63 protein-coding genes and 3 pseudogenes (1 of these 66 cut by a window edge) are annotated in these 56,105 nt (G+C 41.0%); 50 read left to right on the top strand and 16 right to left on the bottom strand.

The genetic code is table 11. The features are described from left to right. The 3 genes from AC5W14_RS13570 to AC5W14_RS13560 form a co-directional block, all read left to right on the top strand. A protein-coding gene (locus tag AC5W14_RS13570) for an efflux RND transporter permease subunit (protein ID WP_496194745.1) crosses the window boundary here: on the top strand, positions 1-112 show its 3' end. The gene continues 3,260 nt to the left of window position 1, outside the view; 112 of the gene's 3,372 nt are visible here — the last part of the coding sequence; its start codon lies beyond the left edge, outside the window; its stop codon occupies positions 110-112. Between the two features lie 240 nt (positions 113-352). Continuing rightward, positions 353-2,008, top strand: a complete 1,656-nt coding sequence (locus AC5W14_RS13565) for an FAD-dependent oxidoreductase (RefSeq protein ID WP_496194744.1) — start codon at positions 353-355, stop codon at positions 2,006-2,008. Positions 2,009-2,027: 19 nt separating this feature from the next. After that, positions 2,028-2,330 (top strand): ArsR/SmtB family transcription factor, encoded by a 303-nt coding sequence (locus AC5W14_RS13560; RefSeq protein WP_496194743.1) that lies wholly within the window; start codon positions 2,028-2,030, stop codon positions 2,328-2,330. A 128-nt stretch (positions 2,331-2,458) separates the two neighbouring features. Here the strand turns inward: AC5W14_RS13560 and AC5W14_RS13555 are convergent, their stop codons facing one another. Together AC5W14_RS13555 and AC5W14_RS13550 are read right to left on the bottom strand one after the other, a co-directional pair. Further along, positions 2,459-3,022: a hypothetical protein gene (locus AC5W14_RS13555; protein ID WP_496194742.1), complete on the bottom strand. Its 564-nt coding sequence runs from the start codon at positions 3,020-3,022 to the stop codon at positions 2,459-2,461. 126 nt (positions 3,023-3,148) lie between these two features. Continuing rightward, positions 3,149-3,904, bottom strand: coding sequence for a MurR/RpiR family transcriptional regulator (locus AC5W14_RS13550; protein ID WP_496058415.1), 756 nt, complete (start codon positions 3,902-3,904; stop codon positions 3,149-3,151). Between the two features lie 218 nt (positions 3,905-4,122). Here AC5W14_RS13550 and AC5W14_RS13545 point away from each other — a divergent pair, with 218 nt between their 5' ends. Together AC5W14_RS13545 and AC5W14_RS13540 are read left to right on the top strand one after the other, a co-directional pair. After that, positions 4,123-5,715: an alpha-glucoside-specific PTS transporter subunit IIBC gene (locus AC5W14_RS13545; RefSeq protein ID WP_496058414.1), complete on the top strand. Its 1,593-nt coding sequence runs from the start codon at positions 4,123-4,125 to the stop codon at positions 5,713-5,715. Positions 5,716-5,736: 21 nt separating this feature from the next. Beyond that, positions 5,737-7,062, top strand: a complete 1,326-nt coding sequence (locus AC5W14_RS13540; protein ID WP_496194752.1) for a 6-phospho-alpha-glucosidase — start codon at positions 5,737-5,739, stop codon at positions 7,060-7,062. A gap of 223 nt (positions 7,063-7,285) precedes the next feature. Here AC5W14_RS13540 and AC5W14_RS13535 read toward each other — a convergent pair whose 3' ends face one another. Then, a complete protein-coding gene (locus tag AC5W14_RS13535) occupies positions 7,286-7,735 on the bottom strand; it encodes a universal stress protein (protein ID WP_496058412.1) in 450 nt (149 codons plus the stop codon). Positions 7,736-7,833: 98 nt separating this feature from the next. Continuing rightward, complete coding sequence (locus tag AC5W14_RS13530; RefSeq protein ID WP_496194741.1) at positions 7,834-8,079, bottom strand: hypothetical protein; 246 nt, start codon at positions 8,077-8,079, stop codon at positions 7,834-7,836. A gap of 1,168 nt (positions 8,080-9,247) precedes the next feature. On the opposite strand from AC5W14_RS13530, the gene AC5W14_RS13525 reads away from it, so the two are divergent. Further along, positions 9,248-9,853: a Crp/Fnr family transcriptional regulator gene (locus AC5W14_RS13525; RefSeq protein ID WP_496194740.1), complete on the top strand. Its 606-nt coding sequence runs from the start codon at positions 9,248-9,250 to the stop codon at positions 9,851-9,853. Between the two features lie 193 nt (positions 9,854-10,046). Next, positions 10,047-10,412, top strand: coding sequence for a hypothetical protein (locus AC5W14_RS13520; RefSeq protein WP_496194739.1), 366 nt, complete (start codon positions 10,047-10,049; stop codon positions 10,410-10,412). 109 nt (positions 10,413-10,521) lie between these two features. Here the strand turns inward: AC5W14_RS13520 and AC5W14_RS13515 are convergent, their stop codons facing one another. Further along, positions 10,522-10,971 (bottom strand): flavodoxin domain-containing protein, encoded by a 450-nt coding sequence (locus AC5W14_RS13515; RefSeq protein ID WP_496194738.1) that lies wholly within the window; start codon positions 10,969-10,971, stop codon positions 10,522-10,524. A gap of 18 nt (positions 10,972-10,989) precedes the next feature. Continuing rightward, positions 10,990-11,307, bottom strand: coding sequence for a cupin domain-containing protein (locus tag AC5W14_RS13510; RefSeq protein WP_496194737.1), 318 nt, complete (start codon positions 11,305-11,307; stop codon positions 10,990-10,992). A gap of 226 nt (positions 11,308-11,533) precedes the next feature. On the opposite strand from AC5W14_RS13510, the gene AC5W14_RS13505 reads away from it, so the two are divergent. From AC5W14_RS13505 to AC5W14_RS13490, 4 genes are all read left to right on the top strand, one after another. Continuing rightward, positions 11,534-12,202, top strand: coding sequence for a class I SAM-dependent methyltransferase (locus AC5W14_RS13505; protein ID WP_496194736.1), 669 nt, complete (start codon positions 11,534-11,536; stop codon positions 12,200-12,202). Between the two features lie 38 nt (positions 12,203-12,240). Continuing rightward, positions 12,241-13,068: a dihydrodipicolinate synthase family protein gene (locus AC5W14_RS13500; protein ID WP_496194735.1), complete on the top strand. Its 828-nt coding sequence runs from the start codon at positions 12,241-12,243 to the stop codon at positions 13,066-13,068. 211 nt (positions 13,069-13,279) lie between these two features. Next, a complete protein-coding gene (locus AC5W14_RS13495; RefSeq protein ID WP_496194734.1) occupies positions 13,280-13,564 on the top strand; it encodes a hypothetical protein in 285 nt (94 codons plus the stop codon). A 154-nt stretch (positions 13,565-13,718) separates the two neighbouring features. Next, positions 13,719-14,222, top strand: coding sequence for a Gmad2 immunoglobulin-like domain-containing protein (locus tag AC5W14_RS13490; RefSeq protein WP_496194733.1), 504 nt, complete (start codon positions 13,719-13,721; stop codon positions 14,220-14,222). Between the two features lie 89 nt (positions 14,223-14,311). Here AC5W14_RS13490 and AC5W14_RS13485 read toward each other — a convergent pair whose 3' ends face one another. Together AC5W14_RS13485 and AC5W14_RS13480 are read right to left on the bottom strand one after the other, a co-directional pair. Further along, entirely contained in the window at positions 14,312-14,602 is a 291-nt protein-coding gene (locus AC5W14_RS13485) for a hypothetical protein (protein WP_496194732.1), read from the bottom strand. A 14-nt stretch (positions 14,603-14,616) separates the two neighbouring features. Continuing rightward, positions 14,617-15,345, bottom strand: a complete 729-nt coding sequence (locus AC5W14_RS13480) for a hypothetical protein (protein ID WP_496194731.1) — start codon at positions 15,343-15,345, stop codon at positions 14,617-14,619. Positions 15,346-16,775: 1,430 nt separating this feature from the next. On the opposite strand from AC5W14_RS13480, the gene AC5W14_RS13475 reads away from it, so the two are divergent. The 3 genes from AC5W14_RS13475 to AC5W14_RS13465 all read left to right on the top strand — a co-directional run bounded on the left by AC5W14_RS13475 (position 16,776) and on the right by AC5W14_RS13465 (position 18,909). Continuing rightward, positions 16,776-17,237 carry a DUF2512 family protein gene (locus AC5W14_RS13475; protein WP_496194730.1) on the top strand — a complete coding sequence of 154 codons (462 nt, stop codon included), beginning with the start codon at positions 16,776-16,778 and terminating at the stop codon, positions 17,235-17,237. A 463-nt stretch (positions 17,238-17,700) separates the two neighbouring features. Next, positions 17,701-18,441 (top strand): Na-translocating system protein MpsC family protein, encoded by a 741-nt coding sequence (locus AC5W14_RS13470; protein ID WP_496058399.1) that lies wholly within the window; start codon positions 17,701-17,703, stop codon positions 18,439-18,441. A 174-nt stretch (positions 18,442-18,615) separates the two neighbouring features. Next, positions 18,616-18,909: a hypothetical protein gene (locus AC5W14_RS13465; RefSeq protein ID WP_496058398.1), complete on the top strand. Its 294-nt coding sequence runs from the start codon at positions 18,616-18,618 to the stop codon at positions 18,907-18,909. A gap of 378 nt (positions 18,910-19,287) precedes the next feature. Here the strand turns inward: AC5W14_RS13465 and AC5W14_RS13460 are convergent, their stop codons facing one another. Then, complete coding sequence (locus tag AC5W14_RS13460; protein ID WP_496058397.1) at positions 19,288-19,788, bottom strand: hypothetical protein; 501 nt, start codon at positions 19,786-19,788, stop codon at positions 19,288-19,290. Positions 19,789-20,265: 477 nt separating this feature from the next. On the opposite strand from AC5W14_RS13460, the gene AC5W14_RS13455 reads away from it, so the two are divergent. After that, positions 20,266-20,481: a helix-turn-helix domain-containing protein gene (locus tag AC5W14_RS13455; protein WP_496058396.1), complete on the top strand. Its 216-nt coding sequence runs from the start codon at positions 20,266-20,268 to the stop codon at positions 20,479-20,481. Between the two features lie 192 nt (positions 20,482-20,673). Here AC5W14_RS13455 and AC5W14_RS13450 read toward each other — a convergent pair whose 3' ends face one another. Then, positions 20,674-21,588: an EamA family transporter gene (locus AC5W14_RS13450; RefSeq protein ID WP_496194751.1), complete on the bottom strand. Its 915-nt coding sequence runs from the start codon at positions 21,586-21,588 to the stop codon at positions 20,674-20,676. A gap of 946 nt (positions 21,589-22,534) precedes the next feature. On the opposite strand from AC5W14_RS13450, the gene AC5W14_RS13445 reads away from it, so the two are divergent. The 5 genes and pseudogenes from AC5W14_RS13445 to paiA all read left to right on the top strand — a co-directional run bounded on the left by AC5W14_RS13445 (position 22,535) and on the right by paiA (position 25,350). Beyond that, on the top strand, positions 22,535-23,287 hold the full coding sequence (locus AC5W14_RS13445; protein WP_496194729.1) for a hypothetical protein: 753 nt from the start codon (positions 22,535-22,537) through the stop codon (positions 23,285-23,287). A gap of 379 nt (positions 23,288-23,666) precedes the next feature. Continuing rightward, positions 23,667-24,020 carry a hypothetical protein gene (locus AC5W14_RS13440; protein WP_496058394.1) on the top strand — a complete coding sequence of 118 codons (354 nt, stop codon included), beginning with the start codon at positions 23,667-23,669 and terminating at the stop codon, positions 24,018-24,020. A 366-nt stretch (positions 24,021-24,386) separates the two neighbouring features. Continuing rightward, positions 24,387-24,455: pseudogene (locus tag AC5W14_RS13435) on the top strand (excalibur calcium-binding domain-containing protein); the annotation flags it as partial. Between the two features lie 112 nt (positions 24,456-24,567). After that, positions 24,568-24,806, top strand: a pseudogene (locus tag AC5W14_RS13430) (winged helix DNA-binding protein); the annotation flags it as partial. 25 nt (positions 24,807-24,831) lie between these two features. After that, on the top strand, positions 24,832-25,350 hold the full coding sequence (gene paiA, locus AC5W14_RS13425) for a spermidine/spermine N(1)-acetyltransferase (RefSeq protein ID WP_496194728.1): 519 nt from the start codon (positions 24,832-24,834) through the stop codon (positions 25,348-25,350). A 114-nt stretch (positions 25,351-25,464) separates the two neighbouring features. Here paiA and pdxR read toward each other — a convergent pair whose 3' ends face one another. Next, on the bottom strand, positions 25,465-26,844 hold the full coding sequence (gene pdxR, locus AC5W14_RS13420) for a MocR-like pyridoxine biosynthesis transcription factor PdxR (protein WP_496194727.1): 1,380 nt from the start codon (positions 26,842-26,844) through the stop codon (positions 25,465-25,467). A gap of 307 nt (positions 26,845-27,151) precedes the next feature. Between pdxR and AC5W14_RS13415 the strand changes: the two genes are divergently transcribed. Then, complete coding sequence (locus AC5W14_RS13415; RefSeq protein ID WP_496194726.1) at positions 27,152-27,979, top strand: dihydrodipicolinate synthase family protein; 828 nt, start codon at positions 27,152-27,154, stop codon at positions 27,977-27,979. A gap of 338 nt (positions 27,980-28,317) precedes the next feature. Continuing rightward, entirely contained in the window at positions 28,318-28,938 is a 621-nt protein-coding gene (locus AC5W14_RS13410) for an FMN-binding negative transcriptional regulator (protein ID WP_496194725.1), read from the top strand. Positions 28,939-29,274: 336 nt separating this feature from the next. Here AC5W14_RS13410 and AC5W14_RS13405 read toward each other — a convergent pair whose 3' ends face one another. Next, a complete protein-coding gene (locus tag AC5W14_RS13405) occupies positions 29,275-30,438 on the bottom strand; it encodes a mandelate racemase/muconate lactonizing enzyme family protein (protein ID WP_496194724.1) in 1,164 nt (387 codons plus the stop codon). A gap of 167 nt (positions 30,439-30,605) precedes the next feature. Next, positions 30,606-31,343 carry a GntR family transcriptional regulator gene (locus AC5W14_RS13400; protein WP_496194723.1) on the bottom strand — a complete coding sequence of 246 codons (738 nt, stop codon included), beginning with the start codon at positions 31,341-31,343 and terminating at the stop codon, positions 30,606-30,608. Positions 31,344-32,064: 721 nt separating this feature from the next. On the opposite strand from AC5W14_RS13400, the gene AC5W14_RS13395 reads away from it, so the two are divergent. After that, entirely contained in the window at positions 32,065-32,304 is a 240-nt protein-coding gene (locus AC5W14_RS13395; protein ID WP_496058365.1) for a hypothetical protein, read from the top strand. A 65-nt stretch (positions 32,305-32,369) separates the two neighbouring features. Here the strand turns inward: AC5W14_RS13395 and AC5W14_RS13390 are convergent, their stop codons facing one another. Next, on the bottom strand, positions 32,370-32,597 hold the full coding sequence (locus AC5W14_RS13390; protein ID WP_496194750.1) for an STAS domain-containing protein: 228 nt from the start codon (positions 32,595-32,597) through the stop codon (positions 32,370-32,372). Between the two features lie 199 nt (positions 32,598-32,796). On the opposite strand from AC5W14_RS13390, the pseudogene AC5W14_RS13385 reads away from it, so the two are divergent. The 9 genes and pseudogenes from AC5W14_RS13385 (at position 32,797) to AC5W14_RS13345 (ending at position 38,955) form a co-directional block, all read left to right on the top strand. After that, a pseudogene (locus AC5W14_RS13385) lies at positions 32,797-33,395 on the top strand (recombinase family protein). 36 nt (positions 33,396-33,431) lie between these two features. Beyond that, complete coding sequence (locus tag AC5W14_RS13380; protein ID WP_496194722.1) at positions 33,432-33,656, top strand: hypothetical protein; 225 nt, start codon at positions 33,432-33,434, stop codon at positions 33,654-33,656. A 45-nt stretch (positions 33,657-33,701) separates the two neighbouring features. Then, the gene (locus tag AC5W14_RS13375; protein WP_496194721.1) at positions 33,702-34,124 is read left to right on the top strand and encodes a hypothetical protein; all 423 of its coding nucleotides are present in this window, start codon (positions 33,702-33,704) and stop codon (positions 34,122-34,124) included. 625 nt (positions 34,125-34,749) lie between these two features. Continuing rightward, entirely contained in the window at positions 34,750-34,956 is a 207-nt protein-coding gene (locus AC5W14_RS13370) for a hypothetical protein (protein WP_496058352.1), read from the top strand. 37 nt (positions 34,957-34,993) lie between these two features. Continuing rightward, positions 34,994-35,236 carry a hypothetical protein gene (locus tag AC5W14_RS13365; RefSeq protein ID WP_496058351.1) on the top strand — a complete coding sequence of 81 codons (243 nt, stop codon included), beginning with the start codon at positions 34,994-34,996 and terminating at the stop codon, positions 35,234-35,236. A gap of 93 nt (positions 35,237-35,329) precedes the next feature. Then, positions 35,330-36,052, top strand: a complete 723-nt coding sequence (locus AC5W14_RS13360) for a hypothetical protein (RefSeq protein ID WP_496194720.1) — start codon at positions 35,330-35,332, stop codon at positions 36,050-36,052. Positions 36,053-36,074: 22 nt separating this feature from the next. After that, a complete protein-coding gene (locus AC5W14_RS13355; protein WP_496194719.1) occupies positions 36,075-36,347 on the top strand; it encodes a transaldolase family protein in 273 nt (90 codons plus the stop codon). 488 nt (positions 36,348-36,835) lie between these two features. Continuing rightward, positions 36,836-37,906 carry a hypothetical protein gene (locus AC5W14_RS13350; protein WP_496194718.1) on the top strand — a complete coding sequence of 357 codons (1,071 nt, stop codon included), beginning with the start codon at positions 36,836-36,838 and terminating at the stop codon, positions 37,904-37,906. 320 nt (positions 37,907-38,226) lie between these two features. Next, positions 38,227-38,955 carry a Na-translocating system protein MpsC family protein gene (locus AC5W14_RS13345; protein ID WP_496194717.1) on the top strand — a complete coding sequence of 243 codons (729 nt, stop codon included), beginning with the start codon at positions 38,227-38,229 and terminating at the stop codon, positions 38,953-38,955. A 6-nt stretch (positions 38,956-38,961) separates the two neighbouring features. Here AC5W14_RS13345 and AC5W14_RS13340 read toward each other — a convergent pair whose 3' ends face one another. Next, positions 38,962-39,156: a DUF6326 family protein gene (locus AC5W14_RS13340; RefSeq protein WP_496194716.1), complete on the bottom strand. Its 195-nt coding sequence runs from the start codon at positions 39,154-39,156 to the stop codon at positions 38,962-38,964. Positions 39,157-39,652: 496 nt separating this feature from the next. On the opposite strand from AC5W14_RS13340, the gene AC5W14_RS13335 reads away from it, so the two are divergent. The 16 genes from AC5W14_RS13335 to AC5W14_RS13260 all read left to right on the top strand — a co-directional run bounded on the left by AC5W14_RS13335 (position 39,653) and on the right by AC5W14_RS13260 (position 52,765). After that, a complete protein-coding gene (locus tag AC5W14_RS13335; RefSeq protein WP_496058345.1) occupies positions 39,653-40,111 on the top strand; it encodes a DUF2512 family protein in 459 nt (152 codons plus the stop codon). A gap of 167 nt (positions 40,112-40,278) precedes the next feature. Next, positions 40,279-41,025, top strand: a complete 747-nt coding sequence (locus AC5W14_RS13330) for a Na-translocating system protein MpsC family protein (RefSeq protein WP_496058344.1) — start codon at positions 40,279-40,281, stop codon at positions 41,023-41,025. A gap of 163 nt (positions 41,026-41,188) precedes the next feature. Beyond that, positions 41,189-41,485: a hypothetical protein gene (locus AC5W14_RS13325; RefSeq protein ID WP_496058343.1), complete on the top strand. Its 297-nt coding sequence runs from the start codon at positions 41,189-41,191 to the stop codon at positions 41,483-41,485. A gap of 269 nt (positions 41,486-41,754) precedes the next feature. Then, positions 41,755-42,150: a general stress protein gene (locus AC5W14_RS13320; protein ID WP_496058342.1), complete on the top strand. Its 396-nt coding sequence runs from the start codon at positions 41,755-41,757 to the stop codon at positions 42,148-42,150. A 149-nt stretch (positions 42,151-42,299) separates the two neighbouring features. After that, positions 42,300-42,656 (top strand): hypothetical protein, encoded by a 357-nt coding sequence (locus AC5W14_RS13315; RefSeq protein ID WP_496058341.1) that lies wholly within the window; start codon positions 42,300-42,302, stop codon positions 42,654-42,656. Between the two features lie 309 nt (positions 42,657-42,965). Next, on the top strand, positions 42,966-43,307 hold the full coding sequence (locus tag AC5W14_RS13310; protein WP_496058340.1) for a hypothetical protein: 342 nt from the start codon (positions 42,966-42,968) through the stop codon (positions 43,305-43,307). Between the two features lie 264 nt (positions 43,308-43,571). Beyond that, positions 43,572-44,135, top strand: coding sequence for a cysteine hydrolase family protein (locus AC5W14_RS13305; RefSeq protein ID WP_496194715.1), 564 nt, complete (start codon positions 43,572-43,574; stop codon positions 44,133-44,135). A 233-nt stretch (positions 44,136-44,368) separates the two neighbouring features. After that, the gene (locus AC5W14_RS13300) at positions 44,369-45,892 is read left to right on the top strand and encodes an amidase (RefSeq protein WP_496194714.1); all 1,524 of its coding nucleotides are present in this window, start codon (positions 44,369-44,371) and stop codon (positions 45,890-45,892) included. Between the two features lie 351 nt (positions 45,893-46,243). Beyond that, on the top strand, positions 46,244-46,795 hold the full coding sequence (locus tag AC5W14_RS13295) for a dihydrofolate reductase family protein (RefSeq protein ID WP_496194713.1): 552 nt from the start codon (positions 46,244-46,246) through the stop codon (positions 46,793-46,795). A gap of 379 nt (positions 46,796-47,174) precedes the next feature. Continuing rightward, positions 47,175-47,651 carry a quercetin 2,3-dioxygenase gene (locus AC5W14_RS13290; RefSeq protein WP_496058336.1) on the top strand — a complete coding sequence of 159 codons (477 nt, stop codon included), beginning with the start codon at positions 47,175-47,177 and terminating at the stop codon, positions 47,649-47,651. An 87-nt stretch (positions 47,652-47,738) separates the two neighbouring features. Further along, complete coding sequence (locus tag AC5W14_RS13285; protein ID WP_496058335.1) at positions 47,739-48,215, top strand: cupin domain-containing protein; 477 nt, start codon at positions 47,739-47,741, stop codon at positions 48,213-48,215. Between the two features lie 13 nt (positions 48,216-48,228). Next, positions 48,229-48,705 carry a cupin domain-containing protein gene (locus AC5W14_RS13280; RefSeq protein ID WP_496194712.1) on the top strand — a complete coding sequence of 159 codons (477 nt, stop codon included), beginning with the start codon at positions 48,229-48,231 and terminating at the stop codon, positions 48,703-48,705. Between the two features lie 352 nt (positions 48,706-49,057). Further along, positions 49,058-49,768 (top strand): DUF3270 family protein, encoded by a 711-nt coding sequence (locus AC5W14_RS13275; RefSeq protein ID WP_496194711.1) that lies wholly within the window; start codon positions 49,058-49,060, stop codon positions 49,766-49,768. Between the two features lie 265 nt (positions 49,769-50,033). After that, entirely contained in the window at positions 50,034-50,333 is a 300-nt protein-coding gene (locus tag AC5W14_RS13270; RefSeq protein WP_496194710.1) for a TIGR04104 family putative zinc finger protein, read from the top strand. A 37-nt stretch (positions 50,334-50,370) separates the two neighbouring features. Then, positions 50,371-50,511 carry a hypothetical protein gene (locus AC5W14_RS13265; protein WP_496194709.1) on the top strand — a complete coding sequence of 47 codons (141 nt, stop codon included), beginning with the start codon at positions 50,371-50,373 and terminating at the stop codon, positions 50,509-50,511. Positions 50,512-50,710: 199 nt separating this feature from the next. Continuing rightward, the gene (locus tag AC5W14_RS13260; RefSeq protein WP_496194708.1) at positions 50,711-52,765 is read left to right on the top strand and encodes a DUF2157 domain-containing protein; all 2,055 of its coding nucleotides are present in this window, start codon (positions 50,711-50,713) and stop codon (positions 52,763-52,765) included. 70 nt (positions 52,766-52,835) lie between these two features. On the opposite strand, the gene AC5W14_RS13255 is transcribed toward AC5W14_RS13260, so the two are convergent. Further along, positions 52,836-54,647, bottom strand: a complete 1,812-nt coding sequence (locus AC5W14_RS13255) for an alkaline phosphatase D family protein (RefSeq protein ID WP_496194707.1) — start codon at positions 54,645-54,647, stop codon at positions 52,836-52,838. A gap of 226 nt (positions 54,648-54,873) precedes the next feature. On the opposite strand from AC5W14_RS13255, the gene AC5W14_RS13250 reads away from it, so the two are divergent. Together AC5W14_RS13250 and AC5W14_RS13245 are read left to right on the top strand one after the other, a co-directional pair. Further along, positions 54,874-55,743 (top strand): Cof-type HAD-IIB family hydrolase, encoded by an 870-nt coding sequence (locus AC5W14_RS13250; protein WP_496194706.1) that lies wholly within the window; start codon positions 54,874-54,876, stop codon positions 55,741-55,743. A gap of 76 nt (positions 55,744-55,819) precedes the next feature. Continuing rightward, positions 55,820-56,077 carry a hypothetical protein gene (locus AC5W14_RS13245; RefSeq protein WP_496194705.1) on the top strand — a complete coding sequence of 86 codons (258 nt, stop codon included), beginning with the start codon at positions 55,820-55,822 and terminating at the stop codon, positions 56,075-56,077. The last annotated feature ends 28 nt before the right edge of the window (positions 56,078-56,105 follow it).

Here is a 56,105-nt window from a genome sequence, read left to right as displayed (position 1 = left end):
GGAAAAAGACCAGTATTCCAAGGATGAAATTGTTGGGATTTTAGAAGAGCTGGTCCGAAAAACAAAATCCTCTTCCGATGATAGGAACAATAATGAGACGAACCGCGAATAAACAATAAATTGTTAAAGGAGCTGCCCTTTTGGGGCAGCTCCTTTTTTGTACTGCTTAAGGCACTGGATTCAGCATAAAGGCGGGAGGTATTGGCACAGAAAGAGAATTTACAAAAAAGAAGATAGATAATAATCAATATAGATGTTAGTCTATATTTGTCGGATTTTAATCAAAAAGGTACATAACAGTGAGTGGAGAAAAGAAGAAAAAGAGATGCACCTATCAAAAGGAGAACGGACAATGAGAAAAATAGTGATTATAGGCTCAGTGGCAGCCGGTACAAGCGTGGCAGCAAAAGCGAGAAGAAATGATGAAGAGGTTGACATTACTGTCTATGATAAAGACACAGATATTTCGTATTCGGTTTGCGGCATTCCCTATTTTATTGGCGGAGAAGTAGAAGAAATTGATGAACTGACCCCAAGAGATGCCAAATGGTTCAAAGACAGGTTTCATATTAATATCCACACCCAGCACGAAGTACTAAATATAAATAAAGAAAACAAAACGGTTTCCATTAAGAATTTAGTGACGGATGAAACGTTTGAGCAGCCATATGATGAGCTGGTTCTGGCAACGGGATCAAGCCCGATAGAACTGCCGCAGCTGTATTCCAGAGACTACAGAAATGCCTTTCAGGTCAAAAATATCAACGATGCTAAAGCTATTCACCAATACATTCATGCAAACGAGGTCAAAAAGATTACGATTATCGGCGGCGGCTTCATCGGTCTGGAAATGCTGGAACAATTGGCGGCATATGAGACGACGATTATTCAAAGAAGTACATTTATGAGTAACCTGGATCCGGATATGGGTTATATGGTGGAAGAATACCTTCAAAAGAAAACAACGGTCATTACTGGAGAAACGATACAGAGCGTGACAGAGGAAGGCTCGATCACACAGCTTACGTTGGAGAGCGGCCGGACAATAGACACGGACATGGTAATAGTAGCCGTTGGAGTAAAGCCTAACGTATCTCTAGGAGAAAAAATCGGGGTCAGATTGGGAGCAACGGGTGCTATTGAAGTAAATACGTATTTGGAAACCAATATCCCGCATATATACGCCATCGGCGATGTGGCGGAAAGTTTCAGTGTCGTTTCCGGACAGCCGCTGTACAGACCCCTTGGTTCGACTGCCAATAAGATGGGGAGAATTGCAGGCGACCGTTTAACCGGCGGGGACCTGGAGCATAGAGGCATCTTAGGAACCGGGATCGTACGTGTTTTCGATATGACAATTGCCCAGACCGGTATGACGGAAAAAGAAGCCGCCGGGTTAAACATGAATATAGACGTTTTTCATAACATCAAACCAAATCAGCCTGAATACATGAAAGGCAGAGAAATGGTCATCAAAGCGATCATTGATAAGGAGACGTCCAGACTTATCGGTGCACAGATTGTTGGATATGAGGGCGTCGATAAACGTATCGATGTGCTGGCAACGGCGATGACGTTTGGAGCAAAAGTAGAGGATCTCTTCCACCTCGATCTTGCCTACGCACCGACTTTCTCTACGACAAAAGATCCGGTTATTTATACAGGAATGATCGGTCACAATATTCAGCGGGGCAGAAACATCATCACCCCAAAACAATTAACCGAGAAAGCCGAACGTGAGGACATTCATGTGATTGACGTGCGGTCTCCCAAACAATATGAAAAGAACCATGTTAAGAACGCTGTAAATGTTCCTCTTAAAAACCTGCGGGAATATGCAGAGACAGCAGATAAACACCAAACGGTAGTCACCTACTGCAACAAAGGCACGACGGGCAATGCGGCCCAGAACGTGCTGATTAATCTCGGATTTGAGAACGTGTATAATTTATCCGGAGGCAATAAAAACTACCAAAGGTATGTGAATTCTATTGATAAAAACGAATAACAAAAGCAGTTATCAAACGTTGTCCCGGTATCTAAAAGTCATTGCCGATAGTAACCGCCTGGAAATACTGGACCTGCTGTCATGCGGTGAGCTTTGTGCTTGTGATCTGCTGGAACATTTTGAGTTTTCCCAGCCGACGTTAAGCCACCATATGAAAACACTTAAAGAAAATAATCTGATCGTTGTGAGAAAAGAAGGAAACAAAAACATGTATCGTTTGAATAAAGAAGTGATCGAAGACGTAACGGACAGATTGTCGCTGTTGAGTTCCGATACAGAAGCCTGCATTTGTGAAGACATGAAGAAAGGATTCTGTCCATGAAAACGATTATTTCATCCATGACTATTCAGAAGCACTAATGTAAAAGGAACTGCCCCAAAAAAGGGCAGCTCCTTCTTTTTTTATCATATAGAACGGTCATTATGGATCTGATTGTTTCTTTTTAGAGATCATCGCCTATAATTCGTGTGATTCACGGCAAAACTGAAAACAAGCTTGAAGATATACAGGGCAAGTAGACCTTTTAAAATTACTAAGGCATCCGGCACCAAAATTACGAAAGTAATCCCGCAGAGTGCAGCGGCCATACCTGCAGTACGCTGAATGCGTCTATTGAGGTTTAAGATAATCACTGCAGTGATTGCAGCTCCAATCCACACAGCCAGACCCAACAGAAAATTACCAAGAAGCCATCCGATTAGTAAAGGTTGAATATGAACAGCAATAAAAATGAAGCCTGCTCTTTTTTCCGCTTGATAATACTCATTAGTGGATCTTGTAACATTAGCGATTACTCCCCCGGAAAGATCTAATGCTAAGACTACCAATAGAATAATCTTTAATACTGACAAATGAAGCCATTCTTCATAGGTGGATGACAAAAGCAGAGCCGAAATTATAATACAGCTCAATAAGATTAGAACTACTTCAGGCTTAGTTGCTTCTTTTCCAAATAACTCATGCAAAAATTTTGGCACCCGCAGAGGTTTGTGAGAACTTGTATGTTCTTTCAATGGATTACATCTCCTCTTTCTCTCTTCCGCTGGATCTTGCTGCCTTTTTTGAAGCTGGACTTTATGTACAGAAAATCAAGCAGAACATGCCAGGCATATCACGGATGCCCGGCGGTTTTCGTTATTCTACTTTTCATGTGCTTCCCTGTATAGAATGAATCGTCGAAAAAGAGCTTCGACTGCTATCGTAAGCGGAATGAATGACACAATCTCTCCACCGTTTCCAGCGTGAAAAACGCTGGTGGCAGCATAAATGCTGAAAGGGGACATCTGGGCAAGCCGATTGTTTTTTAAATTCGTAATGGAAATAAACGTAATGCCCCGTGCTGTCAGCTGCTGTACCTGCGGAAGCAGGCTCGGCGTGTCACCGGAGAGGGAAATAATAATAACCACATCGTCCGGTCCCATCGCTTTGAGCATCACCTCAAACTCCACCGCATCATAAATAATAGTCACAAAGGTCTGCTGCAAAGCAAACAGACGCTGGGCTTCCCGTGCGCAGCCAAGCTGTGCCGTGCCGGTACCGTAGATAAAAATACGGTTGGCCGCGTAAAGCTTTTCACAGATCGGTTCGAAATTGAGGGAAGAAAGGTTTTTTAATGTCGCCTGGATGTCGTCTTCCAATACCTGCATGTGGTTCCCGGAATCTTTTTCAGTATTCTCTTCCCATTTTAGAAACACTTTAAATTCACTGTAGCCGCTGAAACCGAGTTTTTTAGTGAGCCGGTGAATAGAAGAGCGGGAAGCAAGGGAAGCTTCGGCCAGCTCATTAATGCCCATGTTCCGACAAGTGTTTTTATGATTCAGAATGTATTTAAGTACATGCATGTCGTTTTCATTCAGTTTGTCGTAATGAGTGTTGATCAATTCTTCTAAAGACATCGTGGTTCCTCCTGTTGTACGGGATGATTCCTGTATTCAGTATAGCATTCTTCTATATTTGCCGGGAAAATTTCCAGCTTCTGAAACAATGTCCGAAGTTGCTGTTCGTTTCCCTGCCTGCCCTGACTGTATTGATTGTAAGCACTTTCATTTGTAAGCTGACATTAGTCAAAGAGAACGATCACAAAAACTATGTAAAGGGCGGTAGGGGAATAATGATGAATTCTATTCGAAGATTTGGCAGTGCAATGATTGTGCCGGTGCTGTTGTTTCCTTTTTTCGGTATTATTGTCGGATTGGCGACACTATTTAAAAACGAGCAGATTATGGGTGGACTGGCGGACCCGGACAGTCTCTGGTATCAGATCTGGACCTTTATGGAAAATACAGGGTGGACTGTATTTGACCATATGGAGCTTATATTTGTAATCGGGCTTCCTATTTCGCTGGCTAAAAAAGCCGCAGGAAGAGCAACGCTTGCTGCGGTGGTGGCCTACTTAATGTATAACACCTTTATCAACTCCATTCTTGATGTGTGGGGTCCGGCGTTCGGTGTTGATTTAAGCGAAGGGGCAGATGGAACGGGATTAACGGAAATCGCAGGTATCCTGACGCTCGACACAAACATTATGGGTGCGATTGTGATTTCCGGTATTACGATCTGGCTTCATAACCGCTACTATGACAAAAAGCTCCCGGATGCACTTGGCATTTTTCAGGGCGGACCGTTTATTGTCATGATTTCCTTCTTTGTCATGATCCCGATGGCCTTTTTAACTGCCTGGGTGTGGCCGGCAGTGCAGGACGGTATTGGTTCTCTTCAGGGCTTTATGATTTCTTCCGGATACGTTGGGGTCTGGCTGTTTCACTTTTTGGAAAGGATATTAATTCCAACCGGCCTGCATCACTTTATTTATACGCCATTCCAGTTTGGTCCGGCCGTCGTGGACGGCGGTATTACAGCCAATTGGGTATCCAGACTCGGCGAATTAGCATCTTCTGATACACCGCTTCGTGAACAGTGGGAAGGAGGGGCTTTCCTTCTACAGGGCAATATTAAAATGTTCGGTTCAATTGGAATTGCGCTTGCTATTTACAGCACAGCGCGTGCCGAAAAGAAAAAGCAGGTTGGAGCCCTTCTTCTGGCAGCCACATTGACGGCAGTTGTCGCAGGAATTACCGAGCCGCTGGAATTCACTTTCCTGTTTATTGCACCGCTGTTGTTTCTGCTTCATGCGCTTCTCGGCGCCACCATGGTTACCCTGCAGAGTGCATTCGGTCTCGTCGGCAATCAGGGCGGCGGACTGATTGAGATTGCGACAACCAACTGGATTCCGCTCATGGGCAATCACTGGGGTGTCTATATCGCGCAGATTATTATCGGTGTGGTATTTACCATTATTTACTTCTTCCTGTTCCGCTGGCTGATCGTGAAATTTGACTACGCCCTGCCGGGACGGGAAAAAGACGAAAGTCAGGAAACCAAGCTTTATACGAAATCGGATTACCGGGCAGGAAAAGAAGGTGCTGAATCTGAACCCGCTGCAGCGTACGCAAGCGACTATGACCGGAGAGCTGCCGCATTTCTTGAAGGACTGGGCGGTGTGGACAATATCACGGATGTTACCAACTGCGCGACGAGACTCCGCGTTACAGTAAAAGATCCGGACCAGGTTAAGGAGGCAGACTACTTTAAAAACAATGGGGAAGCACACGGACTTGTGCAGAACGGCCAAAGCATTCAGGTTATTGTCGGGCTGTCCGTTCCTCAGGTAAGAGATTCTATTGAAGCGTTTATTGATGAAAATTAAGAAAACGAAAGGATGTCAATGATGAAAAAACACTCAATTACTATTGCAGGCGGAGGCAGTACATTTACACCGGGAATCATATTGATGCTGATGGATAACCTGGAAAAGCTTCCAATAGACCAGATTAAGTTTTTTGACAACGACAAAGAGCGGCAGCAGACGATTGCCGGCGCCTGCCGAATCATTTTAAAGGAAAAAGCACCGGACATTCGTTTTACTGAAACGACAGATCCCGAAGAAGCATTCTCTGATATTGATTTCGTTATGGCCCATATTCGAAGCGGAAAGTACGCCATGCGGGAACAAGACGAAAAGATCCCTCTGAAGCACGGGGTGGTCGGCCAGGAAACGTGCGGGCCGGGTGGCATGGCTTACGGGATGCGCTCCATAGGAGACGTACTGCAGCTTGTTGATTACATGGAGACGTATTCCCCGGAAGCCTGGTTTTTGAATTATTCCAATCCGGCTGCAATTGTGGCGGAGGCCACGCGGAAAATGCGTCCAGATGCAAAAATTCTTAATATCTGCGACATGCCGATTGGGATTGAAGAGCTGATGGCGTCCGCAATTGGACTGGAAAGCCGTAAGGAGATGGAAGTGGACTATTACGGCCTGAATCACTTTGGCTGGTGGACCGGAATCCGTGACAAAGAAGGAAACGACCTGCTGCCCCGTATCCGGGAACATGTGGCCAGGTTCGGCTATGTGACAGAGGACCAGTCCCTGCAGCACGCAGATGAAAGCTGGAACAATACGTTTGCTAAAGCGAAGGATGTTCAGGCGCTGGATCCTTCCACTGTCCCAAACACCTATTTAAAATATTATCTTTACCCGGATTACGAAGTTGCTCATTCCAACCCGGAAAAAACGCGGGCCAACGAAGTGATGGAAGGAAGAGAAACGTTTGTTTTCGGAGAGTGCCGCAAAATTATTGAAAAGGGCACCGCCGCTGATTCCGCTCTTCATATTGACGAGCACGCTTCCTACATCGTTGATCTTGCCCGTGCCATTGCCTACAACACAAAAGAGCGAATGCTGCTTATTGTAGAAAACAACGGAGCGATAAGCAACTTTGAGCCAACAGCGATGGTTGAAGTGCCGTGTATTGTCGGTAGCAACGGACCGGAACCGCTCGTCCAGGGAGAAATTCCACGATTCCAGAAAGGGCTGATGGAGCAGCAGGTCGCAGTCGAAAAGCTGGTGGTGGAAGCGTGGCATGAAAAGTCTTTCCAAAAGCTGTGGCAGGCCCTGACGCTCTCCCGCATTGTTCCGAGCGCACAGGTTGCAAAGGACATTCTGGAAGATCTGCAGGAAGCAAACAAAGGCTTCTGGCCGGAGCTTCGTTAATTAATATGTAAATGCCGGATGTTCCTTATGGAATATCCGGCATTTTTACTGTATAGGGGCTATCGGCTGATATTTTAATTACTTCTCCAAGATGTTAATTGAATTCTACATTTTCAACCTGTTTTCTAAACGTTCCCGGCTTTCCGTGGAAGAAGAAAAATTATTCACCCTGGCCCTGCCAGAAGTAAAGCGTTTCTACAAAATCTAAAATGGAAATATTTTGTTAAAGTTTCTCTTTCGTCATGCGAATAATCAGGACATCGCATGCAGCACCTCTTACAATTTGTTCAGAAACACTTCCTGTAATAAATCGCTCTACTGCGCCCAGGCCGGTAGCACCTGCCACAATAAGATCTACTTCATATTTCCCAGCCACTTCCTGCGGTATTTTGACTTTAGGTGAGCCGTGTTCCAGTACCGTTATTACTTTTTTGACTCCTGCTTCGTCTGCCTGTTTTTCACAATCGGTAAGCAGTTCTTTTGCATAGTCTTCCAGACCGGAAATAAAGGCGGAGTTGTAATGCTCTATTCTATTAAAAGAACTTGTGTCCACCACGTGACAAATAATAAGTTCTGCTTCTTCTTTTTTCGCTATCGCAACCGCTTTATTAAAAGCATGTTTGGATTCGTCTGATCCATCCACAGCTGATAGAATTTTTTGATAATTTTCCATTAATAACTTCTCCTTCAGGTTGCTTTGTTTTGAATAGATCAACAGGAGGGTTTTGAAAATAAATAGGGTATAAATATAACTATAGGGAAATAAACTATTTAGTGATGGATAACGGCTTTTTTCAGCCTGCTTTCGTATTTACGCATCGTAAATTGCTGATCTTTTTCTACAAGTGCCACTTTGTGCTGCAGGTGGGTAAACATTTGAAAAAATAAGCTCGTATTAAACGCGACTGAGAGACTTTGTTTACATACTTCCTTATTGCTTGGGGAAGAAGCGATAGAAAAGAAAAGAATCATTTTAGGATCTGCTTCAATTGCGGGTGCATCCAGAGCTATCAGCATTGCTGCATTCATTTCAACCACTAAGGGATCATGATTCTGTAAGGAATAATAGAGCCATTCGTGAGGATAAAGATAGAATCCATAGAATGGAGTAATGCTGGCTATTTTTTCATTATGGGAAGCGTGGAAAAGAAGGTCCTGTAAACCTTTAGGAGGTCGTTTGAGGGAGAAAAGCATTTCTTCATATACGGCACATCGCATAGAATATTTCATCATAAAACCCTTTCTGAAATGTAATAGTTTGTCTAAAAAGAAACTGCAGAGATACTAAATGTAATATTCTAACTATTTAAGAGGGTTTTAGTTATTTTTTAATTACTGTTTGAATCATTTGAAAATATATCCAAAGCGGCAGTCATGGCAGCGTTGAACGTATTCATATAATCAATATTTTTTTGAATTAAATAACCATTTTGTGGGTGAAAGCGATATATAAGGGAAGGAGGGTCGTTATTTCTTCCCTGTATCAGCCTACGCATAGAATATCTTCTGCAGAATGTGTAAATGCATGCAGCTTGGAGGTCAATTCGTTTAGAACAGCATGTTTGAATTAATAAATCATGAACTGCCCTTATTTTCTATAAAACTAAATAAACTGTGGAAGAAAAGACAAAAAATCTGGTTAAAAAAACGATATCTATTACAGAATATATTTTATTTGTGATCAGCAAAGGCATTATTCAAGAAAAAATGGAACTTATTTATATGAAAGGAACCCTTTATTTGATTGATTCATACACATCATCACTTTCTCAATAGCTGGAGTATTTGTTAAAACAGACTATCCGCATAAGATACCGGCTATATAACAAAGTATGGACTTGTTAAACTGAATGTCAATTGTATCACCTCTGATCATTCGAATGTAACAATACTATAGGTTCCGAACATGGCGGCACGAGCAGGTATTATATTTTTTGTATTTTCAGTATTTTCTTATTATTTTTCTGTTTTAGATGGTTTCTGCTCGTTGGATGAATGTGGAGATGAAGAGTGAATCAGATATAATAAATATAAGTGTAAAAGATTTTGTATTAAAGGAGAATAGAAAATGGAGAAATTTGAAACATGTAAACCCACAGGAACAGAGTGTACGTGTTCAGCGAGTGGCGCGAAGCACTTGTGCGTATCCATCGTCCCGATTTTTAATCATTTGGAGCCTGTTCAAATGAGTGAAATCATGAAAACTGTTCAATCCAGCTCCTACAAAAAAGGAGAACTTATTTTTCAGGAGGGGAGTCAATCAGACGCTCTTTATATTGTGAATACGGGAAAAGTGAAAATGTATCGATTGTCAGAAGGCGGGAAAGAACATTTAGTTTCTCTGCTGTTACCCGGGGACTTCACCGGGGAGTATGCTCTCTTTAATAAATCCACCCATCAATCCTTCGCCCAGGCAGTGGAAGATACGATAATATGCAGGATTCCACGTAACGATTTCCAGACCATTTTAACAAAATACCCGGCCATTTCTTTAAAAATGCTCACAGAGTTTTCTCAAAGGTTGAACCGCTCCGAAAACCAAAGAGCCCACTTTGCTGCGGATAAAGTAGAAACACGGCTCGCGCTGTATTTAGTGGAGGCAGCCACTAATCTGCCTGGCACCGATACTCTGGAGCTGCCAATGACGAGAGCAGACTTAGCCTCGTATTTAGGTACCACGGCGGAAACGATCAGCCGCAGGATGGCGGATTTGGAAGACCGTGGGTTTATTGAACAGATCAGCAGCAGGAAAATAAAAGTATTGGATCTGGACGGTCTACAACTGGTCTAGCTTAGAAGAGAAAGGCAGGGTAGTAACCAGGTAAATTAGGTGGTTTATCGGGAAGTGCAAATGATTTTCAAATATTGATTTGCGTCAAGGAAGTGTGCTCCCTTCTATTAGATAATTGAAGGACAGAAGGGGGCTTAGAAATGAAAAATCCTAATGTTAAAGGATGGAAGTGCTGCAGCGGGGGTGAAGGGTAATGAATGTATTCCAACCCGTGTTTCTTTCCGTCATTAATTTTAACTGGCATATTCTTATTCAGGATCATACCTTTGCTTTTATTATTGCCATTTTAACTTTTGCCTTTACTGTCATGCTGCGGACAAAAAAAGTATTTCTTTTTCAATTACTGTTGTTATTAACATTATTAGGTATTAAAGAATCGGCAGTTCCGCTCGTTTTTACGTTGTTAATGACTGTGCAGTTTTTGCTTGGTGGAGTAGTGCTCTATAAAGTGAAAAAAGCAGTTGATCGAAACTATTTCCTTATTCTTGAGAAGACCCATAAAATGCCGGCAGACATTACGAAAGGAGGGCAAAGCGGAACTCAATCTTCTCTTTTTTAAATACAAATTGTTTGTTTTAAAAGAGAATAAAAGGTATTTAAATGCCGGGAAGAAAAAATATAAACCCCGGCGTTTATGTCTCCTCATGAAGCTGCGATTAAAAGCTTTTTTATTTTGCTTTTGCAGCTTCTAAAAAGGCTTCGGTGAAGTCGTTTACCTGCTTTCGTATTTCTGTTTCTTCCGAATCAATATCTACTTTCAGCCCCGGCACAGCAATATATCCTCCCTGCTTTTGAATAACTTCTTTAAACCTATCCACTGCCCCCGCGAAGTATTCATAGCAGGTATCTCCTGAGCCAAACACGCCAAAAAACTTTCCTGTTAAATCCATCGTCTCCAGATCTTCATAGATGTCCAGCATCTCGTCGGCTACGTCGCCGTCTCCCCAGGTGTAGCTTCCTAAAAAGATACACTCGTATTCGAGTATATCTTCCGCGCCTTCTTCAAAAGCATCTTTCAGGTCTACCTGTATTCCTTTTTCGATCAAATATTCCTTAATGAAAGAAGCAAGTTGTTCTGTGCTGCCTCCCATCGTTGCATACACGATACCAATAGTCATAACGTCCTCCTGTTCTGCCTATTCCTCTGCAAGTACAACGTAAACGGTCATTGCGGCAGCGCCTGTATTTTCTACGCTGATGGTTTGATGCGGATCGCAGTGAATCATATCGCCCCGCTGTACCGGGGAAGCCTTGTCATCCAAGTAACATACTCCTGTTCCTTCGATCACAGTCAGATAGGCGTTTTGTTGAGGATGGCCATGGGCAGGCATTATCTGTCCGGGGAGGAAATTAAACACGATCGCTTTGCTTTTTTGTCCTGTAAAAACAATCTGTTTGGTCATTTGATTTTCATCGTACGTTTGAAGATCCTGCATTTTTTGTATAGTCATCATACACACTCCATTTTTGTATTTTTCTCAGAATAAATATCTTCTGTTATTTTTATCATAAACGACATAATAAAATAAAAACTTGACGTACATCAAGAACGAAAAACTTTTGAAATACTATTCTTCCGGAAAGCTGGTATTAACAGCAGTACACACCAGCTTGTCGTTTTAAAAAGAAATTGGTTCGATTATAATGGGAGAAAACGGCTAACGAAAAGGAGGGCTCATTATGGATGGTAAAATACTGAATACCCAGCAGCCGCACTGGGAGCAGGTATATGCGAAAAATAAAAAAATGTTCGGCGGTGAACCAAGCAAAGCGGCCGTAAGAGCTGCAGAAATGTTTAAGGCAAAAGGCTATACTCGTATGATAGAGCTTGGTGCCGGGCAGGGAAGGGATACTTTGTACTTCGCACAAAACGGATTCCATGTTCATGCACTGGAATACACAAAAGAAGGCGTTGAATCCATTCAGCAAAAGGCCGTAAAACACGGCCTCAACAGCCGGATTACCGTAACCCGGCATGATGTGCGCCAGCCATTTCCACTAGCTGCCCATTCGATGGACGGATGCTTTTCCCATATGCTGTACTGTATGGCAATGACGTCGGAAGAATTGAAAACACTAAGCCGGCATATACGACATGTTCTGCGCCCGCGGGGGTATAATATCTACACGGCAAGACACGTCGGCGATCCACAGTACGGCAATGGCATTCACCATGGAGAAGATCTGTATGAAGCAAATGGATTTATCGTGCATTTCTTTAATCAAGAGAAAGTGGAAATGTTAGCAGAAGGATACAAAGTCGTGGAAAAACATGAATTCGAAGAAGGTGCTCTGCCGAAACGGCTGTATCAAGTAACGCTGGAGAAAAAGGAAGAAGCCACACGTTAACAAAATGATAGTAAAAAACGAAAGGAAGTTGTAAATATATGCTGACAGAACCATTCCATATTGCGGTACCTACCGCTTTTTACGAAGATGAATCGTTAAATACCCAGGGCACCATCAGCCATATTAAAAATATATATAACCACGGAGTAAAATCTATTCTGGTTTCTGGAACCACGGGGGAACAGCATAGTATGAACCTTCAGGAGAAAATAGAAATAATAGACGCTCTGGAGTCGGAAGAAGAGCTTATCAGCAATATGGAAATTATATTCGGGGCAGCTTCCACCAGGCTGAAAGAGGCTGAGATATTAGCTGAAAAGATAGGCTCTTCAAAAATGGCAGGGATGATGATTGGGTATCCGCCTTACATCGTGCCCTCCCAGCAGGAAGCTATGTTGTATACCAAAAGAATGGTTGAGATCAGTCAAAAACCTGCCATTTTGTACAATAACCCGAATAGAACGGGGTTTGATTTGTCAGAGGAAAGCATTGTTCAATTAAGCAGGCTGAATTGGGTAGTGGGTATAAAAGAAGCCGGAGATAAAGAAAAAATAAAGCGGTTAAGAGACGTTATCCAGAGAGAGGACTTCTTTTTTTATGCAGGCGGAGAAGTGGAGTTAGAAGATAAAGTAAACTGCGGATATAATCGGCTTTCTTCCATGGCCGGCAATATAAATCCAGTAGAAATCAGCCAATGGTTCAACCAATTCCTTACCAATCAGGCAATGTCACAGCAGGAAAGCGACACCGTACAATCAATTATGGAACAGGTTTATAACGGAAACGCCATTGTGAACCTTAAAAAAATATTGAATCAGCAAGGTACGTCAATCGGAATTTGCAGAAGCCCGATTGGGACGATATAGGGAAGTGTAAAGCCCATCCCATCCTATTGAAATCATTCTAAAATAGTCATCTTTTTCTGTTTGTGTTTTTCCGAGCATTGCAATTTCAACCATTCTTTATGAGAAGTTGAAATCGTATTCTCCAGGCGGAAATTGTGATAATATGTAAAGTCTGAGATCATAAAGAACACTCTTTAAATGATCAATTTTAAGAATATACAGGAGGCTGCAAATGAGCGTACAAAAAGAATTTACGGCATTAAGAAAAATCTCGAGAGAAGAATTTATGGATTTAGCGCAGGGAGGCATGCGTGAGTTATTCAATCTTGAACAATATAAAGTGCTTGATGGTATTAAAGGCGAAGAGCTGAATCATTTTGTGTACAACACCGGCACACACGACTGTTATTTAGTGGATCTTGAGACCTGTTATGAACTATTGGCATCCTTTTATAGTAATGAAGAAAAATCTGCGGTCCAAGCGTCTTTAGATAAAATTGCGTCTTCCGTTGAATAAGTGATAATAAAGAAAACCGTTCCAGATCATACGTCTGGAGCGGTTTTTTGATCTAAACAATGGAAGTAATGACAATTTTTTTATGTAATGGAAGTAATATTAGAGTAAAATAGGAAGTAGGGGCCCCGGTTCTTCCTTATGAGGAGGATCCATAGTGAATAAATTACTGCTGACAGTAATGGTACTATTCATCTGCTTTCTTGTTGTGTTACCGGCAGGCGCTGCGACAGAAACAACGTATGAAAATGATTCCTTCCGCATTCATAGTGTGGAAAGCGAAGGCAATACGATTTTGATTGAAGGAGAAGCCAGGGTATTCGAAGCAACCGTATCATATGTGGTAGTGGAAGATGGCCAGGAAATCGATGAAGGATTTACGACTGCTGCCACAGCCGGTCCGGATTGGGGAGAATTCGATCTGGAAATCGAAGTAGCCCAGCTGGACGAAGGAGAATCGCGTGATCTCACCGTGATTGTATTCAGTGAAAGTGCTGATGACGGCAGCCGGATGGACGAACTGGAAATACCGGTTACCATCGGAGAAGAGGGAGGTCCGCTTCCAGCGACCTCGACTTTCTACCCTGCTGCTGTGCTTCTTGGTGTTGTGATATTCATGACAGGAACGTTTCTGCTTTTCCGCCGACGCGCATCTAACTAAATAAAGGAAAGCCGGGCCCCTGGTACATATTAGTGTTTCCGTTCTTTTCATCAAGATATACGAGGATCAGCAACCTATGCATCGTATATTTATTGGATGTTCTCATAAATAAAAGTTGTTTTATGTAAAGTGTTTGTAAAGATTTGGAAACATTTATAGGCAGAGAAAAAAGAGCATGATACATTAACAGTGGGTCCACCACCCATCCCTCCAAATTGCCCTTGGGAACCGCTCTTTCTGCGTTTGGCTGCTCCAAAAGGGGCAGTTTTTTTTATTTTTTTCACCGAAACAAGTACAAAGAGGACCGTTTCGGTAGGGATGGCCTTGTTTTTGTTTTCAACGGGCTGCTGAGAGAGGGAAGAGTATTCTCTCTTACTCATTTTTTTCTGTTCTGTTATACCTTTCTCTTCTGTTCAGTCCAAAGAGCATATCCCAGCCAAATCAAAGCTACGCCCATCGGCAGCGCAAATAACCGATCGAATGGGTGAGGGATGATGGAGGCACCGATGGTCGCTGCAGCACCGAAAGCAAGAAGAGCACCTCCTACACGTGACAGGACTTTAGCACGAAATATTGCCATGCCGAATAAGAATCCTCCAAGGATATACATTACCCCGGCCAGTGAGCCAATAGTCGGAAGAATCCCAAGATCGACCTCGCTGACGGATCCGCTAAAAATCCCTATAAATCCCTCTACAAACTGTGGAGCCACGGTGGTAAGCAGCGGCAAAACAAAAGCTTCAATGAAGCTGAAGAACGCTGCGAATAACCAAAAAAGACTAAATATAAGAAACCCCATTAATCCAAGCCAACCGCTTTCCTTCACTTGTCTTGTATAGATTCCCGTAATTCCTATTAAGTTAAAGAGGGCCAGAGCCATCGTTAAGCACGCCACAACCACCCATAAGTTTGTGTTAACAGAAGATATATCATCAGACGGGTGAATAAACTGAATAACAATATAGAGACTTCCTCCCATTATTGCAAACAAGCCTGTATAACGAATAATCACTAATGGTGTTAGCCGCTTTTTACTATCCTCTAGATTATGCCTGGTATTCATGTGTACGCCTCCATTCATTAATCCCATTAGACTATCTTCTGCGTCGACTTTATCATCCATTGACGAAGACTAATTTTAGGGTTGATGAAAATTCTTTGAAGTACATTTACCTGAAAACAATGACCTGCAGGTGTTTACATTTTTCCCGCCGATATTCTCTTTTAAAAAAGAAGAAAAGGCAAAAATGCATAGGGAACGGATCGTCCTTATGTATAACAGCAATAAAACGGATTCGCTTTAACTGGAGAAAACGATAGCTTCACACATATTAAAACCCTGAATATTTTGTAAAATTTTGGATGAATATTTTTTCTTGAAGTGTAGCACACTGTTACTTCCTTTACTATAGTAAAGGAAGTTTAAAACAGATAATTCAGAATATTTATCATTGTGACTATTTACTTAATTAACATTTTCAATATTAGATTGCCCCTTTTTTTAAAGTACGATAACACAAACAGAAAGAGAGAGAAGAGGCTGCTAAATACATCGGTACTGCACCTTTTCACCTTTCGTATAGTTAAGAGCTTCGAATAACCGCGATTATGTAAAGTTAACTAATAGATTCAATGATCATCATTCTCTTCCTATTTCGTTTCCAGAAGCAGCAGGCATTTCTGTAGAAAACATGAGAGAAAGGACACGCTAGCAATGAAAGCGGTGGTCAAGTATTAGATTAGTAGTATATTACATATGAAAAAACATAGAAGATAGAGACGGAAATGGGGGAAAATAGCGCATGAAAATCATAGTAACCCCTTTTGAGATCATACTATTATGAGTAAACAACGAAGGAAGGAAGAGAGGAATATAGTCCGGTCCAAAAACCTATCTGCAAGTTTAGAGAGAAAGCGTAAAAAAGTTAAAATATTTAGAATAAAAAGACAAAAATGTTTATAAAATCTGAAGAAGGGTAAAAATATATTATCCTTCTCTAATTCCTTTGGGGGTAGTTGCTGATTCGATTGAATGGAATGTAGCTTGCCAGTCATAAGTAACTTCCTTCTTTTTTATTCTCTTCTTATTAGGGGAGAATAAAAGAAAAAATAAACCTGCTGAGTGTTGCTATCACTTAAAGAAGGGTTTATTTTTTTGTCTTTATGAATAGTAACTACCATTGCATGAATGAGCCTATCGATAGGAACTACAAATGAAGCAACGAGACGAACTGTCCGGAAATTCCATGTGTGGTCGTTCCATGTGAAGGATCGTCGTCGTTTCTTTGGATAAGCACAAAACAGGAGCTGCCCTTTTCTTATCATGTAAACAGGTGATACATGTTTCAGAGGAATTTTTTACATCTGAAATGATCTTGTTTGCCAATAGACCGGCTGTCAATAGAAGAATTAATGCCTGCTAATAGGTCGAGAAGGGAAAATGGCCTTTTTCGGCTTATTTTTTATGGCTTCATCCAGCAATCTGTATAGAGCAGCAGAAGCATAGCCGCCGAAACCGAGGGGTTATCAAATAAAATAGAAAAGAGATGAAAGATGTTGAAGCATGTAAAAGCACTTAGCATGAAATTTCCTATGGTAACTATCGTCCTGTTAATCGTCTTGACGGGGTTTTACAATGTGGAGATCGGTAACACACTGCTTATTAGTCTGGTTTTAACGTTGCTGGCTTATTTGCTCGGAGATCTAATGATTTTCCGCAAAAAGGAAGGTCGTTCCATTCAAACCGCCACGGATCATATGACCCGGTCCGGCCCGGATAGTGCTCTTGCAGACCATATAAAACGCAATGTTATGGCAACGGTTGGAGATATCGTCCTGGCCTTTCTGGTAATCTGGTTAATGGAAGAATTCATTCTTGCCGCCAGTGAAGACATCGTACAGGCAGCCCTTATTTCCGCTCTAATCATCGGCGGAGGAGAGTGGTTTTTCCATAAATACCTGGATCGAAATGTTTTCTTTAAAAGAGACCGCGATAAAGCGACCTTGAACCGGTAAATAAAAGGAGTGTTGTAATTGGGGAAAACAAGAGTGGGATTTTTAAGGAGTACAGAGTTGAGAAATCGAGGCCTATTCATTCATTAATGATAGAGATAGGGAGATACAGATGGACCGTAAAAAAAGTACTGCATGGTTCCTACGTTTAATTAATCTTTAGCTTGCTTTGCTTTTCATACCTGGTAGATGTATGGCAACGAAGTATTAAGAAAGCTATTCTACATTCTTTATCAAAGATATTTTTATACGATCTATAAAATTTGCTCCATTTCTTTCTTGATTAGTGTAGGAAAAGAGTTCGTTGGTTTATACTAAAAGCGAAAGGGGCAAACAAAGGTTCCTTCTCATTGAAGTGATCACATGTCTGTTTCCCGGGGAGCAGGCGTGTGAGCTTTTTTGTTTAGAGGGTTTTAGAAAAAGGTAAATACAATAAAGGATCATTCATGAAAGGGGGCTACCTTGCATGCCTATACACGAAGAAAACGAACAGCAGGCAGCAAAACGGTTAGGGAAAATGTTTCAAACGCAGTTTGGGAAAGGTCCTGAGAGCATATACGTGATGATTACGCCCCCTTTTGTAACGATTCATTTGAAAGGCTTTTTAGCTCCTATGGAAGAGGTGTTATTGCACCAGGACAAGGAGCTGCAACTAGAACAATTACGCGAACAGATGATGATTAAAGTTCTCCCTGTGATTCAGCAGATTGTGGAGGAAGAAACCGACGAGAGTGTTCTGGACATGTATTACGATTGGAATTTTCGGAAGAATAAGAAATGCACGGGGATGGTTTGGATTTCGCTGGATGTTTCCCCAAAACAGCTGGATACGTTTTCTTGGCCCAAAGAATTAAATCAAAATATGTTTCGCCGTGAGATTATTGCGCTTAGCAAAAAAGTGCAGAAGGAACCGGAGGAAACCAATCTATTTTGGTTAAGCCCGCGACTGATTTTAGTCGAACGAATTGGCATCTTTGTGGAAATTGAAAACGCATTGATCGAACAAAACTATGGCGAAACCTTAAAAACTGTAAAGCGACCGCTGGAAAAAAATTTATTTGCCAAGCATGTGCTGGAAAGTCTGTTACAGCGAACGATCGAAGAAACATTTGTCGATTGGCATTTCCAGAAAGATAAAGGATATTTACTGATTGGTTTAGAAAATTCGAAAAAAAATAAAAATGAGAAAAAAGAAAACCAAAAATAGGTTGATATTACAAAGGAAGTAAGATATAACTAAAGGAATCAAGAAAATAACGGCTCTGCCGTTCTATAAAATATGGTTCTGACAACAAACAAGGACGTTTGTTGCCCAAGCCACATCTCCTTCCCAGGGCAGATGTGGCTTTTTTTCATGGAATAATAAAAAGGAGGAATACCCATGACACCCTTCGTTTTTGTCCATGTTGTTCAAAAAAATGAAGTACTAGTGGGCACCGTAGAAGAAATGGAGGCTGTCACAGGACAGGTAATGGACCATTCATTTACAGACATGCAAAAACTGGTGCAAGCCCTCCATCTTTATCGTTCGCAGGAAGTAATTATTACGTTTATCTCTTATCCTTCCGCTTTGCAACAGGAATGGGAAAAAGATGCTTGTACCTTAGAAAAAACCTCGATCTATATAAGTAATGCGCCTATAGGCCCGCAGGCTAACATAAGAAATCATTCATGATTCAATTTTCTTTAATAATGGAAAAAAGAAATATGGAAAAGTTGTCGCAGTCAGTGAGTGATATACCTTGATGCAGAGCTGTCAAAATGACATTAATGCGGTGAAACAGTACGCTGGAGAGGCAAGGGTAGACGATCACACATGATAAAAGGCATGAGAAAGGCTCCGGGGAGATTTTACTCCAGAACTTTTTGAAATGCACGAGAAATACAGAAAAGCGATGAAGCGGGGACGCGTTTTTTGAACGCCCTCTATTACGCTTCTTTTTCTTTAGGAAGAATTTTTTCCATGAAAAAAGCCGTCAAGAACGTTCTTTTCTCGACGACCTGCCTAAAGCTCGTTGTTTCTTGTCTATTCCTATCCTTTTTTATCGTCAACCTAACGAGAAGTAGGAGATGAAGGGTCCTCATTGGCTGAAGACGAATTGTTTTCTTGAGCAGCTTCTGTTGCTCCCTGGACGTCCCCTTTTGCTCCCTGTATTTCCTCTTTGGTTTCTTGAACGGTGGTTTCTTTGACTTCTTTTAATTCCTCACCGGCTTCTTTAGCCGTTGAAGCGACATGTTCTGCTTGCTCTTTCACCTGTTGGGTCTGCTGCATGAGATCCTTTCCCTGTTTTTCATAAATCTCCTGAAGGCTTGTCGCGATGGTTTTAACAAGCGCCACGATTCGTTGAAAACGGTTTTTGAGTTCTTCTTTATCGACCTGGTCATTCGCTTCTTTTGCTTTTTCTTTTAATCCTGGTCCTTCGCTTGAACTACTCGAACGGGACCGTTTTGTCAGCCAAACAATGCCCCCTCCTATAGCTGCAATAGATAGCAGAATTGCCGGAGCCGTTTTTTTCGTTTCATCGGTTGATGTCTTTTCTTGATTCGTTGTCATCTGAATTCCTCCTTTTGTTATTTAGCAGAAAAGTGTTGGCATCATCCATATAGACAAACATTAGTAACCGTAAGATCTATGGATTTTCTCCTGTTCTTTACGCTTTTACCGTTTAGAAAGGACCTAAAACCTTTTTCTTGTTTTATAGGAAACACAGGCATAAGATCAGTAGATAGATCTTTTTTTTAAAGCTTTCCTCCCTTGCGCCTTTGTTGTAAGAAAAAAACGGAAGGGCCGCCTCTTCTCTATTGGGGTATCCCTTCCATAGCTCCTATTATATTTTCATTGAGGTATGATGTGAGCAAAAACAAGAGGCAAGAAGAGAACAGAAGAGCAGCCCATAACATAGAGATGAAGCATCTCATACGGCGTTTAGGTGTTTATATACGAAGGTAAGGGTTCAATTAAATAAGGTAGGATGAATAATAGAACAACATGGATTAAATCAGGCTTAGGCATGATAAAGAAAGGAAGAGTATGATGAATGGCAAAAATATAAAGTTTTATCGTCAAAAAGACCAGCTATCCTTGTCTGACTTAGCTCAAAGGGCCAATGTATCCGTTTCTTATTTGAGCACACTGGAAAAAAATAAAAACGCTAATCCAGGTCTTTTACTCCTAACTAAACTTTCTGAAGCCTTAAAGGTTTCTATAGAAGATTTAATTTATGGCCCTTCTCACCGTCGTATATAACTCCATAGCTTGTGAAGCGATAGTATAGTGAAATAGGAAGGGATAGTTCCCGTCTCCAGGTTGTTGATCAATTAAGAACCCTGGGAGGCAAATATGGCAGCAATAGCTAAACATAAAAAGATAATCTGGGAGGAAGCAAAATCACCAATTGTAAGCTTGTAAGGAAGGACTAAAACAATGGCTAAGGTCTTTTTACGGCTGGGAGACTTTTAATTTCGGCTGCAAAAGTGCAAGCATCACAACCATGATCAGAATACAAGCGGCGCCGATCCATTGAAAGAGACCAAAAGGTTCCTGCAGCCAAAACACCGTAGCCAACACGGCAGCAAGGGGCTCCAAACATCCCAGCAAACTGGTTTCTTTAGCAGAAAGGTATTGCAGGCTTTCAATGTAAAACCAAAAAGCAAACATCGTGCCAAACAGAATAACGAATACCAGGTAACTAACCCCTTCGAAAGACAGGACGGCATGATTGATCTGCCAGAAAGGATGGATGGTGCTCAACAACACTCCTCCTATGGTCATGGCCCAGCCAACAATTACCAGAGAATCAAATTGTTTTAATAACGGGACGGCATACAAGGTATAAAAAGCTAGGGATACGCCGGATAGCACGCCCCAAATAATGGCTGGAGCAGGCACAGATAACTGAGACAGTGACCCATTAGTTAATAGAAAAAAACAACCTGTGCTGGCTAACGTGAGTGTCCATCCGTCCTGACGAGTAAATACCGTTTGTTTTCGAACGAGCAGGTAGATGATAATCATGGCCGGAGCCAGGTATTGAAGAAGGGTAGCCACCGCAGCATTTCCTTCGTATATCGAAGCCATGTAAGTGTACTGAACGGCCAGCATGCCGCCAATTCCAAACAAGAGAATGGCAAACGCGGTAGCAGGCGTTCGCCAGATCTGAAAAATTTGAGACCGTTCTCCTGTTCCCCATTGAATAATCAATAAAGCCACGCCTGCCAAAAGCAATCGAACAGCGACTAACCAATTGACTTCAATAGAAAAATCTTGAAATAGCTTTTGTGATACGGTACCTCCCAGCCCCCAAAAAGAAGCTCCCAATATAACCAACATTAAACCTTTATTTCTAGAATGCATCACGGAACTTCTCTCCTAACTATCATGATAGTATGACTGTAAAACAATATAGGCGAAATAAATACCAAAGCGCAATAGTTGGTTATGTAATGTCTCTAAAAAAGCCATAGCTTGTCCCGAGCAATGAGAGAATCGAATGACATAAAAACATACTCATAAACCAATAAACATATTCATTTTCGTATAAGCGGTAATTTAATCAACAAAATCTTCGAACGCTATCGAAGGTATCGTAATTACCGATCAACGCTTGAAAGGACTGATGCGTCACAAAAACGCCTATGGATCGTTCGGAAGGGGAAGCAGCCGGTTATCGTGATGTATTAAACCTTGTCTAGGCTTCCTATAAGAAGATCCCAATCACAGATAACATGATCTTACAATTACCTAAAGAATTGTATCAATATATTCCTTTTGTATTTCATTAGATTTTAATAAGTTGCATTATGTAAAGTGTTTGTAAAGATTTGGCACCATTCATAGGCAGAGAAACAAGAGCATGATACATTAACAGTGGGTCCACGACCCTTCCCTCCAAACTGCCCTTGGGAACCGTTCTTTTTGTGTTTGGCTGCTCCAAAAGGGGCAGTTTTTTTAATTTTTTTCACCAAACTAAGATTGATTCTTATGATGAAAAATAGGTGATAGAAAAAGGAGAAAATAATTTGATCAATCAGCTTAAATGAAACAAAATTTGGTATAAAAACTTAACGTTAACTGAAAAATAATTAAAGAACGAAATTCTATGATGAGAAAGAGCCCTTTTGTTTACCAGTCTAACAGTAGGGAGTGGGTTTCCGGAACATGTAGAATATAAACCGGTACCGATTGCTATAACGCTTGCAAGTGTAATACTGTTAACCGGCGAAAAAAATGTCCAGCGTACATAGTATCCTTTTAAATTAGGTGATCTAGTAAGCAGTAAAAGAAATCCAGGAGGAACAACATGACAATTATCAGCCAGCCATTGCGTTTGATCTATTTGAAAAGTTATAAAACAGGGGGCACCTCTACGGAAATTGCTTTTATTAGAAAAGCCCATGAGAGAATAACAGCGTATGCGACCGCAAAAGATATTGGCAAATATGGGTTTGCAGACCGAAAAAAAGGGCATTTTTTTACAAAGTGGGGCTATAACACCGATATAGGCAGCTCGCAAAAGATAATCGATACAGGAGCGAAGATCTTTCTGCGGAAAACAGGAAGCGGCGGGCCGTTGCTGCAGCATCAGTCGGCGGCAGATGTAAAGCATCTCATAGGAGAAAAAACATGGCAGAAATCATATAAAGTAGCTAACATACGAAATCCCTGGGATCTAGTAGCTTCTGACTATCGCTGGATTAGGAGCGGACGGGCAGGAAGATCGGAAAAGCGGGATATGTCTTTTCCGTATTTTGTCCAGATGATTACAGAAGAAGAAGTGCTTCCAACTGGTTTTAAAAAAATAGGAGAACTGCTTGATCCTTTCGTTTATGATGAACAAGGAAAAGCCTGTGATTTTTACATACGATTCGAACAGATAGAGCAGGATTTAATAGACGTAGGAGAAAAGATTGGTCTGTCTGCCATGAACTTGCCGAAAGAAAAAGTATCCAATAAGAAAAAAATAAACTACCGGGACTATTACGATAAAAAAACAGAACAATTGGTACACGACCAATTTCGAAACATTATCCGTGATTTTAATTATTCTTTTTAGATAAAAATGGCAAATATGAAAAAGCTATTTCTTTATGATTTATGGAGAATGGGAAAGCAGGTACATTTAAATAGAAGCAAGACATCTTCCCAAAGTACAAATACAACATATCTACTTTAGAGGAGGTTTTTAAAGCAGGTGGATAGATGGTAGGAACCTCCACTCTGTTCACAAAAGTACGATTTTAAACATAAAAAGGGAGAGAAGGGGCTTATTAAAGCATGCCTTTTTCTTTTTTTGATGCCTAATCTGTTCGGACACCGTTGGTATTTGAGAGCAAGTTACACCCGGAGGCAGGGGAATTGGGAAGCCTTTCGTAATTTTTTTTAGAATATAATAGTGTTTATAATAAAGTTAATGTAAAAAAGAGGTGCTAATAATGAATGTAGAAAAAGTTGTTTTGGATGGCATAGAATTTATTTCAACATACCTCCAAGTATTTAAAAGAAATTTAGATAAGAATTCGAGTAATCATGATTTTAACGATGTTGTATTGTACGGTTTTTACCATCAAGGCCCTTCGATGGCGTTGGGTAATAAGAGAATCCAATTCGAACAGATCGAAAAGGAAATCAAAGTAATAGCTAGCGATTATAGAAAAAATTACGATGAAGATGATCAAGTAATAGATATATTATTTATACCCCATAATGATACTACGTTAGAGAGCACGCAGTATGGCAAAAAACTAAATAAAGAACTGATGGACGAATATATTAAACAGATCATCTGAGTATAAAACAAATATTTTTTTTAGAGTATTTATTATTTCCTACAGAAGTAAAGAATAAAAACCGTTGGATCCTAACTCCAAGCATTTTACCCTTTGGTTGATACTTTATGAGTAGTCTCCCTTTAAATGATGGAAAAAGGGGAATGGTCATGAAGCATTTTCTTGGTTGGGTCGCTTTCATAGAAAACGTTGGTTTTCGATTACCAAGAGAACGGATTTCAATACGGGAAAGAAGAAAAACCAGAGCCTCAATCAGAGCCAAAGTCAGAACCTGAACCAACACCCACAGAATAAAAAGTAGAAACAGACGTGCATTTTAAAAATTATGATATTGCAAGAGCTGCTGGGACTGCGCCTGTTTAAAAAGAAGACCCAGTGTATGCGAAGCATCTAGATCGCGATGGAGATGGCACAGGGTGTGAATACTACTTTTGAAGACTCGAAATAAAAGCAAAATTTTACAGAAAAAAAAAGAGAAGAGATGGTAGTGCACCCCAAATGTTAGAGTGAAACATAACGTTTGGGTTTTTTTATTTAATAGATATAAATGAACGGCTTTGTTGAAAAGAAAGAAGATTCTCACAGCAAAAAAAAGCTTTTTCCAACGGAAAGAGGAAAAACGGTCTATCCTTTCATCAAAAGAGAGAATGACATTCCGATCGTGTAGCCTTGGCGGGTTTTTCTGAACAAGAAATGACGGCTGCCTACAAGTTTTTAGAGCGAATTCGGAAAAATGTTGAGAAGGATTGGAAATTTATAAAAAAAGGCCGTAAGCGAGACTATTAACGAGCTAAAGGAGTGACCTGTTCGAATGACGATAACGATAATGAAGTGTACTTTTGAAAATGCACGAGACTTGCAAACAATAAGTATAGAGACATTTACCGAGACTTTTCAGGAACAAAATTCACCGGAACACTTAAATGCCTATTTGGAAAAAGCCTATAGCTTGGATCAATTAAAACACGAATTGGCGAATCGATCTTCTCAGTTCTTTTTTGTATATGTAGATCAGGAGGTCGCGGGTTACCTAAAGGTTAATACCGACGATGCTCAATCGGAAGCAATGGGCGAGGAAGCGCTCGAAGTCGAACGGATTTACGTGAAGCAGAAATTTCAGAAACACGGTCTTGGAAAACATCTAATGAACAAAACGATGGAAATTGCGCAGGAACAAAAGAAAAAGAAAATCTGGCTGGGCGTCTGGGAAGAAAATGAAAATGCCATTGCGTTTTATCAGAAAAAAGGATTTCTCCAATCAGGTTCCCATTCCTTTTTTATGGGGGATGACGAACAAGTAGACCTGATTATGACCAAAGTACTTTCATAAATGTTAGTGGAAGACGAAGTTTGAACTTTTATATTAATACCAAACTCCTTGAAAGATAAAACTTTCCCTGTTGGTCTTCACTCAATCTGTTAAACAGGAAAGACACCGGTGTTTTTATGTCCACGCCTTTTTTAAAAACCTTACGCCTTCTTGTATTTCCTCACAGGAAAGATTACTGAATCCCAGTTTAATAACGGCTTCTGTAGGATGGTTTTCTATAAAATAAATGGAGGTCGGATACACGTTCACTCCATAAATGGAAGCACGTTCGATCAACCATTCTTCCGACTGATTTAGATGTACCTTCACTAAGATGTATAACCCCGACTGTTCCCCAATAATGGAGATGCTTTTTTTGAAGTACTTTCTCAATTCCGATACTAAGCACTGCATTTTTCGTTTGTACACCAGCCGCATACGTTTAATATGACGATTCCATTCTCCCTCTTCCATAAATTTTGCCATGGTCAGCTGATTTTGGAGTGAAGCGGTACTCTCGAAATGACGAAATTGGTTTTTGTAGCGATCTACTAGTAACTGGGGCAGCACCATATAACTCAGACGGATCCCGGGAAGAAAGGACTTTGAGAAATTCCCTAAGTAAATGACTCTTGCTGAATCAATAGAAGCCAGTACCGGAAACGGTTGTTGCGTATAACGAAATTCACTATCGTAATCGTCTTCGATAATAAATCCGTTAATGTTTTTCGCCCAATAAATAAGCATTTGTCTTTGCTGAATCGACATACTGACCCCTAACGGACTTTGATGAGATGGAGTGACATAAATCAGCGTTGACTCCATTTTTTCTAATTCGGTAAAATCAGCCCCTCCCTCATAAACCGGTAAAGTCTCCATTCTATAACGGTGAAACCGAAAAGCTTCCTTTGCTCCATCGTAACCCGGATCTTCGATAATAATGCCGTCGTTCTCCTCCTTCAGAATTTGTCCAAGATGGATTAATAACTGTTGGGTACTGCTGCCGATTACAATCGCATTGGCTTCTGTTTTCACGCCACGTGATTGGAATAAATAAGCGGCAATTTGCTCCCGAAAATACACTTCCCCTAAGGGCTCCCCGTATTTAAAGCTCTCCGGCAATGTTAATACTTGATTTGATATTCTTCTCCAGATTTTCAAAGGGAAATGGGCTTGATCCACAGCCCCTGCTCTAAAATCAATGTTGATGGGCGGTATGGTCTCTTTCTGCTTTTTCTCAGGAGAGATGAAAACATCTTGAACTAAAAGTGGTTCTAATTCGTTTACATAATACCCTTTCCTCCCTTCTCCGCGGATATAGCCTTCCGCGACAAGCTGCTCATAGGCCATTAATGTGGTGTTGCGGCTGACTTGAAGGGATTCAGCCAGTTGACGAATGGATGGCAGCCGATTGTTGGGAGGGATATCGCCTCGTTCAATAAACGACTTAAACTGCTCGTATACTTGCTTGTATTTGGGAGACTCATCCTTCAAGACAAAAATAGTGTTTTTCACTTTGCCGCCTCCTTGACATGCTTATTTATCCATAATTGTACCTTTTTAGATGTCAAATTGCATAGTAAGATACTGGTATTGAAAATGCATAAAACCAAACAAGAAGTGGTTCAAAACTGTTTATTTCTAAATCTTATGAAGTGAGAGATATGAATGAAGTCAAAGAGTCTATTTAAGGCTGAAGGTTGGTTGGCGAAGACTTTCACTTAAATTAGAGCGTATAGAAAATCGTCAATCAAGTGCTGCTTTTTCTAGTCGAACTAACGGAGCAATTTAGTTCAAGTAGAAAAAAGAAAGGGGAAAAACAATGTTAACAGAAACAATTCACATTGCCGTACCAACCGCTTTTTTTGAAAATGAATCTTTAAATATTCAAGGGACAATAAGTCATATAAGAGACCTGTATCAACAAGGCATAAAATCTGTTCTTGTTTCTGGAACTACTGGAGAACAGCATAGTTTAAGCCTCCAAGAGAAAATGGAAATAATAGATGGTTTAGAACGGGAAAAAGAACTCATTACTAATATGGAAATTATATTTGGGGTGGCTTCAATCAGACAGAAAGAGGCAGAAGAATTAGCTGAAAAGATTCGCCACACAGAAATAGCCGGTATCATGCTTGGATATCCGCCGTATATTATACCTACACAAGAAGAAGCACTCGTTTATACAAAGAGGATTATGGCCCTCAGTAATAAACCTGCCATTTTATATAACAATCCAAAAAGGACGGGCTTTGATTTATCAGAGAAGAGTATTATCGAATTAAGCAAGTCAGACTTAGTCGTTGGAATAAAAGATGCTGGAAGCAAAGAAAAAGTTGAACGAATAAAAAAAGGTGTAGACCGAAACGATATACATTTTTACGGCGGGGGAGAAGTAGACTTAGAAAAAAAAGTCTTTCATGGATATGATCGCCTTTCTTCCATTGCAGGGAATGTTTCTCCCATGGAAATTAGCCAATGGTTTCAAAAAATGCTTATAAAGCAAAAAGTAAGTGATCAAGAAAGCGAAAGAATAGAAAATATCATGGAACAAGTTTATTCAGGTAACGCGATTGTGAATCTAAAAAAAATCATTAGTCACCACGGGATTTCCATGGGAATTTGCAGAAGTCCAATAGGAAATATTTAATTGAATAGTGAAGTAGCTCTTTTCCTCTGTCCTTTATATGTGAATTCGAATGGTCTGGGGGATGTGAAATGAGCAGGGGGGATTCAATGGTAAGTGTCGCAGAATTGAGCACATTTATTCTGGTGGTCTGCGGATTGTTTTTAGTCCCAGGTCCTGCTGTCTTGTTGCTAATCACTCGATCGGCTTATGATGGGGCCAAAACAGCTTTAAGTTGGCTTTATATCGGTCTCGGCTTACAAATAGTACTCCTAAGTCCATAATCTTTTTCTATCAAAGATAGTAGAACTTCTTGGAAAGGCTTTAGTAAATCATTTTCATACAAAAAGGAGCACGCTATCATGTATATTCCAAAATATTATAAGATTACCGATGTTGAAAAGATCCGCGAATTTGTTCAAACAAATTCCTTTGGAACGCTTGTCACTACAAAAAAAGGAAGACCCATTGCCACCCACTTGCCCTTGCAATTAATAAAAGAAGACGAGAAGTATTATATAACCGGACATATGGCTTACGGCAATCCGCAGTGGCGGACATTCGACTCCTCTGAAGAGGTACTCATTACGTTTCAAGGGCCACACGCTTACATTTCTTCCTCCTGGTATGAACAGGAAAATGTTCCAACGTGGAATTATCAGGCGGTTCATATATATGGACCTGCCACTATTTTAGAAGAAGAAGCATTGAAACAGGATCTGGCAAAATTACTGGAAAAATACGAGAAACATCGTGAGAACCCGGTTCTTTGGGATAAGCTCTCTTCTTCTTTATTAGAAAAAGAAATAAAGGGGATTGTTGGATTTAAGATTAAGGTAGGAGAGATTCAGGCTGCCTATAAATTAAGTCAGAATAAAAATGAAACGGATTATGCGAACATCGTTGAGCAATTGCACAAAGAAGAAAATCCGGATTCGAAACAAATCGCCGAAGTGATGGAAAAGAGGCGAAAAAATCTTTAGTAATTGTTCCTACATTTAAAAATTCAGATCGCAGCTTTTTTATTTTGAGTAAAAAGTATTGCCTTACAATGCTTCATTAAATATAAAGCAACTTCTTCAAAGCTTTTAAACTTGAGCTTTGAAATATGTTCCTTACAAGTATATAGTTTGGTGTGAATTAGAGAAAGACAGCTTCTTTATAAAAAGAAAGCAGCGGAATAAAAAAACGATGAAACGGATACCATGATAAAGACACAGTATCGATGTCATCGTGTGGGCACAAAAGCTTCAGTCTCCTTTTTCTTAAATTGCTTAAAAGTCAGCAGTCAGTTAAGAAAACATTGTCTTTGTAATGTATTATTCAGCTACCGAACGAAGCAGTTTAATTAACGGTGCTTTTGTTTCAAAACCTATTCCGGGAACGTCAGGCAACCCAACATATCCATTCTCAACAGGAATATTATCGGCAAACCCTCCAAATGGTTCAAAAACTCCAGGATAAGATTCATTTCCTCCCAGTCCCAGTCCTGCTGCAATATTCAGTGACATTTGATGTCCTCCATGCGGAATGCAGCGGCGGGGAGACCATCCATGTTCCTTTAACATATCCAATATTTTCATGTACTCTACAAGGCCATAACTTAATGCACAGTCAAATTGCAGATAATCTCGATCCGGTCTCATTCCCCCATAGCGAATGAGATTTCGAGCGTCCTGCATAGAAAATAGATTCTCTCCAGTGGCCATAGGGTTTTTATAATGCTTAGAAAGCTCCGCCTGAAGCTCATAATCTAATGGATCGCCTGCTTCTTCATACCAAAATAAATTATATGACTCTAATTTTTCTGCATAACGAATCGCTGTTTTCAAATCAAACCGTCCGTTTACGTCTACCGCTAGAGATTGGCCGGAGGGCACCACTTCTAGTACGGCTTCAATTCTTCTAAGATCTTCTTCTAAACCGTTTCCAATTTTCATTTTCACAACTGAATATCCTAAGTCCAGATAGCCTTTCATTTCTTCTTGAAGCATTTTATCGTCTTTCCCTGGCTGATAGTAGCCTCCTGCCGCATAAACAAATACTTTATCATCCGGCTTTCCATCCCCATAACGTTCGGCCAGCAGTTGATAAAGAGGCTTTTCTTCTATTTTTGCAACAGCATCCCAAACTGCCATATCAAGAGTTCCCACTGCGACCGACCTTTCTCCATGGCCGCCTGGTTTTTCGCCAGTCATTAAAATATCCCAAATTTTATGAGGATCAAAATTCAGCCTCTCATCATCTAGAATATCATTTGTTTCCGCGTCTAATAAACGTGGGATAAATCGTTCATGAAGAATTCCACTTGGAGCATACCGGCCATTTGAATTGAACCCATATCCTACAACTCTTTTGCCGTTTTTCAATACATCTGTGACGATTGCCACAACAGAAACATTCATTTTTGAAAAATCAATATAAGCATTGCTTATACTTGATTTAATAGGTACTGCTTTTTCTTTAATATCAATTATTTTCATCTGAAAACCTCCCATTTGATATTTATTATCTGTTTAAAGAATAATTAATAAATTCATTAATGTCAATAAAAAGCTTTAAATTAGTTAAAATAGCTTAAAATACAAAATAATAAATTTTTTAATCCTTGTACATAAAAAAGACGCTTCCTATTAAGAAACGTCCTACGTTATTTTTTCATCTTATTCGCTGGCTTTCTTTCGATAATTCCCAAAATTTCTTGTCCTCCACGATGCCTGTGGGAGTGCATTAAGAGTTGAGCGGCTTTGCTGTCTTGGGCTCGCATGGCAGCTACTATGGCCCGATGTTCCTTAATGGACCGAATAGGAAGCTTTCGCTCATTAATGGTAAACAATCTAGCCCGATACAATTGATCAGAGTGACTGTCCATTATATCTATCAGCCGTTCATTGTGGGAGTACTCAATGATTAAATGATGAAATTGATTATCTGCATCTAAATAAGCCTTTAAATTATTTTTATTCAAATACTCTTCTTGATTCGTAATAAGGGAATCCAGAATTTCAAGATGCTCTTCGTTAATATTGAAAGTGGCTAATTCAGCCGCCACTCCATCTAAAGCTTCAGCAATTTGACAAATTTGCTCAATATTTTCTTTTATGATTGGTTCGACACTAAACCCTTTGCGTGGAATTAATCTAATCCAGCGATCCATTTCCAATCGAATTAAGGCTTCACGTACGGGTGTACGGCTCATTTCCAACATTTCGATAATTTCCCGTTCCAAAAAAGCTTCATTAGGTTGAAGCTGCAGGTTTAGAATGGCTTTTTGAATAATGATATAAGCTTGCTGCGGTAAACGATCTTCATTTGCTTCTTCTTTATATAGCAATAAGGTTTTCTTTAAAGCAGTGTTATCGTTACTTGGTCTATTTTTTTCCTTCATGAGATTCACCAAATTTCAATTTATTAACGTCGCCGATATTAAATAAATTATATCAAACTTCCACTATAAAAAGCGCGGTTTTACAAGTGACGCCCGTCCTTGAATATAAAGCATTATGAAGAAATGGCCGGGGGTGGGATCTTCCCTGGCATCAAAAAGAGAGCTTCCAACTATTTTCCATAATTATGACTTCGCTGAACTTCCACTGCAACTATCTCGGTAAGTACTCTGATATCATATCCTCGTCGAGCTTGAACGATACATATTTTTAGAGGTTGTAGCGTCCTTAAAAATAAAACCGTTCTGAGAAGTACGGTTTTACAAACAGAAAGGGAGAGAAGAGGCCAATTACTGCACATTTTCTCTTCTTTCGTATGGGAAAAGCTTCGGATATTACGATTATGTAAAATTATATTTTTACCTATTTAAAGTTTTGATTTAGTTGGTCTGAATGGTTATCAAAACTTCTCTTTATAACTTTTCTACTTATATGGTTTGAAGATTATTAATAAGAGCTGAAAGCTGACGCAGCCCTTTGGGACCGTCAAGATTTATGTGTAAACGATCGATCTCGAGAGACGAGCAGGAAAAACTGACGAAGTTTTATTTAGAGGACGTAGAGCCAAGCATCCGGGGGCGCTATTAAATCGTATGATTAAAACAGGTTTTAACCGGGTATATGTATGAGGTGACAAACTATAACGCAAAGGAGCGATTATATATGGGAAGCCAATCCGTTTCCGAACTAACTGGAGGTACAAACTATAAAGCGAGTGAAATTGACAGCTTTGTAGAAAACAATCATGTTACGGTTATTTCTAACAATGAAAACCAATTGTTTACAGAACCGGACCGGGAATACAAAGTCGTCTATAAATTCGGCGGCTACTTCGATCATTCGAAGAAACTCGGCGGAAAAGAATTCGTTGAAAAACCAACGTACATCGTAGAAAAAGTCTAAAAGCAGATGATTCTGCATTGAAGACAAAGGAAAGACCGGTACCCACTAATGGGGACCGGTCTTTTTTAGTGTGCCTGATCCATTGCCTGGGCAAGCGATGAAGCAATCGGCACATCCTGAAAGCTGATGCCAAGATTGACGGAGGTCTGGGCAATTTCGGGACGCCTTCCTGCCAGCACAGGCTGCACACCAATCAGCTTTAACGAACGGATCAGTCCGAAAATCTGATGAGCGACATATGTATCGATGCTGGCTACGTCGGATAGATCAATAAACAATTGCTGTTTTCGGATGAAATTTTTAAGAAGGCCAGTGGAAAAAGTGTTTATAAAAGTACACTTTTAGGAACGGTGAAAATAGAATGAAAAACAATCGTTGTGAACGTCTGTAAAAGTGTTAATTACCTTTACGGTCGTTTTTTATTTTGCCTACACATTTACGAACGGAAACGGTATACTTTCTAAGAGAAATGTAAAAAGTGAGGGGAAACCGATGGAACACCGTCACTATGCGTACATACGAGTCAGCAGCAAAGATCAAAATGAAGGACGACAAGTGCAAGCAATGAACGATAAAGGCATTCCAAATCGAGATATCTTTATGGATAAAGTGAGTGGGAAAGATTTTCAAAGGGACCAATACCAGCTTTTAAAACGGATGCTTTGAAAAGGGGATGTGCTCTATATTCATTCCCTGGATCGGTTTGGCCGGAATAAGGAAGAGATCGTGCAAGAATGGAATGCGATCACCAAAGAAATCCAAGCCGATATTGTCGTCTTGGATATGCCCTTACTCGACACCACGCAATATAAAGACAGCATGGGGACCTTTATTGCTGATCTCGTCCTGCAAGTTTTTTCCTGGATGGCACAGGAAGAACGAGATCGGATTCGAAAACGATAGCGTGAAGAAATCGATATGGCCTTAAAGCAGGGGAGAGCGTATGGAAGACCGCAAGCACAGGTAAATGATGCTTTTTAGAGGCTTATAAGGAATAGAAAGCAGGGAGGATCACAGCAGTGATGGCCATGCAGCGAGCTGATGTGAAGAAAACCATGTTTTATAAATTAGTGAAACAGATAAAAAAGTAAAATGGTATATACGTGATCTAGAAAAGAGGACCTTTAATGAATTACATTTTTTATATTGCTTCTGCAGTTTCTATATTGATAGGAGTGATGTTACTCTTTTTTATAGATTCATCAGAATGGGGAAGTATTTTTACTGTCATTGGCATTTTATTTTTAGGTCTGCATTTTTATTTCTCCCCTTCATTTAAAAAATATCGAATAGGGGGAATTATACTTATTGTAGGAGCATTACTGGCTCTATTTTCCCGTTTGATTATGTGAGAAGAGAGGGGATCTATTAAATAGTAATAGAAAGGAAGGATGATATTGAAGGATAAAAACGCCATTTTTCATGGATTAAGTTTTATATTGGGTATTTTTACTTTTGCTGTTCTTTTCAGTGTCGCAACAGCAGCAGATAATATAATAATAGGGGTAGCGGCTGGGGGTACCATCAGCTTCTTTTTTCGCTTTACCGTGTACAAGCATTTTAAGAAAGAAGGTATGACCACATTTGACCAAAATTTTGATGGGACAAAGAATCCGATCGCCTATTTTGCCATTTTAACTATCCTGATGACAGGCTTTCTTTTTACCTTTGAAAGGTTATGGATGAGTATATTAATGGGAGGCGTCATTGCTGCCGTGTCTTTACTTATTATGTTAGGAGGCTACTTTTTCTCGATGAACCGACAAGGGTATCAATTAAAGAAGGGAAAGTGGATCGTTCAACCGGAAACAAAGGATTAGATTAGTCTAACGAGAGGGATCAACAAGTAAAAGAGAGGGAGATATCTATCCAATACATAAAACCACTTATAAACATATTGATTGGAGCATTGATCGGTTTCTTTTTGCTTTTAATATACAGTGAGCTTTTCTTAGATGGTATGGAATGGGAAAGTACTATCCAAAGAGGTCTTATTATTGTAGCTTTCTTTTCTATGGGATCCATCTTTTATACCTTTTTGAAAAGCAGAAAACCTGCCGAATAAGAAGTTTTAAAAATGCAATGGTATGTACATAAAAAAAGAATGAATAAACAAACCGAGTACAATCCTTGTAGAGTCTGCTCGGTGAGAGAAGAACATCCTCCCTCTGAGATACACATTATAAAAAAGGCAGGCTTTGTATGACGACATGATAAATTGTTACAAGAATAAGTATCAGCGTTTTCGGAATAGGTATCTTATTTACGGATTACTTTCTATTTGTCTATCTTCCTATTCTATCGCTTATCGCCGCCCGTATCGTTGATTATCAGGCAGATAGGAAATGGTACAGTCTTCTGACCGCTGGACTGTATGCGCTCGTCTTAATTATCGTTTTGGCGCCGTAATGTATAGAAAATCATGTAATCGTATAGGAGGTCATCATGACAACGGTCCAATATTCGATGCGAATCCTTATTTGTATTCTGGCCCTTGGTTTCTTTTTCGCAGATCATTCTATAATGGGGCTGATTATGCTAATAGCATTCACTATTCTTACTCTTATCGATTATCAAGCAGAGAAGAAAAAGTCTAATTTATTGTATACTTTTTTATTTTTGTTCATCTTATTCGCCTTTTATATCGTATAAGGCTGAATACTTCGAACAGACAAGAAGGAGGGGAAACGTGAAAGCCATCCGTATGACGTATTACCTCGTAGCGACAGGTATTCTCCTATATATTCCGTTAGCGATTATCTTTGAAGCGCCTACTTTATCTTGGATTTTCTTTGGTCTTGTGGTGTTTGTAGGGATACCCATCAATATGTATAGATGGTACATAGTAGAAGAGTCTACCAGAGACCGGAAACATTCCGCCTTCGCGACACTGCTTGTCTTCGTTCAAGCTTATATTTTTCTATTTTTTTAATGGGGGTAATGAAAAGAACAAACGAACTATAGATTTAGAGGAGAAAGGAAAGTCTCCTGTCTTTTTATAGAGGAGTTAAGTGGGGGAAGGTACATGACAAAAATGGTTGTTTTATTTATAACGGCTTTGATAGGTATTTCTCTTAGGTGGGCAATTGCAGGAGAGTATCACCCCTCCCACCTTCAGGGGGCGTCTATTTTCTTGCTGGCTTTACCATTTTTTCTTTGGATTAGCATAAGGCAAAAGCATAAAGACGCCGCTTATTCTCCAACCGATTCAAGTAGACAATGGACAACTGTACTTAAAGACAAGCTACTCACAGGAGAAAAGAAGATTTTTCAAGGAGAAGAATTAGTAGCTACATACAACCGATTTTACGCCAAAAGCTATCATAAAATGGTAGCGGATGTAATGCGTACACCAGGACTCTGGTTTTTGCAATTAACATTCCAATTTCAAGACGGTCGAACGTTTATCGTCTCTAGTGAAGAGAATTGGAAAGGACATGCATGTTATACCATTTGGGAAAATAACACAAGGAGAGCAGAAATTAAAAGTGAGCTAACAAAAGAACATATGAAAAAGTTGCTGGAGCATATGGTTTTAGAAATCGATGGACATCTCTATGAATACCGAGCAAATACGGTTCGAGAGCGAATGGAGGTATATAAAGACGGAGAAATGATAGGGGATGTGGAGCGGGATCTTATCGGCGGGGTTCGTTCATTAAGCATTAGCTCCCATGTAGTAAGTGATGAAAATAAACCGTTATTAATAGTTAGCTGGATTGTTTTTTCCTATCGATTTAATAAATAGAGCAAACTTTAATCACAACACAATGAAATTTCTAACAGAGAAAAGATTATTTAAATCGTTTAAGAGCGGAATGCCCGTTCTTTATGTGAACAGGATCGATAATATGTTTTTGGATGGGATAGGCGTGACGAAGGAATTACTGCAGATCATCGACCACCATCCATTTGATACAAAAGTACTCGAAGCAAGTTTTAAAAATGCAAAACAGGTGCAGCAGTTAAGTGTAGCCGGCTGTCACGCGGTGACCCTTTCTCCTGATGTAATGAAAGCATCGTTTGGTCATGAAGCACGGTGAAAAGTTTGAAGGGATTTAAACAAGATTAGAAAGGGGCTTACCAGATGGATTTCAAAAAGGAGTAAAAACAGTCCGGAAATTTCCAGACTGTTTTTTTACTAGTTTTTTGGTCAATTTTCTAAGATTTTCTTTTAAATTTTAGTTGGGAAAAACCTTGAAGTATTTCAAAAAATAAATAGAATTAATATTACTAATTAAAAATTCATAATTTTCAAAAATATGATATTATATAGTTGAAAAATCATAATAATGAAAAAGAACGTATTTTTCGCCTTTAAGACTGGGTCGTTATAATCATAAAGTAAGCGCTTTATTGCAAGAATGTTACGTTTCGAAGATCTGCTTTACAACTATTTTAGTGATTCAAAGTTATCTGATGCTTTAACAGAAATTATCATCAGATGTTACGAAATGGAAAGACTGAAGCCAAGTGAAAAGGCGTCAACAGTCAAAAATAGTAACCAAAATAAACGGAAGGGTGATGCGCTATGCCTGGTCCGGATAACATCGATTTGATTTCTGCCGCACTGCGCAACGGTCAGCTTAAAGTCAATTCTGATGTGATTGAGTTCCCTGCTCAGACCTCCAGCCGATTCAAAGGAGCGGTGGCCGGGAAGTTATTCCCAGGTCAGCAATCTGACGTTTTAGAACCTTTCAAAGATGGAGGACAAATTAAAGTTCCGATCCGCAAAATTGGCCCTAACCAGCGGAGTCATATTAGCCGGATTTTAGAGGGACAACAGGCCCAGGAGGAACTCAAAAATGCCTGGGAGCGCTTCGGAGGTCACTTCTCTGCACTCGGTCTACCGCTGGACCCGACTTTTCCCGTTTCTGAGGTGGAACCTGGAAAGTGGGCTCTACAGTGCCGATCTGGTCAAATTCAATACAACCATCAGAATCATGAGACACGTATCACTGAAAAGTCTGTGGTCAGTGTGCGGCTGGTAGCGATTGAGTGCCAAGTACGGCAGGAAAACTCCGACGAGGTCTATGGAGTGATCTCCGTACATGGACCAGCCAACCGATTGATTCAGTCCATACGGATTCCAGACAGCAAATACTTGAATATGGGCAAACCAGGGGCAAGGCTGACGTTCCCCCAGGTCCCTCTGGTAAATGAAGTACCAGTAGAAGATTTATACCTTCGCGTAGCATGGATTGAAAAAGACAGTGGGGACGTAGAGGCTATAACCCGTAAAGTTGCCGCCAAGTTGAATGAAGCCGCTGCCGCTGCAGCCGGGAGATTGATAGGTGCTGGAGCTGAGTTGGTTGTAGCCAGCGAGAAAGAAACATTCTACGACGCTTCTTTGTGGGTGGTAGGAAATGTTCTCGGAATGGGAGACGATGCCTGCCCAGTGAAAGCCAAATTCATTTCCGCAGGAGAACTTATGGGCGGTTCCGGGCCCCCACTTCAACCTAATTACCGGCGTAAGGACGGTTCCCGCCCCGTAGAACGGTGGACTCACGATCTTGTTGTTGAAGGCGTTGATGACGGTGGTGATAGAGGCAGCTACCGGTTCTTCTTCGAGGTATTACGAAACGATATCATTACCACTTGACCATAAGTGTAGTGGAAAGAGAAAGAGCAATACCGCTCTTCCTCTATGTATTTCACTGTTAGAAACATTGCCATTTTCTGAAAATCATGCTAGTTTTTTTAAACAAAATAGTTATTCCTACTGTTGAATAACATAAAGAGCAGCTACTTTTGGCCGCTCTTTTTATGTATGTAGAAATGCAAGCTATTCTTTACTTTTTTTAAGAAAAGTTTGATATTCTATACTAAAAAGGGAAACCACATATGCTATCTTTTTTGTTTATAAGATTCTAATAAAAAGTAAACAAAACAAAAGCTTATTATTGAAAGGGGACGCTTTCAATGCTTACTCAACAACAAAAGGAACAGAAAGCATCGAAACGATTAGGGAAGATGTTTCAAACTCATTTTGGAAAAGGCCCCGAGGCGATATACGTGATGAACACCCCCCCTTTTGTAACGATTTATCTGCAAGGTTTTTTAGCTCCAATGGAAGAAATATTATTGCATCAGGATAAGCAATTGCAGCTGGAACAATTACGTGAACAACTGATGATCAAAGTTCTTCCTGTTATTCAGCAGATTGTGGAAGAAGATCTCAACGAGACAGTTCTGGAAATGTATTATGACTGGAATTTTCGCAAGAACAATAAATGCACAGGGATGGTGTGGATGGTACTGGATGTTTCTCCAAATCAGATAAATACGTTTCCATGGCCTAAAGAATTGAATGAAACGATGTTTCGCCGTCAGATTATTGAGCTTAGCAGAAAAGTGCAGAAGGAACCGGAGGAAACCAATCTATTCTGGTTAAATCCTCGGTTGATTTTAGTCGAACGAATTGGCATTTTTGTTGAAATTGAAAATGCATTAATCGAACAAAACTATGGCGAGACCTTAAAGACTGTAAAGCGCCCGCTCGAAAAAAATTTATTTGCTAAGCATGTGTTGGAAAGCCTGTTGCAGCGAACGATCCATGAGACATTTGTCGATTGGCATTTCCAGAAAGATAAAGGATATTTATTGATTGGTTTAGAAAAACCGAAAGAAAATAAACAAAACCAGCAATAGTTTGATTTAACTAAAGAAATCTCTATAAGTATTGCTGCGATAACCAGGTGTGATCAGGATGCCGTCAACATTTCCCGTTATAATTTCCTGTATAAACCCAGTCTTCATAAATCCAAAAATGTCGGCGTAAATCATGTTCAAAAGCAAAAATATCCATAATAGTGAAAGGTTCATTTTCATGTCTTCTTTATTAAATTCCATATTTCATGCCCCCCTTTTATGTACACATGAAACATTGTGTTCAGAGGGGACAAATGTTCTTGTTTGAGAGTACTTTTCTTTTAATAAACGCGATCATTTTTTTATATTGTTCTTTATAAGGGTTAAAAGTAGTATATATTAAAAATTATAGAAGCTGTTGGAACTTTGTCAACTATATATTTCCAAAAATACAAAAAAAGGAAGTTTTTTTGATTAGAGGCAGATGGCGTACGTTTAAGAACACTCCACTTGGGAATAGTAAGAGTAACACCGTTTAGAATAATGACGTGGTTTCGGATAAATGGATCTAATTAACTTTATACATGACCGGCTGTAATTAGAGGAATCAATGCCTGCTAATAGGTCGAGAAAGGCGCATAGGCCTTTTTCGGCCTATTTTTTTATGGCTTCATTCAGCCAGTCCGTGTAAAGCAGCAGAATAATAGCTGACGAAACCAGGGAATTATCAATTAAAATAGAAAGGAGGGAAAAGACAGTGAAACACTTAAAAGCACTTAGTATGAAATTTCTTATGGTTGCTGTTGTCCTATTAATTGTCTTGACAGCATTTTACAATGTAGAAGTCGGCAATACACTGATTATCAGTTTGGTTCTAACTTTGTTGGCTTATTTGCTCGGGGATCTTATGGTTTTCCGCAAAAAAGAAGATCATACAATTCAACCCGCTTCGGGTCAAACGACTCGAGTCGGCACGAATGATGCTGATTCAGACCAGACAAAGCGTAATGCTATGGCGACAGTTGGAGATATCGTTCTGGCCTTTCTTGTAATTTGGTTGATGGGAGATGTTATACTTGTCACCAGTGATGACATCGTACAGGCAGCCATTATTTCCGCACTTATCATCGGCGCAGGAGAATGGTTTTTCCATAAATACCTGGACCAGAAGGTTTTCCCTGAAAAAGATCACCATATAGCAACTTCAAACCGGTAATTCAAATAAAGCTGTATCGTAGAATGGTCTGTATATTTGTTTAAGTATTTTGTTGAAAAGAGCTGCAAATTCACTAGCGGATTTGCAGCTCTTTTCTAATGCTTTATAAGAACAAATCAAACATAATCTGCCGAAGAGGCTAATCGCTTAAAGAAAGGATGCCGCAAATGGATACCCAAGAAGAAAACGAGCAGCAGGCATCAAAACGGTTAGGGAAAATGTTTCAAACGCATTTTGGAAAAGGGCCTGAGAGTATCTATGTGATGGTCACCCCACCTTTTGTCACCATCCATTTACAAGGGTTTTTAGCTCCAATGGAAGAGGTGTTATTGAACCAAAACAACCGGTTGCAATTGGATCAATTACGCGAACAGATGATGATCAAAATTCTTCCTGTCATTCAGCAGATTGTGGAAGAAGAAACCAACGAAACGGTTCTGGAAATTTATTATGATTGGAACTTTCGAAAGAATAAAAAATGTACGGGAATGGTGTGGATTGTACTGGACGTTTCCCCATCACAAGTAGATGCGTTTCCGTGGCCCAAAGAATTGAATGAAACGATGTTTCACCGACAAATAAACGCTCTCAGCGAAAAAGTGCAGAAGGAACCGGAGGAAACCAATCTATTCTGGTTAAACCCACGGCTTATTTTAGTTGAACGTATTGGCGTTTTTGTTGAAATTGAAAATGCCCTAATCGAGCAGGACTATGTCGAGACTTTAAAAATTGTAAAGCGGCCGCTGGAAAAAAGAATATTTGCTAAGCATGTGCTGGAAAGTCTGTTACAGCGAACGATTGAAGAAACATTTGTTGACTGGCATTTTCAGAAAGATAAAGGATATTTATTGATTGGCTTAGAAAAACCGAAAGAAAACCGAAAGAAGAGGGGAGGAAACACCGGAGCGGATTGATATAAAAGGGAAAGTGTGATATAATTAGAATAATATAAAAAGCGGAACAGCCGCTTATACATCTAAGGTACAGGCAGTAAACAAGAACGTTTGTTGTCTAAGCCACATCTCCTCTTTAGGGAAGATGTGGCTTTTTCTATTGGCATTAAAAGGAGGCGTTACCATGACATTATTTGCTTTTGTCTATGTTAGTAAAAGCAATGAAGTATTAGTGGGAACGGAGGCAGAAATTAAAACAATTACAGGTGAAACAACAGAAAACATATTCAGCGAAGTGGAAGAATTAGTGAAAGCTCTGCAGCTTTATCGTTCCCAGGAAATGATTATTACGTTTCTCTGCTATCCTTCTGCTTTACGGCATGAATGGGAAAAAGAAGCTTGTACCATAGTAGAAAAGAAAACCATCTATGTAAATAACACTACTATGGACGTGCAGGCTGACATAAGAAATGATTCATGATTCGATTTTCTTTAAGAAAAATAGGCATTCTTTGTATAACGACAAAACGTACGGCAGGGCCGTTCTATAAACCTATGGTACAGTCAGCAGACAAGAACGTTTGTTGTCCGAGCCACACCGCCTTTCGAAGGCAGGTGTGGCTTTTTTTACGGACTATTCTGAAAAAGGAGGAAACAATCATACAACAAAAAGAGTACACATGGTGAAAGAACGCAAGAAGAGAGGTATCCAGATAGAAAACAAAAAAAGGAAAAGGAAGGTGCGATACAATGACGACAAAATTACAGGGTGTATATGAAACCGCACATGAAGCAAGAGAACGCGTGGAATATTTGAAAAAACAGGGCATTCGTTCCAGCGACCTTTCCATCGTTCTCAATGATGAAGAACGGGGAACTATTTTGGCCGAAGAGACAGATACCAATATTCAGGTAGAAAATCCACGGCAGCGAAGCAAAGAAAAACACGACTTTCTGGACAGCATGAAGGAAGTGTTCTCCGGGACACCGGAAGGTATCGAACACGGAGGGCACACTAAAGATACTTTAATCCGGTTAGGCCTGCTGGAAGAAGAAGCGCTTCTTTATATCGATGATATAGAACGTGGAAATATGGTGGTGCTGATCCATGCGGACAGCTCGTATGCTGCCAAAAATAGAGGCTGAAATCAATCCCAATCGTTTTAAAAAAGAAGAAATAGTGAGTACAAGAGAATGACCGGCTCATTGTAACGAAATACGATTCAAAAAAGGCGAGTAACGCTGATAACATCGAATAGACATATAATCTGTATGATAAAAAAAGGAGGCTTCCCATGAATACTACCCCTTTGGTAGCGTATCTTTGCCGCAAGCAGAACCATGAAATTATCGTCGGTACATTAAGTGATCTCAAACCATGGCGGGAGCAGGGGTACCAGCTTGTTTGTTTTATTTCGGAAGAGGAACTCTATGAAGCCATCTCCCCCTATCATCCCCGGGAATGGATTATTACGACCGTCTCATTTCTACCAGTTGTGCAAGAACGACTTCATGTGTTGATGAAAACAAAAGAAGTGGATTTGGATATTGTTCCTCCTTATTCGCTTCTTTCAAATCCTCTTCGTCATGTACGAAAAGAGAAGGGATTCTTTAACCAAAATGATCTGTCTAAGCAAGTGACAGGGGGATAAGTTGGTTCCTGAACAAAAATATCATTGTCTATTTAGGCGTTTTTATACTAACCATAAAAATTGTTTTCGTCAAATCAAAAATAGCATGTTGGGAAAAAGGAGGAGTAGTATGAACAGCTTAACGACATATATGATCACAGCTTTTATTATCCTCATTGTTATAGCAGTTGGAACCTTCATGCTGATGAATTGAACATTTGATAAAAAGATGACCGGTTGAACAATCGCATTAGTTCATATGCTGGCAGTCGATCCATCCATTCCTACATCGATATGCCTTATATAAAGTAAACAAGGGGGGAGAGAAACATGGCTGGAAATCAAAACTCAGCCTTATTTTTAGAAAATGGAATAGTAACATGTGGAGTTATTGTGATGCATTTTAAATGTCCTCTTGTTTCCAAACGAGGAGAACACAAAGTGAAAAGACGTTTTTTTGGCAGACAAAAAACGAAAAAAAGCAATTTTGGTAAGATTGTGTTTGCGATTCAGGACGCGCTTGAAACAAATCATCCCTATGAACTTATGATAGAGGGGAAGCGATATACGGTTGTTTTACGGAAAATATGTAGAAAAGAAACCGACGAGCAAACATTTTTTGTCGCAACAGGTCAATTAAGTGAGAAAAAAACTCTCTCCTCTTCTTTATAGAGAAAACACTCCAGCGATTGTTTTCTCTGCAAAGAAAGAAAAATCAGATTAAACGTCCGTAAAGGTTATAGATAACTTTATGGGCGTTTTTCGTATGGTCTGTACACTTACAAAAAGAATAGGAAGACTCTCCACAAGAATTTTATATATAAAAAAGTGATATTTGGACTTGGGAAATATCAGCGGGGAATTTGAAGGTCGATATAAGTTGAAATTAAGTATATGATTACCTTGTATTAAAATCTTAGTAATGGGGTGAAGCAAATGAGCACAGCTTTAATCATTGTCGATATTCAAAACGATTATTTTCCAAATGGAAAAATGGAGTTAAGCAACCCTGAAAGCGCAGCTGCGAATGCTGCTAAAGTTCTTGAATGGTTTAGACAAAATCAAAAAGATACTATTTTTCACGTACAACATATCGCAAGTGATCCGGCCCTCGGCTTCTTTCTTCCGGATACAAAAGGTGCAGAACTGCATGAAGCAGTTCAGCCATTGGAAGAGGAAAGCATCATTGTCAAAAACTTTCCGAACAGCTTCTTAAAAACGAAATTAGAAAACCAATTAAAAGAAAAAGAAATAACAAAGGTAGTAGTGGTGGGCATGATGACACATATGTGTATCGATGCAACCGTGCGGGCGGCCGCGGATTTAGGCTATGAAACAACACTTATCGAAGATGCCTGTGCGACAAGAGAGTTGGCTTATCAAAATAAGACCGTTTCAGCAGAACAGGTTCACTATGCGTTTGTCGGCGCCCTCCAAGGCATGTATGCGAAAGTGACATCAACCAAAGATTTCCTGCAACAGAAAGCCACAACCCTATAAAAATGATAATTATAATGAAAAATGGAAACTTGTTTTTACAAGTTTCCATTTTTCATTGTTTTATGGGCATTTTTTTTATTGTCTGCACATTTATAAAAAAAGTAGATAAACTTTCCACCGTAGGAAAAACTGAGGTAGATTATCTGTCAATTTAATGGTTTTTTTAATCATCAATTGTAAAAATAAAAGGAGGCAGTTTCCTTTTATTTCAAAAATTCACGGGAGGGAATCACATGAGAGTAAAAAAACCGACAGTAGAACAATTAAAAACAATCGCAGATCAATTTCACTTACATTTGGAGGACGCAGACGTTGCAGCGTATCAAGACTTGATAGAGGGCACACTCGGTTCATACGCGCGTCTTGATGAATTGGCAGAGCCGACTCTTCCGGTTAAATATCCTCGGACACCCGGCTATAGGCCTTCTGATGAAGAAAACAAGTACAATGCATGGTATTGGAAGTCAGAAGTTACAGGTGAAAAAGAAGGGCTGCTTGCTGGAAAAAGGATTGTTCTTAAAGACAATGTCAGCCTGGCAGGAGTGCCTATGATGAACGGATCCGCTTTGTTAGAAGGGTATATACCAAATGAAGATGCAACTATAGTCACCAGAATCCTGGAAGCCGGCGGTGCGATCGCAGGAAAAGCGGTCTGCGAAGATTTTTGTCTGTCAGGTGGCAGCCATACCTCTGCCACAGGCCCTGTGTTGAATCCGCACGATGAGACACGCTCCACCGGTGGGTCTTCAAGTGGATCCGCGGCGCTCGTTGCTTCTGGAGAAGTGGATATGGCCATCGGTGGAGATCAAGGAGGTTCCATCAGAATGCCGAGTGCCTGGTGTGGTATTTATGGATTAAAACCGACTCATGGCCTTGTTCCGTATACTGGTATTGTACCGATTGAACAAACATTAGATCACACAGGTCCTATGGCCCGAAGTGTTGAAGATGTAGCTCTTCTGCTCGATGTACTTGCTGGAGAGGACGGATTGGATGCAAGGCAGAGCGGGCTGAAAAAGAAAAATTACAGTGATGCTCTTCAGGAAAAAGTGTCATTAAAAATAGGTATTGTCAGCGAAGGATTTGAATGGGACGTTTCGGAAGAGGATGTCAGTCGAAAGGTCAAGGAAACGGCAGAGTCACTAAAAGAATTTGGAACAGTTGTTGAAGAAGTATCCATCCCCATGCATGTGGATGGAATTCATATATGGAATGGCATTGGTATTGAAGGTTTGACCTCTATGATGATCAACGAAAACGGAATGGGGAAAAACTATAAAGGCCATTATAGTACTTTTTTTCTAGATTACTATGGAAAGTCCAGGAAAATAAGAGCGGATGAATACTCTGAGACGGTCAAGATGATCATGCTGCTTGGTGAGTACATGCGGAGCCAATACAATGGAAAATATTACGCCAAGGCCCAAAACCTCGCTCGTTCATTGAAAGCTGCCTATGACAAAGCTTTTGAAGATTTTGATATACTTGTTATGCCGACAACCCCCATGAAAGCAACCGAGATTCCTCCCGCAGACGCCACTCGTGAAGAAGTGATCGGAAATGCGCTCGGTATGATACAGAACACAGCGCCATTTAATATTACTGGCCACCCTGCGATGAATGTACCGTGCGGAACATCAAATGGACTTCCGGTTGGAATGATGCTTGTTGGGAAAATGGGTATGGATGAGCAGGTTCTGCAGACAGCCTATGCCTTTCAATCTAAAGTAACGTCGGTACAATCAGTCTCCGTATAAAAACCATCTGAGAATGGATCGGTTCATATAAAACAAAAAAGAATTGTGACACTATAGTCGTATTAAACCCATCGTGGATCCACAGATAGACGATGGGTTTTGTTGAGCGTGGTAAATTGTTAAAACTTGGAGGCTCCACCTTAAAGATTCTATATAAGGATAAATGTCGTTTGTTCTTCCATACTAAGAAGACCATTTGTATCACGCCGTTTTATCATTCGAAAGCAGTCGATTTATTCCTTAAAAGGGTTATAGAGCATTAAAGAAGAATACATAAAAGAGACGGATTTTCTCCCCTGGAAGAGTTGAATGAGGTAGTTTTTAATGAAAAAAAGAAGCGGAGGGAAGAACATGGGGAAAGTATGCCTGGGAATGATTTTATCAGTCGATGGGTATATCAGCGACCGGAATGGGGAATTGGGGAAACTGTATGAGAGCTTTGAGCCGAACGAAGTGATTCAAGCGGAAATGGCCAACACGGGAGCGGTTGTAATGGGACGGAATAGTTTTGATATGAGCGAAGACCCGGACGCTTATGCAGATAACTATGAATTTCAAGTGCCATTGTTTGTGTTGACCCACCACCCTCCTGCGAAACATCCAAAAGAAAATGAGAATCTCACCATTACATTCATAACAGACGGCATTGAAAGCGCGATTCAACAGGCCAGAGAGGCAGCCAAAGAAAAAGATGTGGTCGTACTGGGAGCAGATGTCGGCCAGCAGTTGTTAAAAGCACATTTAGCGGATGAACTGCAAATCGGGATTGCGCCCATCATACTTGGCCGGGGCGTTCGATTATTCGAGCATTTGGAAGAACTTGAGATCCGATTGGAAAAAAGGCGGACTATCGAAACCGCAAAGCAGGTGGAAATCTGGTATAAGATCATGAGGGAATACTAAATAAAAACAGAAGTATGTTTTCTTTATAGTTTTAGTTATTCAGCAGTTAGGCATGCATGCGTCCGATGATACTCTGAGCTCATGCATGCCAAATGTACAGCTTTTGAGAACTGGAGATTTTTTCAATCACAAGCAGCTGGATTTAATGAAAAATTAACGATACTTATTTCTGAAAATATAGAATTTTCATTTAAATGGGCGTATAATATATAGTACAAATTCAGGTGAGCATACATATAAGAAGCAGCCTTCATTCACGGTACTCCAACGGGAGGGAGGGCAGAACGAATCGATTTACATCCTGAAATATCACTCAGAGGAAAGGGGGGATCAAGTGGCCTGATACTCAGTTCTGGGGTGAATTTGGGAGGGAAGAAAAATGGTCCAGCAAATGAATAACGCATTTTCATTATTGAAAGGAGAAGGTAAAGCCTATTGGTTTGATGGTTCACTTATGGAAGTAAAGGCGACTGGTGAAGAGACAAACAATGCCTTTTGTATGGTGGAAGGACTGCATCCACCCGGCTATGAAACGCCGCTGCATCTTCACCGAAACGAAGAGGAAGTTTTTTATATTCTGGAAGGTCAATTAACTTATACCTTCGGAGACCAAACGATTAAAGGAGAACCGGGATCGTTTATTTACGCGCCGCGCAACATCCCCCACAAGTTCAAAGTGGAGGGCAATGAGCCTGCCAGAATGCTGGTTATGCTGTCACCTGCAGGAGTTGAACGGTTCTATATTGAAGCCGGAATGCCAGCTACAGAGCGTAAACTGCCTGCAAAGACCATTATGCCGGATGTGGAAAAGATGATAAAGTCCGCTCAGGAATACGGTATCGAGATTCTGGGATAGCTGAACGAGATGCCAACCTGTCAACTGAATCCCGCTAATGGTAACTTGCCGTCTGTCCCATAACGATAACAATGGGAGGTAAGAAAAATGGAACAACGAGTAAAGAACGCTTTTTCAATTAAGCATGGGGAAGGCAAAGCGTATTGGTTTGATGGAACTTTAATGGAAATAAAGGCAACGGGTGAAGAAACAAATGGTGCTTTCAGCTTGATTGAAGGACAGCTTCCTGCAGGGCATGAAACGCCGCTGACGGTCAAAAAAAATGAAGAAGACGTCTTTTATGTTCTGGAAGGCGAGATCTCCTTTACCTTAGGCGAAGAAACGATTGCCGGAAAACCGGGGACTTTTATCTATGCCCAGCGCGGCACGCAGTACAAGATGAAAGTGGGGGACTCTTCTCCTGCAAAACTACTGATCATGTTTACACCTGCCGGCATCGAACAGCTGTATATGAAGTTTAGTGAGAGCGCCCAAGAATTAAAACTGCCACCGGTGAGAAAGGAACTGGACCTCGGGAAATTTGCTGAGGCTGCAAAGAGTCACGGTATTGAAATTCTGGAATAGGTGGGAATAAACAATGGAGAAGCAACATAACCATGCATTTTCGCTGGCCGCTGGGGAAGGAAAAAAGTATTGGTTTTTTGGCTCGTTGTTGGAAGTGAAAGTAATGGGGGAGGAAACAGGTGGTACCTATAGTTTACTCGAAAAGGTCGATCCGCCGGAATTCGTCACCCCGATGCACATTCACCATAATGAAGACGAGTACTTTTACGTGATAGAGGGGGAAGCCACCTTCACAATTGGTGAAAAAACCATGTTGGCTAAGCCCGGCACTTTTGTTTTTGCACCGCGTAACATTGCCCATATGTATAAAATCGAAAAATCCGGACCTGCCAAAATCATTATGATATTGGCGCCGTCAGGATTAGAGCAGTGGTTTATTGACAACTGCTTTCCAGCGACCGATAATGAAATGCCACCGCAAGACGTGGAAACCGAATTGAAAAAGCTATTAGGAGAAGCGCCCAAATATGGAATTGAAGTGTTGGAGTAACGAAAGAAAAGATATGCTGGGAGCACACCATCTGGGCCCTGAATCAGCCTTTGATTCAGAGGTTTTTTTTGTACATCCGGCATGGCAAGGATATCCAACGCGAAATGGAGCCAGGTTATTTTACAAATCAAAGGGAGTTCGGTCTTCCCGGGCCAAGAGTCAGATGATCTGTTTCTTTCATGATAATCCCTCCTCGATACTGCTGTAAAAGTATCTTACCAAAACACCGGTATAGGATCGAATAATGTGTACCGGGGGCAGACTCTCTTCTTATAAACAGCTGGATTTTCCATTATACTAGTATAAAAGCAATGTCCTTTCTTTTAATTCTATCTGCCGGGAGGGTGTGACCATGCTGCTTACTCCATTTATCGTCGGTATTGTGTTTATTATCATTCATTTTTTTGCAGGCGCTCTGGTCCCTTCTGGAAAAGTCATGCGAATGAAATGGTTCTCGTTTTCAGGTGGACTTGCGGTCTCTTATATATTCGTTTATCTGCTGCCGACGTTACATAAAGAACAAACAAATATTGAAGAACCATACCGTCATTTTACGATGGAGTCTGAAGTTTACTTTGCCGGACTCATTGGCGTTGTGCTTTTTCTGGGCATTCAAATTATTATTAAGCAGAACTATATTTCCCACACGTCCTCTTTCTGGTCAGCTATTTCCTTTTATGCTCTCTACAATGCCCTCGTGTCCTACACGGTATTGTCTTTTGAAGTTTCCGTCATTCAGGCGATTTTTTATTGTTTTGCCATTGGTCTGCACTTCATTGCAGTAGCACATGATATGTGGCGGGAGTTTCCTAATGAATATAATAAATACGGACGGTATATGCTTGCTCTGGGAATCGTGATCGGCTGGATTTTTGCTTTAAGTACTGATTTAAGACCGCTCTTTAAAGCGTTTATTTTTTCCATTGTATCTGGAGCGATGATTTTTACCGTGTTTAAACATGAACTGCCAAGCGAAAAAGATACGCACTTTCCATCCTTTTTGGCGGCTGTCCTGATTTACTCCGGCATTACGATGTCGTTAACCTTCTTTTTTGAGTGGTAGCTCTGTCGCTGCAACCATGGACTAATGCTGTATCAGGTTATAGAGAAAGGAATGATGAAACTAAATAATAAAAATGCTGCGTATATAAGGGGCTACTGTGTATAAAGGTACCACCAGGGCTGTATAAGCTGAAGAACGGAAAGTGGACTGTTAAATCGAAAGCAGACTGACAGATGGTAAGCCCCTGAAAAAAATAGACATCTATTTACCGATAATGTTAGACTGATATAAATGGTTAATTTTTACATAAAAGAGGTGATAAGCTATGCCTGTCTGCCAGCATTGTTCATCCGCATGGAAATGGGGGGAAGCGGTAAAGCATTCTTTCACTATTGACCAGGGAATGACGTGTCCATACTGTAAATCAACGCAATATCCAACAGCACATACACGGAAAGTATCAAGCGGGCTGTTATTTCTGACTATGTTTCTTATATTTGCATTCAATTTTATACTGGGACCGTCTGTCTTAGCAGTAGCGGGTTTTCTGATGGTACTGCCATTATTTTTAGCAGGTTATCCTTTTTATCTTAAACTTTCTAATCAGGAAGAATCGTTATTCTGAACTAAAGTACATAAGGTAAAAGAACGAAGTGGTTTTTATGCAAAAAGAGATTATCACTAAGATAGTTGATGATGGGCCACGTATTAAGTATGAAGAGGAATCATTCACGCTTCATGATGTGGTAGATGAGCAGCCAAGCAAAACAGAGGGTAAACATGAGAGTGAAGTAGTTTATTAGAAATATAAAAAAACGACCAGGCAGACAGACTAAAAAGTCTTCTGGCTGGTCTTTATTTAAAAAATTACAGATAAAATTAATTTCAAAAATCATCCAATTTGAATAATGCTGAAGTATAATAAGTATATCTTGATACATCACGAATATACCATGTAAGGGAGAGGATTTATACACTGTACAGGGTGGAGAGGAAGCTGATATGAAGACGAGGGAAGCTGTAATGGTTCGATGGACGTACGTATTAGGTATTGCTTTGCTTATTGCTGCGGCTTTTGTCTATATGGAGAGCTGGTGGCATCTGTTTAATCGGTTGGAGCAGGTGGGTGTTACCGTTGGTTTCCTTGTATTGTTATTCGTGTTGGCCTATCTCTGCCGGAAAAAGTATCCCTTTTTCAGCAGACTGAGCTTATTTGCTGGGTTTATCTGCCTGGGTCCTGCTGTTGTTCTTGTAGGAACGATTTACCATTCTCAGGCAGAAAGCTGGTGGTTATTGCTCTTCTGGCTTTTTCCTGTACTGGTTGTCACGCTTCAGGTGAAAATTCGATCGCTGCTCCTGCTTCGATTTTTTCTGTTTCAGGCGCTGCTCTGGACGATTATTTTTCCGGGTTATTACAGTTGGCCGGAAATTGGCACACTGATCGGCCTGTTAGCAGCATCTGCCGTTAACGTATTTATCTACTGGTGGAGTATAAAAAAAGGAAAAGATGTTTTGCTGCAGCATGCCTGGTTTGCTGCTGTTCTTTGGTTTCCTTTCTGCGGAGCCGTACGGTACGTGCTTCCGGAAGTGGAAGTGTTCGCAGGTGCAGCCTATCTTGCCATTCTGGCCGCGTCCTTTTATGCGGTGCGCCGCAGACCTGCCGCGCTTAAAATAACAATTGTGTTTGCGGGGCTGTATGCGTTTCAATTCCTGTTTATTACGATGATGGACATATACAGCGGAGCCGTCTTTGCTATAATCTTTCTCTTTGCTGCCGGTGCCGTTTACGGCAGCGTGAAGCTTATTTCTTCGTTTGCGAAACGGGGACGGAGCGGGCAGTCTAAATTGTTTCTTCTGCATACGGTGACTTTTGTTGGAGCATTAACAGCGGCGGGCGCTTTCAGCGGCTTCGTCGGCCTGTTTTTATTTGAGGAACTCTCTATTGTACTGTTTGTAAGTATTCTGGTCCTGTTCAGCTTTGTGTTGTGGAAAAGGGGTTTGGATTCCTTTTTTTCTCAGGCCATCGTATTTTTCAGTATGATTCAATTGATTGTCTTAAGCGCAGAAGCGGCTGTCTGGCAGATGGTTCCTCTGCTGGCGTTGACAGGATGGATCTGGATGCGCGACGAACGTCCTTTTTACCGGATCATCGTGTATGCTTTAGCCAATGCAGCACTGCTTACCTGGCTCTTCTTGTTAGTGGAGAGCACGCAGGCTGTGGTCTGGATGGCTGCCGGATTAAACCTGATACTGGCGGCAGCAGGATACTGGCGGTTTTCCATTCGAATCCTTTATCTGCTTGGATACCTTGCGGCGCTGGTGCTTTTGTTTCAGCTTCCCTATACCGTGATGGGTACGGAGCTGCTTTATTGGAGCTATCTGATAGGATATTTTTTGCTTCTTACAGGACTGCTTTATGGTCAGGTGCAGCAAAAAGACAGAACCGCTGCTGCCATCACAGCCGTACTTTGGTTCGCTTTACTTTTTATTCAGTATATCGATCTCTTCTGGGCACACGTTCATCTGACATTTACTCTTTTCCTCCTGGGAGTGGGATTTCTCCTCACTGCCTATATGCTGGAAACGAAAAAGCAGCTTCGTTTAGAAGAAGCCCCCCTGCACCTCGGGAAACTGTCAGCTGCTGCAGTGCTGCTTGCTGCAGCGGTTCTGCTGATTCCAGCGGTTCAAAAGGAAACCGCATTAAGAGACGGGGAGACGCTTTGGCTGGAGGTGGAAGACTACGGTCCGGGATATGAAGGCGCAGGAAACCAGGCGTATATAAATATGTACGGCGGGACAGATGAGGAAAACTTTATAGCAGGAACTTACGTGTACGCCCAGTTGGAAGAAACAGAAGATGGCAGCTATCGAATGTTTAATATCACAGCAAGTAAAAAAGAAGCAGGGTCTCCTCACCTTCGTGGCAGAGTCAATGCCTGGAACGGAACAGAATTTGGAATTGATTCGTATCCTGCGCCGGAAGGAGAAATCAGCCATGTGTTTCTGCGGATGGGAACGGATGGTGTGGCGGTAATAGAGGATGTGCGGTATCGATAGTAATATATAACAACGCACACCAAAAGGAACTGTCCTTGTAAAGACAGCTCCTTTTTCTTGTGCTCTATTTTTAGAAATAACTGTTTTTCTTCAACACGCGGATCACCGATTCTCCTTCAGGCACTTCGCAGTGCAGCAAAAGCGATTTGGGGGACTCGAGTTCTTTGATCGATTCCACCGCATACGCCTTCCAGTCCGCTTTTGTTTCGGAGAGAGTAAGAACGGCATAGCCATGGGACGTGCTGTCAAACAGCTCTATCCAGGGATTGGCTGTTTTAATGATATTCTGAAATTCCGTAAATAAACGGGTGACCGGCAGTTTGATGCTTTCTTTAATCACAGAAGGGACGTAGGATTCCACCGCATCGGTCGTTTGTTTGATAGGAAGCGGTACACGTTCCAATAGATGATCGGCGTAGTTCTTTGTTGTTTCGATCAGATGGTTGGAGCTGATGGGTCCTGCCATAAACTCGACGCCGATCGCTTTGCTTTTTCCATTCCGGTAGTGCTCCTGAATATGCGACGCTTCAAACGTATGAAAATCACCGGTTAGCGCAATAAAGTTAGGTACTTGATGCTGCACAATTGCACGGGCGATCGTATTCCGCTCATAGGGAAACCCGTCCCAGGAGTCAAGGTTAATGAAGCGGCCGAGAAACTTGAGCTGTGTGATCTGTACCTGATTGCCCCAGATGTTCCATTTGCTCTTCGAGGAGGCGAGTTTGTCGATCAGCCAGTCGCGCTGCGGAGTGCCGAGCATGGAACGGCCGCTGCTTTCTCTTTCTTTACACCCCTCGGTAAAGTAGCGGTCGGCCGGATCGTTTCCGCATGGGAAAGAGTCCCGGTAGAGGCGCTCATCCATCATATAAATGCCGGCCAGGCTGCCAATTTCGATATGGCGGTAAATCGCCAGAGTGCTTTCAGAAGCATTCTCCTGCTGATACGTAAACCGGCAGGGAATGTGTTCAAACCATGCCTGGTTCGCCGAAGAGCGGCGTGCCATGTTCGGATCGGGGTCATCATCGGGCGCCACACCGGGGTAAAAAGTATCATTGGCATATTCATGGTCATCCCAGACGGCAACCATTGCATGCCGCTCATGAAGGCGCTGGAGATGGAAATCAGTGCGGTACGTTTTGTACAGCTGCCGGTAATCGGCGAGCGTATAGGCGGTAGGACTGCCGCTTGGCAGATCTACTTCCCTGAAGTTTTCCATAGCCTGGTAATCGGCGTTTCCCGTCACCTCATACACATAGTCACCGAGGTGAACGAAAAAGGCGATGTCTTCAGCCGCCAGGTGGGTAAATGCCGTAAAATGGCCGTTCGTATAGTCCTGGCAGGCAACGTGCCCAATGGAAACCTGTTCTACTTCTTCGTCTTTTCCGGGAAGCGTCTGGCAGCGGCCGACGGGGCTGGCATATCCGCCCGTAGTTATAAATCGGTAGTAATAGGTATGGTTTGCTTCCAGATATGTATCGGTATCTATCCGGACGACATAGTCGTGCTCTTTCCAGACGGGAGCGAGTGCCTGCAGGACTGGAGACGAAAAATCGTCAGAGCGCGCCACTTCAAGCAGCACAAAAATGTCCTCTTCTGCATCGGCTGCCAGGCGGAAAGGATCGGTCTGCCAGAGAGAAGCGTCTCTGTCCACTTTTTCATTGGCAGCGCCATTTATATAAGAAGGATTAACCCTTGTCCAGAGGATCATGCCGCTGGACGTGGGGTCGCCGGAAACAACAGATTGTGGAAACACTTCCTCAGAAGAATTGGTTCCGGTAAATAGGGAATCGAATGTATCGATTACTGGAAAAATGGTGCCTTCCAGAAAATAAGTGGAAAAAGGATGGCCTTTTTTAAACATATAGCTGTTGTACTCATTCAATGCAGAACGCTCCTTTTGAAATCCTCATTAGTCTACTACCGAGTGTACTACAGATAGCGTAAGGACTCTAGAAACTTCAATCGATCTTATCTCATGTTAGGATAGACAGCCGGCGGGGAATAGAAGCAGGCAGGGTACCATGTCTTTGATATACTTGAAAGGCATGATGAATGTTATGCATTGAAGAGCACGCATATAAAAAGAAACGAACAGGAGTGGAAAATAAATGAAAACAAAAGCAATTTTTTTAGATATGGATGGCACTGTACTCGACAGCCGGAATAACGTAAGCATGGAAATTAAAGAAGTGATTGATCAACTGCGCAGCCAGGGCCTTTATGTATTTATCGCTACGGGAAGATCGGCGATGGAAGTGAAGTCCCTCGTGCCGGAAGGGTTTGAAGTGGATGGGATCGTTGCCTCCAATGGGATGGAAGGACATATTAATGAAGAAGTGATGTTTGAACATTCGCTGCCGGTAGAGCTTGTGGAGACGATTATTGCAGGTGCCAGGCAAAAGGAAGTGTACTATGAGCTGTTTCCTTATAACGCCCCGCGCATTATTATGGCAGAAGACCGGAAGTTTATTGAAAGAGCGGTAGAAGATCCGAAACCTGAGGAAGTGGAAATAAATGAATGGATCTCCCGCATTCAGGCGGTCAGAGAGGATATAGTCTGGACCGAAACGCTGCCGGAGCAGGCCGGCTATTCGAAATTTTATTTCTTCTCGAGAACAACAGATCATATAGATGGATGGAAAGAAGAGTTAGAGCGCTTAAAGGAACACACGAGCTTTACAACGTCCACTTCTTCCTCACACAATGTGGAAGTGATGGCAGCGGGCATCAATAAAGCAAGCGGCATTAAAGAAATGGTGGAGCGGTACAACCTCACCCGGGAAGACACGCTTGCGGTGGGTGACAGCCACAATGACCTGCCGATGTTTGAATACGTTCATCATGCTGTAGCTATGCAGAATGCAGCCGAAGACATTAAAGCGATCACAGATGAGGTAACGGAGTTCACCTGTGACGAAGACGGCGTGGCCGCCTACCTGCAGAGTACGTTTTTAAAAGATAAGGTGAACAAAGCATAAGCTTTATAGAAAAAAGAACAAAGAAGGTGATCGCATTTTTCATTTAACGTGTCCATATTGCCAAAGCCGTATATCCATGTGGAAACCCAGATGGCGCAGCCGGGCCGTCAAACCGTGGGAATTAAAATGCCCGTCCTGTAAGAATATCAGCCGGTTCAGTAAACCACTGCTTATGTTTCAGGCAATATTTCTGGTTTTATTTATCTTCGTCATTATGCCGTTTATTAACATTACCTCAGAATCCCTGGGTGAAGCATACTTGTACGGCTTAGTCCTGCTTCTGATCCTTATTCCGATTTACTGGAAGCTCACGCGCCTGGAAAAAAAGGAATAATACCTGGAGTAGGTTATACCTTTCATGA

Source organism: Sinobaca sp. TMA16-18 (assembly GCF_059510535.1).
Note: the sequence above shows the minus strand (reverse complement) of the source record. Positions and strands in the feature narration are given on the sequence as shown.

Excerpts from the sequence above, each read along its gene's own strand:
- AC5W14_RS13565 (WP_496194744.1), top strand. The coding sequence starts at position 353 with ATGAGAAAAATAGTGATTATAGGCTCAGTGGCAGCCGGTACAAGCGTG.
- AC5W14_RS13550 (WP_496058415.1), bottom strand. The coding sequence starts at position 3,904 with ATGTCTTTAGAAGAATTGATCAACACTCATTACGACAAACTGAATGAA.
- AC5W14_RS13545 (WP_496058414.1), top strand. The coding sequence starts at position 4,123 with ATGAATTCTATTCGAAGATTTGGCAGTGCAATGATTGTGCCGGTGCTG.
- AC5W14_RS13540 (WP_496194752.1), top strand. The coding sequence starts at position 5,737 with ATGAAAAAACACTCAATTACTATTGCAGGCGGAGGCAGTACATTTACA.
- AC5W14_RS13535 (WP_496058412.1), bottom strand. The coding sequence starts at position 7,735 with ATGGAAAATTATCAAAAAATTCTATCAGCTGTGGATGGATCAGACGAA.
- AC5W14_RS13530 (WP_496194741.1), bottom strand. The coding sequence starts at position 8,079 with ATGCTGATAGCTCTGGATGCACCCGCAATTGAAGCAGATCCTAAAATG.
- AC5W14_RS13525 (WP_496194740.1), top strand. The coding sequence starts at position 9,248 with ATGAGTGAAATCATGAAAACTGTTCAATCCAGCTCCTACAAAAAAGGA.
- AC5W14_RS13520 (WP_496194739.1), top strand. The coding sequence starts at position 10,047 with ATGAATGTATTCCAACCCGTGTTTCTTTCCGTCATTAATTTTAACTGG.
- AC5W14_RS13515 (WP_496194738.1), bottom strand. The coding sequence starts at position 10,971 with ATGACTATTGGTATCGTGTATGCAACGATGGGAGGCAGCACAGAACAA.
- AC5W14_RS13510 (WP_496194737.1), bottom strand. The coding sequence starts at position 11,307 with ATGATGACTATACAAAAAATGCAGGATCTTCAAACGTACGATGAAAAT.
- AC5W14_RS13505 (WP_496194736.1), top strand. The coding sequence starts at position 11,534 with ATGGATGGTAAAATACTGAATACCCAGCAGCCGCACTGGGAGCAGGTA.
- AC5W14_RS13500 (WP_496194735.1), top strand. The coding sequence starts at position 12,241 with ATGCTGACAGAACCATTCCATATTGCGGTACCTACCGCTTTTTACGAA.
- AC5W14_RS13495 (WP_496194734.1), top strand. The coding sequence starts at position 13,280 with ATGAGCGTACAAAAAGAATTTACGGCATTAAGAAAAATCTCGAGAGAA.
- AC5W14_RS13485 (WP_496194732.1), bottom strand. The coding sequence starts at position 14,602 with ATGAGTAAGAGAGAATACTCTTCCCTCTCTCAGCAGCCCGTTGAAAAC.
- AC5W14_RS13480 (WP_496194731.1), bottom strand. The coding sequence starts at position 15,345 with ATGGATGATAAAGTCGACGCAGAAGATAGTCTAATGGGATTAATGAAT.
- AC5W14_RS13475 (WP_496194730.1), top strand. The coding sequence starts at position 16,776 with ATGTTGAAGCATGTAAAAGCACTTAGCATGAAATTTCCTATGGTAACT.
- AC5W14_RS13470 (WP_496058399.1), top strand. The coding sequence starts at position 17,701 with ATGCCTATACACGAAGAAAACGAACAGCAGGCAGCAAAACGGTTAGGG.
- AC5W14_RS13465 (WP_496058398.1), top strand. The coding sequence starts at position 18,616 with ATGACACCCTTCGTTTTTGTCCATGTTGTTCAAAAAAATGAAGTACTA.
- AC5W14_RS13460 (WP_496058397.1), bottom strand. The coding sequence starts at position 19,788 with ATGACAACGAATCAAGAAAAGACATCAACCGATGAAACGAAAAAAACG.
- AC5W14_RS13455 (WP_496058396.1), top strand. The coding sequence starts at position 20,266 with ATGATGAATGGCAAAAATATAAAGTTTTATCGTCAAAAAGACCAGCTA.
- AC5W14_RS13450 (WP_496194751.1), bottom strand. The coding sequence starts at position 21,588 with ATGCATTCTAGAAATAAAGGTTTAATGTTGGTTATATTGGGAGCTTCT.
- AC5W14_RS13445 (WP_496194729.1), top strand. The coding sequence starts at position 22,535 with ATGACAATTATCAGCCAGCCATTGCGTTTGATCTATTTGAAAAGTTAT.
- AC5W14_RS13440 (WP_496058394.1), top strand. The coding sequence starts at position 23,667 with ATGAATGTAGAAAAAGTTGTTTTGGATGGCATAGAATTTATTTCAACA.
- paiA (WP_496194728.1), top strand. The coding sequence starts at position 24,832 with ATGACGATAACGATAATGAAGTGTACTTTTGAAAATGCACGAGACTTG.
- AC5W14_RS13415 (WP_496194726.1), top strand. The coding sequence starts at position 27,152 with ATGTTAACAGAAACAATTCACATTGCCGTACCAACCGCTTTTTTTGAA.
- AC5W14_RS13410 (WP_496194725.1), top strand. The coding sequence starts at position 28,318 with ATGTATATTCCAAAATATTATAAGATTACCGATGTTGAAAAGATCCGC.
- AC5W14_RS13405 (WP_496194724.1), bottom strand. The coding sequence starts at position 30,438 with ATGAAAATAATTGATATTAAAGAAAAAGCAGTACCTATTAAATCAAGT.
- AC5W14_RS13400 (WP_496194723.1), bottom strand. The coding sequence starts at position 31,343 with ATGAAGGAAAAAAATAGACCAAGTAACGATAACACTGCTTTAAAGAAA.
- AC5W14_RS13395 (WP_496058365.1), top strand. The coding sequence starts at position 32,065 with ATGGGAAGCCAATCCGTTTCCGAACTAACTGGAGGTACAAACTATAAA.
- AC5W14_RS13380 (WP_496194722.1), top strand. The coding sequence starts at position 33,432 with ATGAATTACATTTTTTATATTGCTTCTGCAGTTTCTATATTGATAGGA.
- AC5W14_RS13370 (WP_496058352.1), top strand. The coding sequence starts at position 34,750 with ATGACAACGGTCCAATATTCGATGCGAATCCTTATTTGTATTCTGGCC.
- AC5W14_RS13360 (WP_496194720.1), top strand. The coding sequence starts at position 35,330 with ATGACAAAAATGGTTGTTTTATTTATAACGGCTTTGATAGGTATTTCT.
- AC5W14_RS13355 (WP_496194719.1), top strand. The coding sequence starts at position 36,075 with ATGAAATTTCTAACAGAGAAAAGATTATTTAAATCGTTTAAGAGCGGA.
- AC5W14_RS13350 (WP_496194718.1), top strand. The coding sequence starts at position 36,836 with ATGCCTGGTCCGGATAACATCGATTTGATTTCTGCCGCACTGCGCAAC.
- AC5W14_RS13345 (WP_496194717.1), top strand. The coding sequence starts at position 38,227 with ATGCTTACTCAACAACAAAAGGAACAGAAAGCATCGAAACGATTAGGG.
- AC5W14_RS13340 (WP_496194716.1), bottom strand. The coding sequence starts at position 39,156 with ATGGAATTTAATAAAGAAGACATGAAAATGAACCTTTCACTATTATGG.
- AC5W14_RS13330 (WP_496058344.1), top strand. The coding sequence starts at position 40,279 with ATGGATACCCAAGAAGAAAACGAGCAGCAGGCATCAAAACGGTTAGGG.
- AC5W14_RS13325 (WP_496058343.1), top strand. The coding sequence starts at position 41,189 with ATGACATTATTTGCTTTTGTCTATGTTAGTAAAAGCAATGAAGTATTA.
- AC5W14_RS13320 (WP_496058342.1), top strand. The coding sequence starts at position 41,755 with ATGACGACAAAATTACAGGGTGTATATGAAACCGCACATGAAGCAAGA.
- AC5W14_RS13315 (WP_496058341.1), top strand. The coding sequence starts at position 42,300 with ATGAATACTACCCCTTTGGTAGCGTATCTTTGCCGCAAGCAGAACCAT.
- AC5W14_RS13310 (WP_496058340.1), top strand. The coding sequence starts at position 42,966 with ATGGCTGGAAATCAAAACTCAGCCTTATTTTTAGAAAATGGAATAGTA.
- AC5W14_RS13305 (WP_496194715.1), top strand. The coding sequence starts at position 43,572 with ATGAGCACAGCTTTAATCATTGTCGATATTCAAAACGATTATTTTCCA.
- AC5W14_RS13300 (WP_496194714.1), top strand. The coding sequence starts at position 44,369 with ATGAGAGTAAAAAAACCGACAGTAGAACAATTAAAAACAATCGCAGAT.
- AC5W14_RS13295 (WP_496194713.1), top strand. The coding sequence starts at position 46,244 with ATGGGGAAAGTATGCCTGGGAATGATTTTATCAGTCGATGGGTATATC.
- AC5W14_RS13290 (WP_496058336.1), top strand. The coding sequence starts at position 47,175 with ATGGTCCAGCAAATGAATAACGCATTTTCATTATTGAAAGGAGAAGGT.
- AC5W14_RS13285 (WP_496058335.1), top strand. The coding sequence starts at position 47,739 with ATGGAACAACGAGTAAAGAACGCTTTTTCAATTAAGCATGGGGAAGGC.
- AC5W14_RS13280 (WP_496194712.1), top strand. The coding sequence starts at position 48,229 with ATGGAGAAGCAACATAACCATGCATTTTCGCTGGCCGCTGGGGAAGGA.
- AC5W14_RS13275 (WP_496194711.1), top strand. The coding sequence starts at position 49,058 with ATGCTGCTTACTCCATTTATCGTCGGTATTGTGTTTATTATCATTCAT.
- AC5W14_RS13270 (WP_496194710.1), top strand. The coding sequence starts at position 50,034 with ATGCCTGTCTGCCAGCATTGTTCATCCGCATGGAAATGGGGGGAAGCG.
- AC5W14_RS13265 (WP_496194709.1), top strand. The coding sequence starts at position 50,371 with ATGCAAAAAGAGATTATCACTAAGATAGTTGATGATGGGCCACGTATT.
- AC5W14_RS13260 (WP_496194708.1), top strand. The coding sequence starts at position 50,711 with ATGAAGACGAGGGAAGCTGTAATGGTTCGATGGACGTACGTATTAGGT.
- AC5W14_RS13250 (WP_496194706.1), top strand. The coding sequence starts at position 54,874 with ATGAAAACAAAAGCAATTTTTTTAGATATGGATGGCACTGTACTCGAC.
- AC5W14_RS13245 (WP_496194705.1), top strand. The coding sequence starts at position 55,820 with ATGTGGAAACCCAGATGGCGCAGCCGGGCCGTCAAACCGTGGGAATTA.